The organism is Streptomyces sp. NPDC038707, assembly GCF_040636485.1.
GTDB lineage: Bacteria > Actinomycetota > Actinomycetes > Streptomycetales > Streptomycetaceae > Streptomyces.
This window is the reverse complement of record NZ_JBEZUP010000037.1, coordinates 1-55,489: the sequence shown is the minus strand read 5'-3', so window position 1 is coordinate 55,489 and position 55,489 is coordinate 1. Positions and strand designations below refer to the sequence as shown.

The 55,489-nt window shown below is 73.1% G+C and carries 54 protein-coding genes (1 of these 54 cut by a window edge); 30 read left to right on the top strand and 24 right to left on the bottom strand.

The window, feature by feature from the left end:
- Together AB0E62_RS33395 and AB0E62_RS33390 are read left to right on the top strand one after the other, a co-directional pair.
- Positions 1–610, top strand: the 3' end of a protein-coding gene (locus tag AB0E62_RS33395) for a tannase/feruloyl esterase family alpha/beta hydrolase (RefSeq protein ID WP_362202454.1). The gene continues 821 nt to the left of window position 1, outside the view; only the last 610 of its 1,431 coding nucleotides appear in the window; the start codon falls outside the window, past its left edge; the stop codon is at positions 608–610.
- Between the two features lie 58 nt (positions 611–668).
- The gene (locus AB0E62_RS33390) at positions 669–1,166 is read left to right on the top strand and encodes a hypothetical protein (RefSeq protein ID WP_030783931.1); all 498 of its coding nucleotides are present in this window, start codon (positions 669–671) and stop codon (positions 1,164–1,166) included.
- Between the two features lie 4 nt (positions 1,167–1,170).
- Here the strand turns inward: AB0E62_RS33390 and AB0E62_RS33385 are convergent, their stop codons facing one another.
- Both AB0E62_RS33385 and AB0E62_RS33380 read right to left on the bottom strand, forming a co-directional pair.
- Positions 1,171–3,165 carry a peptidoglycan recognition family protein gene (locus tag AB0E62_RS33385; RefSeq protein ID WP_362202451.1) on the bottom strand — a complete coding sequence of 665 codons (1,995 nt, stop codon included), beginning with the start codon at positions 3,163–3,165 and terminating at the stop codon, positions 1,171–1,173.
- 244 nt (positions 3,166–3,409) lie between these two features.
- Positions 3,410–4,558 carry an aminoglycoside phosphotransferase family protein gene (locus tag AB0E62_RS33380; RefSeq protein ID WP_362202448.1) on the bottom strand — a complete coding sequence of 383 codons (1,149 nt, stop codon included), beginning with the start codon at positions 4,556–4,558 and terminating at the stop codon, positions 3,410–3,412.
- Positions 4,559–4,892: 334 nt separating this feature from the next.
- On the opposite strand from AB0E62_RS33380, the gene AB0E62_RS33375 reads away from it, so the two are divergent.
- The gene (locus tag AB0E62_RS33375) at positions 4,893–6,389 is read left to right on the top strand and encodes a hypothetical protein (RefSeq protein WP_362202445.1); all 1,497 of its coding nucleotides are present in this window, start codon (positions 4,893–4,895) and stop codon (positions 6,387–6,389) included.
- Between the two features lie 65 nt (positions 6,390–6,454).
- On the opposite strand, the gene AB0E62_RS33370 is transcribed toward AB0E62_RS33375, so the two are convergent.
- The gene (locus tag AB0E62_RS33370; protein WP_362202442.1) at positions 6,455–7,846 is read right to left on the bottom strand and encodes a SpoIIE family protein phosphatase; all 1,392 of its coding nucleotides are present in this window, start codon (positions 7,844–7,846) and stop codon (positions 6,455–6,457) included.
- A 350-nt stretch (positions 7,847–8,196) separates the two neighbouring features.
- On the opposite strand from AB0E62_RS33370, the gene AB0E62_RS33365 reads away from it, so the two are divergent.
- Positions 8,197–8,610, top strand: a complete 414-nt coding sequence (locus tag AB0E62_RS33365; protein ID WP_362202537.1) for an SsgA family sporulation/cell division regulator — start codon at positions 8,197–8,199, stop codon at positions 8,608–8,610.
- A gap of 39 nt (positions 8,611–8,649) precedes the next feature.
- Here the strand turns inward: AB0E62_RS33365 and AB0E62_RS33360 are convergent, their stop codons facing one another.
- Entirely contained in the window at positions 8,650–9,675 is a 1,026-nt protein-coding gene (locus AB0E62_RS33360; RefSeq protein ID WP_362202439.1) for a Gfo/Idh/MocA family oxidoreductase, read from the bottom strand.
- 145 nt (positions 9,676–9,820) lie between these two features.
- Entirely contained in the window at positions 9,821–10,915 is a 1,095-nt protein-coding gene (locus tag AB0E62_RS33355; RefSeq protein WP_362202436.1) for a chemotaxis protein, read from the bottom strand.
- 414 nt (positions 10,916–11,329) lie between these two features.
- On the opposite strand from AB0E62_RS33355, the gene asnB reads away from it, so the two are divergent.
- Entirely contained in the window at positions 11,330–13,171 is a 1,842-nt protein-coding gene (gene asnB / locus AB0E62_RS33350) for an asparagine synthase (glutamine-hydrolyzing) (protein WP_362202433.1), read from the top strand.
- A 35-nt stretch (positions 13,172–13,206) separates the two neighbouring features.
- Here the strand turns inward: asnB and AB0E62_RS33345 are convergent, their stop codons facing one another.
- Positions 13,207–13,734, bottom strand: a complete 528-nt coding sequence (locus tag AB0E62_RS33345; RefSeq protein WP_362202430.1) for a DUF4232 domain-containing protein — start codon at positions 13,732–13,734, stop codon at positions 13,207–13,209.
- A gap of 203 nt (positions 13,735–13,937) precedes the next feature.
- Positions 13,938–15,575 (bottom strand): alpha/beta hydrolase, encoded by a 1,638-nt coding sequence (locus tag AB0E62_RS33340; RefSeq protein ID WP_362202427.1) that lies wholly within the window; start codon positions 15,573–15,575, stop codon positions 13,938–13,940.
- A 282-nt stretch (positions 15,576–15,857) separates the two neighbouring features.
- On the opposite strand from AB0E62_RS33340, the gene AB0E62_RS33335 reads away from it, so the two are divergent.
- Complete coding sequence (locus AB0E62_RS33335) at positions 15,858–16,565, top strand: chaplin (protein ID WP_362202424.1); 708 nt, start codon at positions 15,858–15,860, stop codon at positions 16,563–16,565.
- Positions 16,566–16,689: 124 nt separating this feature from the next.
- Here the strand turns inward: AB0E62_RS33335 and AB0E62_RS33330 are convergent, their stop codons facing one another.
- Positions 16,690–17,064, bottom strand: a complete 375-nt coding sequence (locus AB0E62_RS33330) for a hypothetical protein (RefSeq protein ID WP_362202421.1) — start codon at positions 17,062–17,064, stop codon at positions 16,690–16,692.
- Positions 17,065–17,497: 433 nt separating this feature from the next.
- Between AB0E62_RS33330 and AB0E62_RS33325 the strand changes: the two genes are divergently transcribed.
- Positions 17,498–18,352: a GNAT family N-acetyltransferase gene (locus AB0E62_RS33325; protein ID WP_362202418.1), complete on the top strand. Its 855-nt coding sequence runs from the start codon at positions 17,498–17,500 to the stop codon at positions 18,350–18,352.
- Positions 18,353–18,355: 3 nt separating this feature from the next.
- Here AB0E62_RS33325 and AB0E62_RS33320 read toward each other — a convergent pair whose 3' ends face one another.
- A complete protein-coding gene (locus AB0E62_RS33320; protein WP_362202534.1) occupies positions 18,356–18,850 on the bottom strand; it encodes a nucleoside deaminase in 495 nt (164 codons plus the stop codon).
- Between the two features lie 369 nt (positions 18,851–19,219).
- Between AB0E62_RS33320 and AB0E62_RS33315 the strand changes: the two genes are divergently transcribed.
- A complete protein-coding gene (locus tag AB0E62_RS33315) occupies positions 19,220–20,662 on the top strand; it encodes a hydrolase (protein ID WP_362202415.1) in 1,443 nt (480 codons plus the stop codon).
- A 55-nt stretch (positions 20,663–20,717) separates the two neighbouring features.
- On the opposite strand, the gene AB0E62_RS33310 is transcribed toward AB0E62_RS33315, so the two are convergent.
- Complete coding sequence (locus AB0E62_RS33310) at positions 20,718–23,438, bottom strand: exo-beta-D-glucosaminidase (protein WP_362202412.1); 2,721 nt, start codon at positions 23,436–23,438, stop codon at positions 20,718–20,720.
- A gap of 200 nt (positions 23,439–23,638) precedes the next feature.
- Between AB0E62_RS33310 and AB0E62_RS33305 the strand changes: the two genes are divergently transcribed.
- The 7 genes from AB0E62_RS33305 (at position 23,639) to AB0E62_RS33275 (ending at position 29,025) form a co-directional block, all read left to right on the top strand.
- The gene (locus AB0E62_RS33305) at positions 23,639–25,084 is read left to right on the top strand and encodes an APC family permease (RefSeq protein WP_362202409.1); all 1,446 of its coding nucleotides are present in this window, start codon (positions 23,639–23,641) and stop codon (positions 25,082–25,084) included.
- Between the two features lie 56 nt (positions 25,085–25,140).
- A complete protein-coding gene (locus AB0E62_RS33300) occupies positions 25,141–25,671 on the top strand; it encodes a GNAT family N-acetyltransferase (protein ID WP_362202406.1) in 531 nt (176 codons plus the stop codon).
- Between the two features lie 33 nt (positions 25,672–25,704).
- Positions 25,705–26,166 carry an SRPBCC family protein gene (locus tag AB0E62_RS33295; RefSeq protein WP_362202403.1) on the top strand — a complete coding sequence of 154 codons (462 nt, stop codon included), beginning with the start codon at positions 25,705–25,707 and terminating at the stop codon, positions 26,164–26,166.
- Positions 26,167–26,506: 340 nt separating this feature from the next.
- On the top strand, positions 26,507–26,683 hold the full coding sequence (locus AB0E62_RS33290) for a hypothetical protein (protein WP_362202400.1): 177 nt from the start codon (positions 26,507–26,509) through the stop codon (positions 26,681–26,683).
- 145 nt (positions 26,684–26,828) lie between these two features.
- Positions 26,829–26,912: a putative leader peptide gene (locus AB0E62_RS33285; RefSeq protein ID WP_362202531.1), complete on the top strand. Its 84-nt coding sequence runs from the start codon at positions 26,829–26,831 to the stop codon at positions 26,910–26,912.
- A 211-nt stretch (positions 26,913–27,123) separates the two neighbouring features.
- Positions 27,124–27,684 (top strand): NADPH-dependent FMN reductase, encoded by a 561-nt coding sequence (ssuE, locus tag AB0E62_RS33280; RefSeq protein WP_362202397.1) that lies wholly within the window; start codon positions 27,124–27,126, stop codon positions 27,682–27,684.
- A gap of 198 nt (positions 27,685–27,882) precedes the next feature.
- Positions 27,883–29,025, top strand: coding sequence for an LLM class flavin-dependent oxidoreductase (locus tag AB0E62_RS33275; RefSeq protein WP_362202394.1), 1,143 nt, complete (start codon positions 27,883–27,885; stop codon positions 29,023–29,025).
- 66 nt (positions 29,026–29,091) lie between these two features.
- On the opposite strand, the gene AB0E62_RS33270 is transcribed toward AB0E62_RS33275, so the two are convergent.
- Complete coding sequence (locus AB0E62_RS33270) at positions 29,092–30,228, bottom strand: acyl-CoA dehydrogenase family protein (protein WP_362202391.1); 1,137 nt, start codon at positions 30,226–30,228, stop codon at positions 29,092–29,094.
- Positions 30,229–30,376: 148 nt separating this feature from the next.
- Here AB0E62_RS33270 and AB0E62_RS33265 point away from each other — a divergent pair, with 148 nt between their 5' ends.
- From AB0E62_RS33265 to AB0E62_RS33255, 3 genes are all read left to right on the top strand, one after another.
- Positions 30,377–31,699 (top strand): aldehyde dehydrogenase family protein, encoded by a 1,323-nt coding sequence (locus tag AB0E62_RS33265; protein ID WP_362202388.1) that lies wholly within the window; start codon positions 30,377–30,379, stop codon positions 31,697–31,699.
- A 239-nt stretch (positions 31,700–31,938) separates the two neighbouring features.
- Complete coding sequence (locus tag AB0E62_RS33260; RefSeq protein WP_362202528.1) at positions 31,939–32,604, top strand: chitinase; 666 nt, start codon at positions 31,939–31,941, stop codon at positions 32,602–32,604.
- Between the two features lie 96 nt (positions 32,605–32,700).
- On the top strand, positions 32,701–33,606 hold the full coding sequence (locus AB0E62_RS33255; protein ID WP_362202385.1) for an aldo/keto reductase: 906 nt from the start codon (positions 32,701–32,703) through the stop codon (positions 33,604–33,606).
- A gap of 1,382 nt (positions 33,607–34,988) precedes the next feature.
- Here the strand turns inward: AB0E62_RS33255 and AB0E62_RS33250 are convergent.
- Positions 34,989–35,447 (bottom strand): pyridoxamine 5'-phosphate oxidase family protein, encoded by a 459-nt coding sequence (locus AB0E62_RS33250; protein ID WP_362202382.1) that lies wholly within the window; start codon positions 35,445–35,447, stop codon positions 34,989–34,991.
- A gap of 248 nt (positions 35,448–35,695) precedes the next feature.
- On the opposite strand from AB0E62_RS33250, the gene AB0E62_RS33245 reads away from it, so the two are divergent.
- Complete coding sequence (locus tag AB0E62_RS33245) at positions 35,696–36,091, top strand: VOC family protein (RefSeq protein WP_362202379.1); 396 nt, start codon at positions 35,696–35,698, stop codon at positions 36,089–36,091.
- Positions 36,092–36,128: 37 nt separating this feature from the next.
- Complete coding sequence (locus AB0E62_RS33240; protein ID WP_362202376.1) at positions 36,129–37,199, top strand: adenosine deaminase; 1,071 nt, start codon at positions 36,129–36,131, stop codon at positions 37,197–37,199.
- On the opposite strand, the gene AB0E62_RS33235 is transcribed toward AB0E62_RS33240, so the two are convergent.
- On the bottom strand, positions 37,181–37,696 hold the full coding sequence (locus AB0E62_RS33235; RefSeq protein WP_362202373.1) for a DUF664 domain-containing protein: 516 nt from the start codon (positions 37,694–37,696) through the stop codon (positions 37,181–37,183). The genes AB0E62_RS33240 and AB0E62_RS33235 overlap by 19 nt on opposite strands.
- 58 nt (positions 37,697–37,754) lie before the next feature.
- Positions 37,755–38,636: a LysR substrate-binding domain-containing protein gene (locus AB0E62_RS33230; protein ID WP_362202370.1), complete on the bottom strand. Its 882-nt coding sequence runs from the start codon at positions 38,634–38,636 to the stop codon at positions 37,755–37,757.
- A 111-nt stretch (positions 38,637–38,747) separates the two neighbouring features.
- On the opposite strand from AB0E62_RS33230, the gene mgrA reads away from it, so the two are divergent.
- Positions 38,748–39,740 carry an L-glyceraldehyde 3-phosphate reductase gene (mgrA, locus tag AB0E62_RS33225; RefSeq protein ID WP_362202367.1) on the top strand — a complete coding sequence of 331 codons (993 nt, stop codon included), beginning with the start codon at positions 38,748–38,750 and terminating at the stop codon, positions 39,738–39,740.
- Between the two features lie 74 nt (positions 39,741–39,814).
- On the opposite strand, the gene AB0E62_RS33220 is transcribed toward mgrA, so the two are convergent.
- Complete coding sequence (locus AB0E62_RS33220; RefSeq protein ID WP_362202364.1) at positions 39,815–40,201, bottom strand: nuclear transport factor 2 family protein; 387 nt, start codon at positions 40,199–40,201, stop codon at positions 39,815–39,817.
- 344 nt (positions 40,202–40,545) lie between these two features.
- Between AB0E62_RS33220 and AB0E62_RS33215 the strand changes: the two genes are divergently transcribed.
- Positions 40,546–40,956 (top strand): hypothetical protein, encoded by a 411-nt coding sequence (locus tag AB0E62_RS33215; RefSeq protein WP_362202361.1) that lies wholly within the window; start codon positions 40,546–40,548, stop codon positions 40,954–40,956.
- Positions 40,957–41,111: 155 nt separating this feature from the next.
- Positions 41,112–41,567: an ATP-binding protein gene (locus AB0E62_RS33210; RefSeq protein ID WP_362202358.1), complete on the top strand. Its 456-nt coding sequence runs from the start codon at positions 41,112–41,114 to the stop codon at positions 41,565–41,567.
- A 165-nt stretch (positions 41,568–41,732) separates the two neighbouring features.
- Here AB0E62_RS33210 and AB0E62_RS33205 read toward each other — a convergent pair whose 3' ends face one another.
- Positions 41,733–42,623, bottom strand: a complete 891-nt coding sequence (locus AB0E62_RS33205; protein ID WP_362202525.1) for an RNA polymerase sigma factor SigF — start codon at positions 42,621–42,623, stop codon at positions 41,733–41,735.
- A 294-nt stretch (positions 42,624–42,917) separates the two neighbouring features.
- Between AB0E62_RS33205 and AB0E62_RS33200 the strand changes: the two genes are divergently transcribed.
- The 4 genes from AB0E62_RS33200 (at position 42,918) to AB0E62_RS33185 (ending at position 45,609) form a co-directional block, all read left to right on the top strand.
- Positions 42,918–43,307 (top strand): helix-turn-helix transcriptional regulator, encoded by a 390-nt coding sequence (locus tag AB0E62_RS33200; RefSeq protein WP_362202355.1) that lies wholly within the window; start codon positions 42,918–42,920, stop codon positions 43,305–43,307.
- A 181-nt stretch (positions 43,308–43,488) separates the two neighbouring features.
- Positions 43,489–43,977, top strand: coding sequence for a VOC family protein (locus AB0E62_RS33195; RefSeq protein ID WP_362202352.1), 489 nt, complete (start codon positions 43,489–43,491; stop codon positions 43,975–43,977).
- Between the two features lie 101 nt (positions 43,978–44,078).
- On the top strand, positions 44,079–44,873 hold the full coding sequence (locus AB0E62_RS33190) for a VOC family protein (protein WP_362202349.1): 795 nt from the start codon (positions 44,079–44,081) through the stop codon (positions 44,871–44,873).
- A gap of 34 nt (positions 44,874–44,907) precedes the next feature.
- Positions 44,908–45,609, top strand: coding sequence for a ribonuclease H (locus AB0E62_RS33185; RefSeq protein ID WP_362202523.1), 702 nt, complete (start codon positions 44,908–44,910; stop codon positions 45,607–45,609).
- Here the strand turns inward: AB0E62_RS33185 and AB0E62_RS33180 are convergent, their stop codons facing one another.
- A complete protein-coding gene (locus AB0E62_RS33180) occupies positions 45,610–46,431 on the bottom strand; it encodes a tyrosinase family protein (protein WP_362202346.1) in 822 nt (273 codons plus the stop codon). It lies immediately after the preceding gene.
- A gap of 34 nt (positions 46,432–46,465) precedes the next feature.
- Positions 46,466–46,846, bottom strand: a complete 381-nt coding sequence (locus AB0E62_RS33175) for a tyrosinase cofactor (protein WP_362202343.1) — start codon at positions 46,844–46,846, stop codon at positions 46,466–46,468.
- Positions 46,847–47,182: 336 nt separating this feature from the next.
- Between AB0E62_RS33175 and AB0E62_RS33170 the strand changes: the two genes are divergently transcribed.
- From AB0E62_RS33170 to AB0E62_RS33160, 3 genes are all read left to right on the top strand, one after another.
- The gene (locus tag AB0E62_RS33170; protein WP_362202340.1) at positions 47,183–48,373 is read left to right on the top strand and encodes an FAD-dependent monooxygenase; all 1,191 of its coding nucleotides are present in this window, start codon (positions 47,183–47,185) and stop codon (positions 48,371–48,373) included.
- Positions 48,374–48,558: 185 nt separating this feature from the next.
- Complete coding sequence (locus AB0E62_RS33165; protein WP_362202337.1) at positions 48,559–49,542, top strand: aldo/keto reductase; 984 nt, start codon at positions 48,559–48,561, stop codon at positions 49,540–49,542.
- Between the two features lie 45 nt (positions 49,543–49,587).
- Complete coding sequence (locus AB0E62_RS33160) at positions 49,588–50,082, top strand: DUF6328 family protein (RefSeq protein ID WP_362202334.1); 495 nt, start codon at positions 49,588–49,590, stop codon at positions 50,080–50,082.
- Here AB0E62_RS33160 and AB0E62_RS33155 read toward each other — a convergent pair.
- The 6 genes from AB0E62_RS33155 to AB0E62_RS33130 all read right to left on the bottom strand — a co-directional run bounded on the left by AB0E62_RS33155 (position 50,079) and on the right by AB0E62_RS33130 (position 55,459).
- A complete protein-coding gene (locus AB0E62_RS33155) occupies positions 50,079–50,669 on the bottom strand; it encodes a DUF2238 domain-containing protein (RefSeq protein ID WP_362202520.1) in 591 nt (196 codons plus the stop codon). The genes AB0E62_RS33160 and AB0E62_RS33155 overlap by 4 nt on opposite strands.
- Before the next feature lie 151 nt (positions 50,670–50,820).
- A complete protein-coding gene (locus tag AB0E62_RS33150) occupies positions 50,821–51,246 on the bottom strand; it encodes an SsgA family sporulation/cell division regulator (protein ID WP_362202331.1) in 426 nt (141 codons plus the stop codon).
- 106 nt (positions 51,247–51,352) lie between these two features.
- Positions 51,353–52,324: an LLM class F420-dependent oxidoreductase gene (locus AB0E62_RS33145; protein ID WP_362202328.1), complete on the bottom strand. Its 972-nt coding sequence runs from the start codon at positions 52,322–52,324 to the stop codon at positions 51,353–51,355.
- A 199-nt stretch (positions 52,325–52,523) separates the two neighbouring features.
- Entirely contained in the window at positions 52,524–53,483 is a 960-nt protein-coding gene (locus AB0E62_RS33140; protein ID WP_362202517.1) for a threonine/serine dehydratase, read from the bottom strand.
- A 145-nt stretch (positions 53,484–53,628) separates the two neighbouring features.
- Complete coding sequence (locus AB0E62_RS33135) at positions 53,629–54,306, bottom strand: AIM24 family protein (protein ID WP_362202325.1); 678 nt, start codon at positions 54,304–54,306, stop codon at positions 53,629–53,631.
- 70 nt (positions 54,307–54,376) lie between these two features.
- The gene (locus AB0E62_RS33130) at positions 54,377–55,459 is read right to left on the bottom strand and encodes a serine hydrolase domain-containing protein (protein ID WP_362202514.1); all 1,083 of its coding nucleotides are present in this window, start codon (positions 55,457–55,459) and stop codon (positions 54,377–54,379) included.
- Positions 55,460–55,489: the final 30 nt, after the last annotated feature.

The following is a 55,489-nucleotide window of genomic DNA, read 5'->3' as shown; positions in this document are numbered from 1 at the left end:
CTACGCCGCCGGCGGCCCCCGGGCCGCCGAGGCCGCGGCGGCGATGCACCGGGCCGGCTACCCGGCCGGCTCCGAGTTCCTGTGGCCCTACCACCACCAGGTCTACTGGGACCTCACCCAGCGCCTCTACCGCGAGGAACTCGACCCCGGCTACGACGGCGCCACCGAGGCGGGCACCCCCTACTGCGCCTCCGGCACTCCCGCCTGCGACGCCGACTACGCCTACCCGGCCCGCCCGGCCGCCGTCCACCGGGCGGTCGCCCGCGTCGCCCTGACCGGCCGCATCGGCAAGCCCCTGATCACCCTCCAGGGCACCCTCGACGTCCTGCTCCCGATCACCCAGGACTCCGACGTCTACGCCCGCATGGTCCAGGCGGCCGGCCGCGGCTCCCTGCTGCGCTACTACCGCATCGAGGGCGGCACCCACACCGACTCCCTGGCCGACGCCTTCCCGGACCGGCTGCGCCCCATGGTGCCCTGCCACCGCGCCGCCTTCACCGCCCTGGAACGCTGGACCGCCGGGGCGGGCCGCCCGCCCGCGAGCCGCACGGTCGCCCGCCCGGCCGGCGCGGACCCCGCCACCCTGCTCACCGCATGCCCGCTGCGCTAGCCGGTCCGCCGGGCGCCCACGGGTCACCCGGCGGACCACGGGCACGTACCATGGCCGCATGTCGTTCCTCCGCCGCCGCAGCGCGACCCCTGCCGGACCCGACTTCGACGTGCTGGCCATGGACCCGGGCGACTGGCCGGGCAATCTCGGCGCCGGCCTGCTGCCCGCCCCCGACGGCACCTGCCAGGGCGTCTTCCTGCGCTACGACCTGTTCGGCGGACGCGGCCCCGCCATGATCATCGGCAACCTCCCGGAGGGCTCCCCGGCCCGCGACGTGGCCGAGGGCGAGATCCCCTTCGAGGTGGGCCAGCTGCTGCTGGCGCTGGAGAACGACGAGGAGGTCACCGTCGTCGGCACCGAGGACACCCCGGTGCTCCAGGGCGACAACCTCCTCATCGTGCGGCGGCTGAAGCTCTCCGAGAGCCGGATCTCCTGCGTCCAGTTCGACCGCAGCGACGGCGTCCTGGTGACCATCGCCGCCTGGGACCGGCCCATCACCGACGACCTGTACGCCCTGCTGAAGCCGCTCCCGGCGGAACTGTTCCAGCAGGGCTGAGACCTCACCGGCCGGCCGCGGCCCCGTCCTCGACCGTCACGTCCGCGGCCCGGACGAACGCGACCCGGTGGCCGTACTGGATCTCGTAGTACCGGTCCTCGCCCACCACCACCCGGTGCGCGTCCGGAGCGAAGGTGACCGCGTAGTAGTACTCGCCCGGCACCTCGTCACCGGTCACGTACCGCTGTCCGGCCGGGATCGTGTAGGGCAGCGGTACCACCGACTGGGCGGGGACGCCCGCCGGATAGGCCGCCTTCTCCGGGTAGGCACGGCCGTACACCGGGACGCTCGCCAGGCCCTCGCGCGGGGTCACCACCAGGCCCCTCGCGGGAACCGCCGTGCGCTCTCCGGCCGGGTTGCGGAACCACGCCTTCTGCCCGAGGTACCAGATGGCCGTCCAGTCGCCCCAGCGGCCGGCCACCGCGTACTGCTGGCCGGTGGAGACCCGCGAGGACAGATCGTTCACGCCGTCGGTCGGGGCCGTCCGCAGACCGATGTCCCTGACCAGCGGGGCGTTCTCGTCGTGGTCGGTGTACAGCCGCACTTCGCCGGAGCCGTGCTCGGGGCACGGCAGGCCCTTGGCGGTGCAGCCGGTGTACACGGGCCGGTTCGTGTCGTAGTCCGGCAGGACCGTCAGCACGCCCGAGCGCGGGCCCGCCGTGCGCCGCAGCGGGTGGCCCAGCAGCCGGAAGTAGTGCCGCCAGTCCCAGTACGGGCCCGGGTCCGTGTGCATCCCGGGGATCGTGGAGGCGGTCGGCCCGGGCACGTTGTCGTGGCCCAGGATGTGCTGCCGGTCCAGCGGGATGCCGTACGTCCTGGCCAGGTACCGCACCAGCCGCGCCGAGGAGCGGTACATCTCCTCCGTGTACCAGGCGTCCGGAGCCGCGAGGAACCCTTCGTGCTCGATGCCGATCGACCGTGAGTTGACATCCCAGTTGCCCGCGTGCCAGGCCACGTCCTTCGCCTGCACATGCTGGGCGATCAACCCATCGGTCGAGCGAATCGTGTAGTTCCACGACACATAGGTGGGGTCCTGGATCAGGTTCATGACCCCTTCCCAGGAACCCTCCGTGTCATGGATGACGATGTACTTGATCCGCTGCGAGGCCGGGCGGTCGCCCAGGTCGTGGTTGCCGTAGTCGTTGTCCCCGAACTCCTCGTAGGGCGCCGGGACCGAGGTGCACGAGACCGACCGGGGGCACTCGGTGCCGTCCGCCGGCAGCGTGCGCAGACCCGCCCGCCACAGCCCGCCGGTGTCGGGGGCCAGACCCGGCCGGGCGGCCAGGGACACCAGCTGGCCGTCGTCCGTGACCCGCTCCTCGCCGGTGCGCAGCACGTCGTACACGTCGTCGGCGTACGCGGCGGCGGTCGCCGTGTCGTCGGCGCCGGAGAACCGGGCCACCGCGCCGTACCAGTCGGCCGGGTCGGCGCTCGCCGGACCGCCCAGCTCCTTCTGCGCGGCGGCGAGCAGCGCGGCACCGCCGGCCACGTTCGCCGCCGGATCCGTCCGCAGCCGCGCGACCGGGACACCGGTCAGCTCCGCGGCCTTCGGCAGCGTCCGCAGCCGGGCCGGGACCGCCGAGGGTGCCGGAGCCCCGGCCGTGGGGCGCGACGCGGCACGGGCGGTGTCGCCGCGGGCGTCCTCCGCGCCCCCGGCGAAGTGCTCGGCGGTGGTGTGCTCCGCGGTGGCCAGTGCGGTGCGCGCGTCGGTGAGGTGCATCGGGCCGTAGCCGCCGGTCACGCTCGGCGCGTCGCCGTGCCGGTCCCAGCGGGACTGGAGGTAGGAGACGGCCAGCAGCACGCTCTGCGGCACGTGGTAGTCGGCCGCCGCGGTGGCGAACGCCCGCTGCAGGCGGTGCGCGGAGGAGTCAGGGGCGGGCTGGGCGGGGGTCGCGCCGAGCAGGGGCAGCAGCAGGGCCGCGGAGGCGAGCGGGACGGCGGTCCGCAGCGGGCGTCTGTGGCCGGCCGGGGCCGGGGGAGCGGTGGCGGGTCCTCGCAAGGCGGCCTCCAGTGAAGGGCGGGACGTGCGGCGCCGGGTGGGTCAGTGGTACCGGTCTGCCGACGATCCGTCAACAACGCCTTCAGAGAGGGGATTTCCCATGTCATGGAGGGTTTGGGTGATTTTCGCGGCGGCGCGGCCCGGGCCTGCGGGGCGTCACCGGCGTACACCACTGGCCGCCCCGGCCCGGACGGAGGCCCGCGGTGCGCCGCCGCTGGGGCGCACCGCGGAGCCGCCCCCCCCGTCAGCGCGTACCGACGGCCGCGCGCACCGCCCTGCGGGCCAGCTGGCAGTCGTCGTGCAACCGCCGCAGCAGCAGCCGCTGTTCCTCGCCGGACGCCATGGCTCCGGGCTGGAGCGCGCCCGGTGCCGCCGGGGCCGCGTCCTGCATCGAACGCTGCACGGCGGTCTCGTACGTACGGATCTCCCGGGTCAGCAGCAGCATCAGGTTCACCAGGAAGGCGTCCCGGGAGGCCGGGCCCGCCGACTGGGCGAGCTGGCTGATGTGCCGCCGCGCCACCGGAGCGGCGTCCCCGAGGACGAGCCACAGCGTGGCCAGGTCGTAGCCCGGCAGATACCAGCCCGCGTGCTCCCAGTCCACCAGCACCGGACCGGCCGGGGACAGCAGGATGTTGGACAGCAGGGCGTCACCGTGGTTGAACTGGAGCATGCCGTGCCGGCCCACCTCGTGGGCGATGCCGTGCAGCAGTTTCTGCAGGTCGCCCAGGTCCCGGTCGGTGAGCAGGCCCAGCTCGTGGTAGCGGGAGATCCGGGCCGCGTAGTCCAGCGGCATGTCGAAGGTGCCCGCCGGGGGCCGCCAGGCGTTCACCCGGCAGATCGCGCCGAGCGCGGCCCGGATGTCCGCGCGCGGCGGTGCCTCCATCGGATGCCGCTGGAACGCCACCGGGCGTCCCGGCAGCCGTTCGATCACCAGCGTGCAGTTGTCCGGATCCGCCGCGATCAGCCTCGGCACCCGCACCGGCGGCCGGTGCCGGACGAACGAGCGGTATGCGGCTATTTCCTGACGGCTCCGCTCCACCCAGGCGGGCGAGTGGTCCAGGAGACACTTGGCGACCGCCGTCCCGCGCCCCGTCGTCCCGACCAGGAGGACCGACCGTGCGCCCTGCCGCAGCACCTGCACCGGCGCGAAATCGGGGCAGATCCGCTGCACCGAGGCGAGCGCGGTCCGCAGCCGCGCCCCCTGCGGGCCGGACAGGTCCAGCCGCCCGCTGAGCGGCTGGACCCCGGGCCGGCCCGGCACCCGCCGCGGCCGGCCCGCCCCCGGTGCGGGGACGCCGGGACGCGCCACCGGGTCCAGGTACGGCCCGCCGCCCGCAGGGCGGGAGCGCAGCGGCCGGACCGGGGCGGACACGGAGGACGATGCTGCGTACATGGGAAAGACAGATCCCTTCGTGTGCCTGCTGTGCCTGCCTGTACGTGCGCCCTCCGAACCGGTGCTCGCGGGTGTGTGCCCCGTGAGCGTGGTTTCGGGAGCGTACGCCCACCCGACCCGGCCCTCCGGGCACACCCTGGGGAATGTGCCCGGCATGTGCGACCGGACGGCCGTCACCGGAAGGTGGCGGACCAGGTCGGGGTGGCGCTTTCCTACCTGACACCCGATGAGCGGTGGCACACCATCTGGCGCACCCTGGCGAACCGTGGCGAATAGTCGCCCGGCAACCCGCACCCGGCTACTGTCAACTCAGCCGAGAACCTGGGGGCTTGACGTGAGCGGACGACCCAACACCCGCCTTGCGGACCTGTTCCGCCTGACCGACTGGTCGAAGGGTGAACTCGCGAGACTGGTCAACCGGCAGGCGGCGGCCATGGGCCACCTCCAGCTGGCGACCGACACCTCCCGGGTGCGGCGGTGGATCGACATGGGAGAGATCCCGCGCGATCCCGTGCCGCGGGTGCTGGCGGCCCTGTTCACCGAGCGTCTCGGCCGTGTCGTGACCATCGAGGACCTCGGTCTGGTACGGCAGGGGCGTGCGGGAAGACGGCAGGGCGACGGGACCGAGGAACACCCCGACGGCCTGCCCTGGCCGCCCGAGCGGACCGCCGCGGTCCTCACCGAATTCACGGGAATGGACCTCATGCTCAACCGACGCGGCTTGGTGGGCGCGGGTGCCGCGCTCGCCACGGGATCCACACTCAGCGGTGCCATGTACGAGTGGCTGCACACCGATCCGGCCCTGCGGGCCGACGCCCCTGTTCTCGACGACCCTCTGCACGCCGATCCGGCCGGCTTCGACCGGTACGAGGCCGCCCCCGTCGGATCCCAGGAGATCGAGGCGCTGGAGCGCTCGGTCGAGGTGTTCCGCGCCTGGGACGCGGCCCGGGGCGGCGGACTCCAGCGCAAGGCGGTGGTGGGCCAGCTCAACGAGGTGGGCGGCATGCTCGCCTACCACCATCCCCCCCACCTCCAGCGGCGCCTGTGGGGCGTCGCCGCCAACCTGGCCGTCCTCGCGGGCTGGATGTCGCACGACGTCGGCCTGGAGCCCACGGCGCAGAAGTACTTCGTCATCGCCGCCCACGCCGCCAGAGAGGGCGGGGACCGCCCGCGCGCCGGGGAGGCGCTGTCCCGGGCGGCCCGGCAGATGGTGCACCTCGGCCGCCCGGACGAGGCCCTGGACCTGATGAAACTCGCCCAGTCCGGCGCCGGGGACCGTCTCCAGCCGCGTACGAAGGCGATGTTCCACACCATCGAGGCCTGGGCGCAGGCGGCGATGGGCAAGGGGCAGGCGATGCGCCGCACGCTCGGCCGGGCGGAGGACCTGTTCGTCGCCGACCGGCGGGACGCGGCCACACCGGGCTGGATGCAGACCTTCAAGGACGAGGATCTGTACGGCATGCAGGCCCTTGCCTACCGCACCCTGGCGGAGTTCGACCCCGGCGCGGCCGAACACGCCCAGCACTACGCGCAGAAGGCGCTCGCCCTGCGGGTGGACGGACGGGAGCGGTCGAAGATCTTCGACCATCTCTCCATGGCGTCCGCCTGCTTCATCGCCGACGATCCCGAACAGGCGGACCGCTACGCGCGACTGGCGCTGATGGCGATGGGTTCGAACTCCTCGCGCCGCACCTGGGACCGGCTGCGGCAGATGTACCGGCTGACCGCGCAGTACGCCGACCTGCCGAAGATCCAGGAGCTGCGCGAGGAGATCATGATCTCCCTGCCCAAGCAGCGGGCCAAGAAGGACGGTGCCGGCGCACAGGTGTAGGGGACCTGTGCGCCGCCCGGCCGGTGGCCGGCGCGCGGTGACGGGCGATCAGGTGGTGACCGTCGTCATGCGGTGACCCTGGCGGCGAGTACGCACGCGTCGTCCTCGCGTCCGGGCCCGCCGAACTCCTTGACGACCGTGCGCACACAGTCCTGTGCGGTGTGCCCGGGGCCGAACCGGGTGGCGAGGCCGAGCAGCCGGTCCACGGCCGTCGTCCCGCCGTGCTCCGGCAGCAGCGCGCCGGTGTGCAGCAGGAGCAGATCGCCCGGCCGCAGGGGGACGGCGGACTCGTCGTAGGCGCTGCCCGGGGAGGCGCCGAGGGGGGTGCCGTCCGGTGCGTCCAGCAGGTGCCCCGTCCCGTCGCGGTACAGCAGCGGGGCGGGGTGTCCGGCGCGCGCCCAGACCAGCGTGCGGGTCGCGGGCAGGTAGCGGCAGCAGACGGCGCTGCCGAGGGCGGGCTGCGCGGTGGTGTCCAGCAGCCGGTTGAGCAGGGTGAGCAGCCGGCCGGGCCGGGTACCGGACATCGCCATGCCGCGTACGGCGCCGAGCAGCATCGCCGTGCCGGAGGCGACGGCCACGCCCTCTCCGGTGAGACCGCCCACGGTGAGCAGGGTCTGGCCGTCGGCCAGTTCCAGCGCGTCGTACCAGTCCGTGCCGATCAGGGTGGCGGTCTCGGCGGGGAGGCGGTGGGCGGCCAGGTCGAGGGCCGCCGGACCCTGGTGCGGGAGCCGTAACGAGCCGTGCCAGGGCGGCATTACGGCCTCCGGTAACCCGGCCGCGATCCGGTGTCCGGTCTGCTCCCGGCGGTGCCGGTGCAGCGAGTCACGGGTCTCGTGCACCGTCCGCTGGCTGCGGCGCAGTTCGCTGACGTCACGGAGCACGGCCCACATGGAGGCCGTGCCGCCGTCGGCGCCGAGCACGGGTTCGCCCATCATGTGCACGGTCCGTACGGTGCCGTCGGGCCGTACGACGCGGAACTCGCCGTCGATCGGCTTGGCGTCGACCAGGCAGGCCGTCACCATCGCGGTGAGCCGCGGCCGGTCCTCCCCCAGGACCAGGCCGGGCAGCTCGTCCAGGGTGAGGGCGGGGCGGGCCGGGTCGAGGCCGAGGATGTGGTACAGCTCCGGGGACCAGATGGCCTGGTCCGTCAACAGGTCCCACTCGGCGCTGCCGACGCGCGGGAGCAGCGAACCGCCCGGCGCGGCCGGCCCGGCGGGCCGGACCGGGCCGTCCCGCAGCTGCGCCAAGTGCGCGTCGAGGTCGTTCAGTTGGTGCAGGGCCAGGTCGTACAGGGCGCGCTGCCAGCGTTCCTCGGGGTCCGGACCGTCACTGCGGGTGTCACGCCGTACGGCGTCGACGTCGCCCTTGAGCTGTCGCGTCTGCCTTATCAGCGCCTCGACCGAGCCACGGCCCGGCGGCTGGGCTGCTGGGCGGTCCGCGGAGACTGGGGACGGCATGACGCACTCCGGAATGGGGGGACGGTACGGCGGGCGGCGGCGGGGGACCATGACGACTCTCGCACAGCCCGAGACTGCCTGTAAGGGATTTGGCAACACCCGATACGGTGGTGCCATCGGCATATGCCAGAGTCCTCTCGGCGGGATCCATGGGGACGAATGGCGTACCCGGCACCTCGTCCAAGTCGTAGGAATCGTACGGGTGTTGGGTCAGGCGAGCCGTCTCGGGGCGGCGCTCGCGCGGACGTTCGACACCGCTGTGCGTCACGGAGCGGTGGAGCGGCCGGTACCCGCCGAACTCTGACCGGAATTGACGGCATGCGAGCGGTCCTCACGCACTCCTTATGAGCATGGACACCACCGTCGCACAGCTCGCCCACGCCCGCCTCGTCGCGCCCGGGGACCTGGAGGTCCCCGTGCCCGCCACGCTGCGCTACACCGCGGACGACCCGCTCGCCGTGTACCTGGACTTCCCCGCCGAGGCCGCCCTGCACGGCGAGGAGGTCACCTGGACCTTCGCGCGCTCCCTGCTCGACGAGGGGCTCAGCGCCCCCGCCGGCCGCGGGGACGTGCGGATCTGGCCCTGCGGCCGCACCCGGACCGTCCTGGAACTCCACTCGCCGCACGGCATGGCCCTGCTGCGCTTCCGGGCCGCCGCGCTGCGCTGCTTCCTGCGGCGCACGTACCAGGTGGTGGCGAGTGGCGAGGAGGACGTGTCGGCGGTGGTGGAGCGGGGGCTGAGCGCGCTGTTCGGAGGCGTGTGAGCCCGCGCGGCGGGACCCCGGCCCGCGCCGGTCGTGGCGTCAGCCGCCGGGCCGGGCGTACAGCGCCGGGCGCGGGGCCGGTTCCACGGCCACCCGGGCGCCGGTCTCCAGGGACCGCACGCCCGCCTCGGCGACCACGGACGCCGCGTACCCGTCCCAGGCGCTCGGACCGGTGACCTCGCCGCGCCGGGTGGCGTCGACCCAGGACTGCACCTCCCGGTCGTAGGCGTCGGCGAAGCGGACGAGGTAGTCCCGCGCCACCTCCTCCCGGGCGCCGTCCCGGGTGGTGACCACCATGGTGTGCGCCTCGCCGATCCGCGCGCTGCCCGCCTCGCACACGGCCTCGCAGCGCACCTGGTAGCCGAAACCGCAGTTGACGAAGACCTCGACGTCCACCAGGGCCCCCGACTCGGTCTCGAACAGCACGAACTGCGGGTCGGACAGACCTTCGGGCGCGCGCGAGGACGGCGTGGGCCGCAGCACGGTGACCGCCGTCAGCTCCTGTCCGAGCAGCCAGCGGGCCGCGTCGATCTCGTGCGACACCGAGCTGTTGATCAGCATGGCGCTGGTGAAGTGGCCGGGGGAGGAGACATTGCGGTGGGTGCAGTGCAGCATCAGGGGGCGGCCCAGACCGCCACCGTCCAGCAGCGCCTTCAGCCTCAGGTATTCGGCGTCGTAGCGGCGCATGAAGCCGATCTGCGCCAGCCGGCGGCCGAGCGCCGCCTCGGCCTCCACGATGCGCAGGGCACCGGTGGAGTCCGGCACCATGGGCTTCTCGCACAGCACCGGCAGCCGGCGGGCGAAGGCGGCGAGCAGGGCCTCCTCGTGCGCGGGACCGGGGGAGGCGATCAGCACCGCCGCGACGCCGGGCGCGTCGAGCGCGGCCAGCGGGTCGGTGTGCACGGTGACCCCGTCCAGACCCGCCACCGCCGCCTCGGCCCGGGCGAGGTCGGGATCGGCGACGGCCGCGACCCTGGCGCCGCTCACCACCCGGTCGAGACGCCGTATGTGGTCCGCTCCCATGTGTCCGGCACCCAGTACCGCCACCCCCAGCAGCTCACCCATGCGCGCGCTCCCTTACGCCGATGATCACGCCCGTAGCGTACGCGGGGAGTGGGGAGCGGGGAGCGGGGAGCGGGGGTCGGGGCGCGGGGAGCGGGGAGCGGGGGTCGGGGCGCGGGCAGGGCTGCGCCCGCCGCGGCCCCGTGGCTCAGTACCGCAGTACCCCGGCCATGCCGTTCGCGTCGCCCAGCGTGCCGTCCGGCACGAACCGCACGTCGGCCCCGGTCTCCAGGCACCGTTCGACGATCTCGTCCACGATGTCGTCACGGGCGTCCAGGTCGCCGGAGGGGGCCGGTTCCAGGTGGTCGCCCGTCTCGCGGACGGTCGTACGGTAGTTCTCCTCCACGGCGAGCAGCCGGACGCGGCCGTCCCGGGCGCTCTGCCACAGCTCGTCCACCCCCGCCGCGTAGGCCCGGCGCCCGCGCGCCGAGGTGAGCTCCCGCACGACGGACGCGGCGTCCTTGCGGGACTCCTCCTCCAGGACCGGCCGGACGGCCTGCCACACCGCCTCGGGACCGGCGTGGGCGAGTCCGCCGTGCGGTACCGGCACGGCACACCGCACGACGCTGCCGGCCTCCTCCATCAGGGACAGGGCCGCCTGCTCGCCGGTGACGTACAGCGGCCGGGGTGCCCTGCGCAGGACCCTGCTCATGGCGGTGTCCGCCTCGCGCAGGAACCGGCGCGTGTCCTCGTCGCGGAAGGTGCTCGGCTGGTCGCCGATCCGCATGAGCCGCTCGGCGTCGAAGTTCTCCCGGGCGCGGATCAGGGGGAAGCCGCCCGTGTGCTCCTCGATCACCCGTCCGGCGCCGCCGCTCCACAGCGTGACGCGGTCGGCGGAGAGCGACAGCACCCAGAACGGCCGCTCGGCTGCGTGGGCCGACACCAGGTTGCGGGTGAGGAAGGTGTCCGACAGCACCACCCGCTCGGGTACGGGCCGGGCCAGGGACCACACCTGGTGCTCACCCGGCGCGGCGAAGATCAGCAAACCGTCCTCGGGGTGGGTCAGGTCGACCTCGGCCAGGGCCTGGTCGAGTTGCGCCTCGACGTCGGCGCGGCGCTCGCGGGTGACGGCGGGGTCGGACTCCAGGCGCCGGCGCGCCTCGGTCAGCGCGTTGCGCAGCCGGACCTGGTCCTGGCCGTTCCCGCGTTGCCGGCGGTGCGTCGGGGTCAGCACGGAGACCGCCGGATAGGGGCGCGGGCGGCGCAGTTCGGCGAGGGTCGCGGGACTCAGTGCGTGCTCCATGACAGCACGATAGGGCGGAATCACCTTTACGGCATTCGGGGTAATCCGGACTCCTGTGGATCCCTGCGGGCCCCTGTGGTGTCACCGCCGCCCGCCCTCCAGGTCCTGCCTGTGGGGTTTCTGATCGCGAAGACGTAACACGTCGTTTACTTGAGGAAGTTTTTGCCTGTGGCCGGATCCTGTCGGCCAGTGTCCGGCAACGTGCGGATCCGTGGATTTTGCTGAGGCAAAACGCGGCCGAAACCGTGGAGCGGGATACCCGTCCCGTGTTTCCGGTGCGTTGACTCGGCCGGACGTCTGACGGACTCTCGATATAGATGCTCGATACAACTGGTTTGCCCGGCCGCCTTGCCGTTCCCGAGGAAGACGCAGGTGAGCGGAGGTCCGCCGGCGGCCGGAGGCAGGAGGTAGCGCATGTGCGGCATCACCGGATGGGTCTCCTTCGACCGTGATCTGACCACCGAGGCCGCCGCCTTGGACGCGATGACCGAGACGATGGCCTGCCGGGGCCCGGACGACCGCGGCACCTGGGCCGAGGGCCCCGCCGCCCTGGGACACCGCCGGCTCGCCATCATCGACCTGCCCGGCGGCCGTCAGCCGATGTCCGTGTCCACGCCCGGGGGCACCGTGGCGATGGTCTACTCCGGCGAGGCGTACAACTTCACCGAACTGCGCCGGGAACTCGCCGACCGCGGGCACCGGTTCACCACCGACTCCGACACCGAGGTGGTGCTGCACGGTTATCTGGAGTGGGGCGACGCGGTCGCCGAACGGCTCAACGGCATGTACGCGTTCGCCGTCTGGGACGGCCGGCACGACAAGCTGGTGATGATCCGCGACCGCATGGGCATCAAGCCCTTCTACTACTACCGGACCCCCGACGGCGTCCTGTTCGGCTCCGAACCCAAGGCGGTCCTCGCCAACCCGCTGGCCCGGCCCCGCGTCACCCTGGACGGCCTGCGCGAGCTGTTCGTCATGATCAAGACGCCGGGACACGCCGTCTGGGACGGCATGGCCGAGGTGGAACCCGGCACCGTCGTCACCGTCGACCGCTCCGGCCTGTCCACCCGCGTGTACTGGCGCCTGGAGACCCGCCCGCACACCGACGACCGTGACACCACCATCGCCACCGTGCGCTCGCTCCTCGATGACATCGTGCGCCGCCAACTGGTCTCCGACGTGCCGCGCTGCACCCTGCTCTCCGGCGGACTCGACTCCTCGGCCATGACCGCGCTCGCCGCCCGGCAGCTCGGCGTGCACGGCGAGAAGGTGCGCAGCTTCGCCGTCGACTTCGCCGGGCAGGCGGACAACTTCGTCGCCGACGAGCTGCGCGGCACGCCCGACACCCCCTTCGTGCACGACGTGGCCCGGCTCGCCGGCACCGAGCACCAGGACATCGTGCTCGGCTCCGACGCCCTCTCCGACCCCGGCGTGCGCGAGCGGGTGATCCGGGCCCGTGACCTGCCCTCCGGCCTCGGCGACATGGACAGCTCGCTGCTGCTCCTCTTCCGCGCCATCCGGGAGAAGTCCACGGTGGCTCTGTCCGGCGAGTCCGCGGACGAGGTATTCGGCGGCTATCTGCAGTTCTTCGACGAGGAGGCGCGCCACGCCGACACCTTCCCGTGGCTGGCCACCATGAACCGCCACTTCGGGGAGGACGCCGATGTGGTGCGAGCCGATATAGCCAAGGCTCTGGACCTTGAAGGCTATGTGGCCGACGGCTACCGCACGGCCGTTGCCGGCATCGACCGGCTGGACGGCGAGAGCGACTTCGAGTACCGCATGCGGCGGATGAGCCATCTGCACCTGACCCGCTTCGTGCGCATGCTGCTCGACCGCAAGGACCGCATGAGCATGGCCGTCGGCCTGGAGGTCCGGGTGCCCTTCTGTGACCACCGGCTGGTCGAGTACGTCTACAACACGCCCTGGGCCCTGAAGTCCTTCGACGGCCGGGAGAAGAGCCTGCTCAGGGAGGCCACGGCGGATCTCCTCCCGAAGTCCGTGTACGACCGGGTGAAGAGTCCCTACCCGTCCACCCAGGACCCCGGCTACGCCCGCGCGCTCCAGGAGCAGGTCAAGGAGCTGCTGGCCCGGCCCTCCCACCCCGTGTTCGACCTGCTCGACCGGGACCGGGTGCGGGCGGCCTCCGAACGCGACACCCCGGTCAGCACCCAGGCGGCCCGGCGCGGTCTGGAACGCACCCTGGACCTCGCCGGGTGGCTGGACCTGTACGCGCCCGAACTGGTGCTCGGCTGAGCCGGGTGCCCGGTCCGGGCGGGCCGGCCGGGCGCTCAGTCCAGTCCGATGATCCGGTCCGCGGCCTGGGCCGTCGGCTGCCACCAGGTGGTCACCGGCTCCCAGACCAGCACCTGCCGTCCGGTGCCGAGCTCTCCGGGTCCGAAGGACCGGCCCCAGTGCGCGGCCGACGCCGCCACCGTGACCGAGTCCGCCCGGCGGGCCTCGGGGTCCGCCGGGTCGCCGATGGTCCGCACGGCGGCGTAGGCGGTGCCGCCGGCCGCGAGCCGGTACGTGCCGGTGCCGCCCTCCGGCACCGGCAGCGCGGCCCCGTCCAGATCGCCGAACGTCACCGTGGGCACGCGGTCCACGACGCAGGCGCGGGCGGTGCGGTTGGTGACGCTGAACCGCACCACCGTCGGATGGCCGGTGGCGGCCTTCGCCCGTACCGTCAGCGCCGGCTCGGCGCAGCGGGCGGGCGGCTCGCCGCCGGCGGCGGCCTGGCTCTGCGACGCGGTCAGGAGCAGGGCCGCCGCGGCGGCCGAGACGGCGGCGGGTACGGCGATGGCGGCGCGGATGCGCATGGGGTGTCCCCCTGTCGTGGTCGGGAGCGGGGCTGTCCGCCCGGCTCGCGGAACTGGACGACGGCCCGGGCCGGACACGTCGTGGTGAACGGCGGCCGAAGCCCCTGCCCTGTGTGACGGCCGGCGCGGCCGGGAGGTTGCCCCGGCCGGCGGCCGTCACCCGGTCGTGTCACGTTCGGCATCGGACGGCGGGTGCGCGGCCGTCAGCCGGCGCCCTCCGGGCCGACGGCCGCGGGGGCGTCCGCCGGGCAGGAGCCACCGCTGGCGGGCAGGGTGCCGTAGAGCAGGAAGTCGTTGACCTTGTGGTGCACGCACATGGAGGAGGAGTACCCGGTGTGGCCCTCACCCTTGTTGTCCAGCACCACAGCCGAGGGGCCCAGCCGGCGGGCGGTCTCCACGGTCCACCGGTACGGGGTCGCCGGATCCCCCCGCGTTCCCACGAGCAGCATCTTCGCCGTGGGCACGTTCTTGACCCGCTCGCGGATGAAGTCGGTGCCCCGGGGCCGGCCGTAGCACAGCAGCAGCTGGGTGAGCCGGTAACGGCCGAAGATCGGTGAGGCGTGGTCGTACGCGGCCCGCAGCGTGCTCATCTCCCGGGTGAGCCGCGCCGCGTCGGGCCGGTCGGGGTCGTCCGCGCAGTTGATCGCCATCAGCGCGGCCGGGAGGTTGTCCGCGGGGACGTCGGCGGCGTCCACCAGCCCGCCGTCCGTGTGCCGGGGGGCGGCGGGCGGGCCGGTGCGGTCCGTGAGCCGGCGGCCGTGGGGCAGCCCGGTGCCGCCCGAGGCGAAGGCCAGGACCCGGCGGGTGTCGCCGTCCTCCACGAGGGAGGCCAGCGCGCGCTCCAGCGGCGGCCACAGCTGCCTGCTGTACAGGCCCTGCGCGAGGGCGCCCACCAGGTCCTGGCCGGTGAAGGAGCCGCCGAAGTCCGTCCGCACCGGGTCCCGGTCGAGCGAGCGCACCAGCCGGACCACCTCGTCCCCGGCCCGGCGCCGGTCCTGCCCGAACGGACAGCCGACATCCGTCGTACACCAGTCCAGGAAGTCGTCCAACGCCTGCTGCTGCCCCTCCGCGCCCGCCAGCCCCTGGTCGGCCGGCGACTCGGTCAGCGTGTCCACCCCGTCCAGGGCGAACCGGCCCACCTTGTCCGGGAACTGCGCCGCGTACACCGCGCCGAGCCGGGTGCCGTAGGAGAAGCCCAGGTAGTCGAGCTTCCCGTCGCCGAGCGCCTGGCGGATGACGTCCAGGTCGCGGGAGGCGTTCACGGTGCCGATGTGGGGCAGCACCGGGCCGGAGTTGCGGGCGCACTCCTCGGCCACCTGCCGCAACTGCCGGAAGAGGTCCTGTGACCCGTCGTTCCCCGCGCCGTGCCTGGGCACCGCGGGGACCGCGGTGCCGTCCTCGCCGCAGCTGACGGGGGAGGAGCGCCCGACGCCGCGCGGGTCGAAGGTGACCACGTCGTAGCCATTGGTCAGATCCATGAACTGTCTGCCTTCGGCTGCCAGTTCGGGGATTCCGGCGCCGCCCGGGCCCCCGAAGTTCAGCACCACCGATCCGTGTGACGGGCCCGTCGCGCGGTAGCGGGCCAGCGCCAGGTCGAGGGTGCCGGCGCCCGGCCGCGCGTAGTCGAGCGGGACGGTGACCTTCGCACACTCGAGGTCCTCCGGCATGTCCGCTCCCGGGCAGGCGGCCCACGCCGGCCGCTGGTGGTAGAAGCGGGTCAGGTCGGGCTGCGGCCGGTCGGCGGCGGTGGCGGGCAGCCCGGCACCGAGCAGCGCCACGGCGAGCGCCGAGGCACCCGCGCAGCGCCGCACGAGGAGCCGGGTGGACAGCGTGGCCAGCATGGATCGCCTCCGGAGACGCGCCCGCCACGGACCGGGGACGACGCCCTCGGATCACCATAAGCGGCCTCTTTCGGGCCCGCCTCCCGGCGAGCGGGACGGCACCCGCCGTCGTATCCTGCGCCCCTCCCTGCCCGTTGGTGATCATTCGACTGCTGTGCACGGAGTTCGAGGTCGGTGCCGCTCGTTGGGTTGAATGACCGATAAGCCATAACCCGGATGGGTCACGGGCGTTTTAGGTGGTGCGGGTGAGTGCCCGCGCGATCTCTGGAAGGCAGGGAACCTATGAGACGGGCTACCCGTAGCGGTGTGATCGCCGTCGCCGCCGCGTCCGGTGCGATGGCCGTGGCGCTCCCGGTGTCCACCGCCTTCGCGGCCGACGGGGCCGGCGCCCGGGGCGCGGCGGCCGGCTCACCCGGGCTGGTCTCCGGCAACGGCATCCAGCTCCCGGTGCACGTGCCGGTCAACGCCTGCGGCAACACGGTCGACATCGTGGGACTGCTCAACCCGGCCGCCGGCAACACCTGCGCGAACACCGGCGGAGCGCGGGCCGACGGTGCGGGGCGGGGCACGGCGGCCTCCCCCTCCGGCGGGGCGTCCGCCCACGGCGGCACCGCGGACTCGCCGGGCGCGGTCTCGGGCAACGGCGTCCAGCTCCCCGTCGACCTGCCGGTGAACATCACCGGGAACAGCGTCGACGTGGTCGGCGTGGGCAACCCGGTGTTCGGGAACCAGGCGGTCAACGGCCCCGGCGACACCCCGCGCCCGGCCCCGCACACCCCCGCCCGCCACACCCCGGCACCGAAGCCCCGGGCCCCGAAGCCGCAGCCCCCCACCCGGCCCCACCCCACCCGGCACGACCCGAGCCCGACCGTGTCCGCCCTGGCCCACACCGGAGCGGACGCCACCGCCCCCGCCGCGGCCGGCAGCACCGCGCTCATCGTCGCGGGCGCCCTCCTCTACCGCCGCTTCCGCCCGGCCCACCACCACTGACCCACCGCCCCGGACCGGGACCGGGGGCAGCGTCCACGTAGACCAATTGGCGCCGGAACCCGGCTCGGCGGCCGCACGCCCTTGCCGTGCGGCCGCCGGCCGTCCCGCACCTCTTTCGCGGACCCTACGGTTCGATGTTCCGTGTGAAGGTCTTCGAGTCGTCGGCGGGCCGTATGATCTTGAACGCGTCCGTGTACGAATCGTCCTTGCACTTCACCGTGGCCACGGCGTCCCGACCCTTCTTGGCGATGTTCTTGAAGGTCACCGAGTACCTGTTGTTGCTGGCCACGGCCCCGCTGTCGTCGGTCTGGGATTCCTTGCTCGTGGTGATCGTCACGCTGACGGGAGAGGCCTCGTTCTCACAGTCGGTGACCCTGCCGGTGACCGTGACCGTCTTGCTGTTCGGGTCGGCGGCCGCCGGCCCCGCTGCTGCGAGCGAGGCCACGCCGGTCAGGGGCAGCACTGCTGCGGTGACGAGAATTGCGAGGCGATTGCGCATGACTCCTCCTGATTTTTCTGCGTACACGCGAATGACTGCGAGAGGAACGGAGTACGCAGAGGGTTGCGTGCGGCAGTCAACGGGCGCCGTCAAAGGCGCGGCATGCCCTGGTTTCTTCCCGCCCGGCGCGACGAAGCGCCTTGCCGACGAAGCGGGTCGCCCTACCAAGGTCCTTGTTTCCGCTGCGCCGGACAAGAGGTGCAATTGCCCACGCGTCAGGGGGCAGAACTGCCCAGCGGGCCCCTCGCCGTGAGCGCGGCTCGCCGTGCGCCGCCGCGGTCGGGCGGGTCTCACGGTGCCCCTCGGCCGATCTCCCCGTGGCGCGGCTCGCGTTGATCCGGAAGGATGCTGCGGGCGGCACGGCCGAGGGCCGTGCCGTACGACAGCCCGGCACCGAACCCGCCCTCGACCCCGACGGAAACGGAGCGCACCGATGACCTCTGCGGCCCCCCAGGACCTCGTCGTCACCCAGGCCACCCTCGCCGACTGGCCGGTGATCAGCGGGTGGGCGGCGGCGGAGGGCTGGAATCCCGGGCTGTCCGACGGTCCCGCCTTCTTCGCCCAGGACCCCGACGGCTTCTTCCTCGGCCGGATCGACGGGGAGCCGGTCTCCGCCATCTCCTTGGTCAACCACGGCCCCGACTTCGCCTTCCTCGGCTGCTACCTGGTCCGCCCCGGTCTGCGCGGCCGGGGACACGGCCTCACCACCTGGAAGACCGCGCTGGCACACGCCGGGAACCGGACCGTCGGCCTGGACGGAGTCGTCGCCCAGCAGGACAACTACCGCCAGTCCGGCTTCCGGTTCGCCCACCGCACCATCCGGTTCACCGGCCCCGCCCGCGAGGCCGAGCCGCCCGCCGGCACCCGTCCGGCCGGCCCCGCCGACCTCGCCGCGATCACGGCCTACGACAGCGCCTGCCACCCCGCCGACCGCCCCCGGTTCCTCGCCGAGTGGCTCACCGCGCCCGGCCACCAGGCCGTCGTGCGCGCGAACGGCGGGCGCCTGACCGGCTACGGTGTGCTCCGCCCCGGCCATGACACCCTGCGCATCGGCCCCCTCTTCGCGGACACCGCCGCCGACGCCCGGGCCCTGTTCGCCGCCCTCACCGCCGGGGTGACCGGCCGGGAGATCGCGATCGACGTGCCCGAGCCGAACCAGGCCGGCGTGGCCCTCGCCGAACAAGCGGGCCTGCGGCCCTCGTTCGAGACCGCCCGGATGTACACCGGCCCGGTGCGCGCCTACGCCCAGGAGCGGGTGTTCGGCGTCACCACGCTCGAACTGGGCTGACCCTCAGCCGAGCCGGGACCGCCCGGAGTGGAAGCGGCGGTGCAACTCCCGTACCTGGTCCACCAGTTCGGGCACCGGCCCCTCCACGGTCACCCCGGGTGCGACGTCCCGCACCGGCAGGGTCCGCACGGGCGGTGCGGGTACACCCAACTCACCCAGCAGCCCGGACAGTTGTACGGAGGAGAGGACGTACACGATCCGGCCGAGCCCGACCCAGGCGTGCGCCGCCGCGCACATCGGGCAGTGCTCGCCGGAGGTGTAGACGGTCGCCGCCGCCCGCTCCCCGGGCGTCAGGTGCGCGGCCGACCAGCGGGCCAGCTCGAACTCGGGATGCCGGGTGCGGTCCCCGCCCGCCACCCGGTTGCGGTCCTCCGCCAGCACGGTCCCGTCCCCGGCCACGAGGACCGACCCGAAGGGCTCGTCGCCGGCGTCCAGCGCCTCCTCGGCCAGTTCGACACAGCGGCGCAGATACCGCAGCTCACCGTCGCGCACCATCAGCTCACCTCCGTACGTCATGATCTCCGGCCGGGCACGTTACGGCCATCGCACCCGGCCCCGCCAGGGGCTTTGCCTCCGAGGCAATTCCGTGCCACCCCCGCCGGGAGGCGTACCGGCACCGCGTACCGGCACCGCGTACCGGCACCCCGCCGCGACCGCGGCGACCGCAAGCGGCACTGCCGGGAGCGCGCCCCACGGCGGCGTCCCCGCGCCCGGCGCGCTCCGGTCGCCGCCGAACCCCCTGTTCACCCGCCCTCTCCGCCATGTACATTTCAGCCACCCGACGCGTGGACGACACCCCAAGCCGGTTCTACGCGCGCAGACTTGGCGCCGCACCGCCTCTCCCCACCCTTCACGGAGGTTCGACGGATGCTCGGATCGAGACGATCCCGCCGCAGTGGCACCACCGCCCTGGCCGGTGCGGCGCTGCTGCTCACCTCGGTCGCCGTACAGCTCGGCACCGGCACCCCCGCCCACGCGGCGGCCACCCACCGCATCCTGTTCGACAACGCCCACGCCGAGACGGCCGGCAACGCCGACTGGATCATCTCCACCAGCCAGCCCGACCCGCTCGGCCAGGACTCCTCCCCGTCCGCCGAGACCGACTGGACCGGAGCCCTGTCCTCCTGGGGCGTCGCGCTGCAGAAGACCGGCGGCTACAGCCTGAAGACCCTGCCGTCGGGTTCCAGCCTCGGCTACGGCGGCACCTCCGCCACCGACCTGTCGAACTTCGACACGCTGGTCCTGCCCGAACCCAACACGCCTTTCACCAACGCCGAAAAGTCGGCGATCTTGAACTTCGTCAAGAACGGCGGCGGACTGTTCATGATCTCCGACCACACCGGAGCCGACCGCAACAACGACGGCTACGACGCGGTGGAGATCTTCAACGACCTGATGACGAACAACGGCGTCGACTCCACCGACCCGTTCGGCTTCTCCGTCGACTCGCTGAGCATCGGCTCCGACCACCCCGCCGCGATCGGCGACAGCACCGACCCGGTGCTGCACGGCTCCTTCGGCACCGTCACCAAGAGCCTGATCGCCAGCGGCACGACCGCCACCCTCAAGCCCGCCGACAACCCCGCCGTCAAGGGCCTGCTCTACCGCACCGGGTACTCCGGGAACACCGGCGCCTTCTTCGCCACCAGCACGTTCGGCAGCGGCCGGGTGGCCTTCTGGGGCGACAGCTCCCCGGCCGACGACGGCACGGGCCAGTCCGGCAACACCCTCTACGACGGCTGGAACGACTCCACCGCCACCAACGCGGTCCTCGCGCTCAACGCCACCGAGTGGCTGTCCGGCGCGAGCGGCACCGGCACCGGCGGCGGCTCGACGAGTTGCACCGCCGCCCAGCTCCTCGGCAACAACGGCTTCGAGTCCGGCAGCACCGTCTGGACCGGCACCAGCGGGGTGATCACCGACTCCACGGCCCGCGCCGCCCGTTCCGGCTCCCACTACGCCTGGCTCGACGGCAACGGCACCGCCGGCACCGACACCCTCGCCCAGTCGGTGACCCTCCCGTCCGGCTGCGCGGCCAGGCTGAGCTTCCACCTCCACGTGGACACCGCCGAGACCACCACCGGCACGGCCTACGACACCCTCAAGGTCCAGGTCCTGAACGCGTCCGGCACGGTGCTGCGCACCCTGGCCACGTACTCCAACCTCGACGCCGCCACCGGCTACACCCAGCGCGCCTTCGACCTCGGCGGCTACGCGGGACAGACCGTCACCCTGAAGTTCACCGGCACCGAGGGCTCCAAGTACCAGACGTCGTTCGTCCTGGACGACACCGCGCTCGACGTGAGCTGAGCCGGGGCCTCAGGAGTGGGGGCGGGCACCGTCCACGGGGCCGCCCCCGCTTCCGTCAGGCCGCCGGGACCGTCGTCTCCGGAGTGTTCCAGCCGGCCACCCGCACACGCGGTGCCGCGCCCCGCAGGCTGGCGGTCCGGTAGGTGGCGGTCACCGTCACGGACTCGCCCGGCCACAGGCTCACCTGGTTGTCCGACCAGCGCACCGGCAGCACCGGCCCGCCCCGCGCACCCACCACGTCGACGTCCGTCAGCAGCGCCGGAGTCGTCCCGCTCCCGCCGTGGCGCAGGGTCACCGTGGTGGTCGACAGGCCCTTCGACGCGCGGGTGACCGCCGTCGCCGCCACCGGCACCCGGGCCATCGAGGCCAGCCCGGTCAGGTCGGCGTACTCCGTCGTCGGGGTGTAGTACCAGGTGGTGCCGCTCCAGTCGAGGGTGTCGGGCCGGGCGGAGAGCCAGTACACGTTCCGGCTCACCACCTTGCCGCCCGCGTCCGTCAGCACCAGCCGCAGCAACTGGGTGCGTGCCGCCCCGCCGGCCGGGGACGGCAGGGTCAGCGCGGTGGCGTGCGCCCCGCCGCCGTTCACCGTCACCCCGCCCGCGCTCCTGTCGTACCTGCGGGTCCCGTCGGGGTCGAACAGCGTGGCCCGCGCGGTCAGGCCCCGGGCGGAAGCCGTCCGGTCGTTCACCACCACGACGGAGCGGTCGTCGTAGGAGAACTGCACGTGCAGCGGCTCGTTGGCCTTCTTCGCGCCGAAGTAGGAGCCGTTCTGGTCGAGATAGCGATCCGTCAGCTGCCAGTGCAGGGACGGCCAGCCGCTGTTGAACATCCAGTGCACGACCCCGGTGGCGGGCCGCTCGGCGTCGGTCGCGTTGCGCCGGTACGCCTCGAACTGGGCGCGTACGGTCTCGTACTGGGCCAGCTGCGCCTTGCGGACGTAGTCGGTGAGGCCCGACGGGGCGCCGTAGCGGCCGGTGAGCGCCTCGTCGTAGATCTTCAGCGTGCCGAAGGTGACGGACGGCGAACGGTGGTACTGGCGGGCGTCCGGATCCTTCCACAGGGTGTCGAGCTCGGCCGGTGTCATCATCCGGCGCAGGGTGTCCAGGGTGGGGATGCTCGGGCCCGCGCTGGTCTCGGAGTTGAAGCCGGTGGCCCCGCCCTCGCGCTTGGCGTACCAGTAGCCGGGCGGCACCCAGTCGTAGGGGCCCGTCATCTTCATGCCCGAGTCGCCGAGCCGCGGGGACGACGTGTCGGAGGCGGCGGGGACCACGGGGACGGGCCAGTCGGCCGCCTCCAGGGCGTCCAGGTAGCCCTTCTCGATGGTGGCGTCCGGCGCGGCGTCGCTGCCGATCAGGAAGGACAGCACGCTCGGGTGGTCGCGCAGCCGGGCGGCCTCGGCGGCCATGGACGCCCGCGCCACGGTGTGGTCGGCGCCGGACCACGGCTCGCCGGACCCGTTGGGGTTGACGTCGCCCTCCCACTTGTCGCAGCACTCCCAGCCGGGCAGGGCCAGCACACCGTAGCGGTCGGCGAGGTCGAAGAACTCGTCCGGCTCCAGGTGGCCCTCCAGGCGCAGGGTGTTCAGGCCGAGGTCCAGGGCGTACATCAGGCGGTCCTCGGTGTAGCCGCGGTCCCAGCGCAGGAACTCGTCCGGGGACCAGCCGCCGCCCTTGACCAGCAGCGGGCGGCCGTTGACGCGGTACTGGCGGGCGCCGTCGGAGTTCAACGGGGCCCGCACGTCACGGATGCCGAAGGTCTCGTGCGCGGTGTCCGACGGGGTGCCGGCCACGGTGGCGGTGAGGTCCAGGTCGTACAGCGGCTGCCTGCCCATCCCGGCCGGCCACCACACCTTCGGGCGGGTGAGGCGCAGGCCGGGGACGTCGGCGGGGGAGAAGGAGAGCGTCTTCGACTCGTGCGCGCCGAGCGTCACCGTCCGGGTGAACCGGATGGCGCCGACACTGCCGGTGACCTCCGTGGTGACCGCGCCGCCCGTGTCGTTGCGGACCTGGGCCCTGACCGTCAGGTCGGCGGTGGCGAGCGAGGGCACGGCCAGCCTGGTGACCACGTGCGCGTCGCGCAGCGCGACCGGGCCGCCCCTGCGCACCAGGACGTCCCGGACCAGGCCCATGTTCCGGTCGGGCGGCGGCTGGAGCCAGTCGAGCCAGCCCATGGTCAGGTCCCGGTTCGGGTCGTTCGGCCGCACCCGGAAGGCGACCGTGTTGGTGCCCGCCCTGACCAGCGGGGTGATGTCCAGCTCATGGCGGGTGTAGGCGCCGGTGACCCGCGAGGCCGGTGCCACCAGGCGGCCGTTCACATAGACATCGGCCGCCGAGACGATTCCGCTGAAGTCCAGGAAGGTGCGCCGCGTGGTGTCCTCGACCGCGAAGTCCGAGCGGTACCACCACGGCACGTCGAAGTCGGCGCGCGGGATCTGCCGCTGGTTGGTGGAGCGGAACGGGTCGGGATACACGCCGTTCGCCAGCAGCGCGGCCAGCACGGTGGAACGGGGGCCGGCCGGGTACCAGTTCCGCGCCGGATAGCCGGGGGAGGACACGGCCGCCGCCGGGTCGGCCACCTTCGCGGCGGACTGGATGACATAGCCGGACAGCGGGGTGCTGGTGCCTGCGGCGGAGGGGACGGGGGTGACGCGGTGGTCGGGCCGGTGGGGTTCGGTCGCCTGCCCGCGGCCGGCCCAGGCGCCGGTGGTCAGGGCGCCGCCCAGGGCGAGAAGCGCCGCGGCGGCCAGGGGGAGCCGGCGGGTGGGGCGAGGGAACACGGCGGTCTCCAGCCTCGTAAAGTTAGGAAACTTTACTAACCTGGGTCACGCTAGGTCGCGCCCCGGACACTGTCAACGAGCCTCGCGGAGACCGGCACAGGACGCCGCCGGCTTGGGCAGGATCGTTTCGTCGTCGTGGGTTTGACGGAAGGTCAGTCATCCCCGGGGGCGTCGGACGCACGTCGTGTCAGGAGGCCCCATTGTCCGGTAGCCCGCCGCCCACGGGTGGTTTCGTCCGCCGTGTCGGCCTGTTCCAGGCCACGGCGATCAACATGAGCCAGATGTGCGGCATCGGCCCGTTCGTGACGATCCCGCTGATGGTCGCCGCGTTCGGCGGCCCGCAAGCGGTCACCGGCTTCGTCGCGGGCGCGGTCCTGGCCCTGTGCGACGGACTCGTCTGGGCCGAACTGGGCGCCGCCCTGCCCGGCTCCGGCGGCAGTTACGTCTATCTGCGCCAGGCGTTCCGCCACCGCACCGGCCGTCTGATGCCCTTTCTGTTCGTGTGGACGGCCATGCTGTTCATCCCGCTGATCATGTCCACGGGTGTGGTCGGCTTCGTCCAGTACCTCGGCTATCTCGTCCCCGGCCTCGGCCGGACGGCCGGTGACCTGACCGGCCTCGGGGTCATCGCGCTGGTGGTGCTCCTGCTCTGGCGCGGCATCGAGCACATCGCCCGGATCACGGCCGTGATGTGGACGGTGATGATCACCTCAGTACTGCTGGTGATCATCGCCGCGACCACTCATTTCAGCCCACACATGGCCTTCACCTACCCCGAGGGCGCTTTTCATGTGATGAGCAACCAGTACTGGCCGGGCTTCGCCGCGGGCCTGACCATCGGCATCTACGACTACCTGGGCTACAACACCACCGCCTACCTGGGCGCCGAGATCAAGGACCCCGGCCGCACCCTGCCGCGCTCCGTCCTCTTCTCGATCCTCGGCATCATGGCGATCTACCTGCTGCTCCAGATCGGCACCCTCGGCGTGGTCGACTGGCACCGGATGACCGACCCGCACGACATCGCCTCCACCTCGGTGGCCTCCGCGGTGCTGGAGGACACCTGGGGCGGGGGCGCGGCGGACACGGTGACCGTACTGATCCTCGTCACCGCGTTCGCCTCCGTCTTCACCGGCCTGCTGGGCGGCTCCCGGGTGCCCTACGACGCCGCCCGCGACCGGGTCTTCTTCCGGGCGTACGGGAAGCTGCACCCCAGGCACCGGTTCCCGGTGTCCGGCCTGGCCACCATGGGCGTGATCACCGCCGCGGGCTTCCTGGTCGGCCGCCACACCGACCTCGCCACCCTGATCCAGCTGCTCACCACGGTGATGGTGATCGTGCAGGCGCTGGCCCAGATCGTCGCGCTGACGGTCCTGCGCAGGCGCCGGCCGGACCTGCCCCGCCCCTACCGGATGTGGCTGTACCCCGTGCCGAGCGTCGTCGCCTTCACCGGCTGGTGCGTGATCTACGGCTACGCCGACCACAACACCCCGGGCCGCCATCCCGTCGAGTGGTCCCTGGCCTGGCTGGCCCTGGGCTGCGTGGCCTTCCTGGCATGGGCGCGGCACGAGAGGGTCTGGCCGTTCGGCCCGAAGGAGACCGGTGAGGACCTCGACGCCACCCCCAACGCCCTTGAAATGAGCTAGAGTTACGGACACAGACTCCCCGGACGGACCGCGATCCGCCGGGGACGCTGTCGTTCATGACCGAGAACACGACCGCGGACCTCGCCGTCCGCCCCGCCACCCTGGACGACCGGCCCGCCGTGGAACGGCTGTGGCTGATGTTCCGCCACGACCTCTCCGAGCACCAGGGCGTCCTGCCCGCCGCCGACGGCACCTTCCGGAGCGAGTGGGTGACGTCCGCGTTCACCCGGCCCGGCTGGGCACCGTACCTGCTGACCCGCGACGACCGCCCGGCGGGGCTGGCCTTCGTGCGTGGGCTCGACGGTCCGGTGCACGTCCTGAACAGTTTCTTCGTGGTGCGCGGTGCCCGGCGCCGGGGCATCGGGCTGCGGGCCGCGCGCGAGGTGCTCACCCGGCATCCCGGGCGGTGGGAGATCGCCTTCCAGGAGGACAACCCGGCGGCCGCCCGCTTCTGGCCCCGGGTGGCCACGGACCTCGCCGGCGACGCCTGGACCCGCGAGCCGCGTCCGGTGCCGGGCCGGCCGGAGCTGCCGCCGGACGTGTGGATCTCCCTCACCGTGCCCGCCGGACCCGACGCGGACCTTTGACACGGACGATCACGTCACCGACCTTGGCAGACCATGACCGACCCACCCGGCTTCCGCTACGTCACCTATGTCGCGAGCACTCCCGCAAAGGTCTGGGAGGCGCTCACCGACGCCGGCCTGACGGCCGTCTACTGGGGGCACCGCAATGTGTCCGACTGGAGGCCCGGCTCCCGCTGGGAGCATGTGCGCACCGACGGGTCCGGCGTCGCCGACGTGACCGGCCGGGTGGTGGAGAGCGAGCCGCCGGCCCGGCTGGTGTTCACGTGGGCCGCGCCCGGCGAGGAGGGCCATGAGGACCGGCACTCCCGGGTCGCCTTCGAGATCCGGCCGTACGAGGACATCGTCCGGCTGACCGTCACGCACGAGGATCTCGGCGACGAGGACGAGCGTTCCGCCGTCGCGTCCGGCTGGCCGGCCGTGCTGTCCAACCTGAAGTCGCTGCTGGAGACCGGACGGCCCCTGCCGCAGGAACCGTGGCGGATGCCGCCGGGCTGACCGGGAACGAGGGGAGGCCGGTCCGTCCGGCGGACCGGCCTCGCTGTTCTTCTTCCTTGCCGATGTCCTCGTCTCCTTCCCTCGGTCTTCTCTTCCGTGGTCTGCGGTGGGTCCGCGGTCCGGATCCACGGCCCCGGCCCGCGGGAGGCGCGGGCCGCATTCCGGGCTCTATGACCATTTTGCAGTCATTTCCCGCTTATGTGTAGAGGGTGGGTGGTGTGCGGTCGGGTGCCGTTTCCGTGGCATGACCTCGTCGATCCGGGGCAAGCGGATCAGTACAACCCGTACATTCCGTCCGGGTCCGCCGTTCGGGCCGGCGAAGCAGGAGGTGGCCGCCGTGATGAGTGCGAAGGTGCTGGAGCGTTTTCCCGCCGGGGCTCCGCGTGGATCGTGGCCCGCGGAGGAATATGCCGCCGCCCGACGTGCCGAGGGTGAACCGGCGACCGTGGTGATGGACCTGAAGTCGGACGCCTTCCTGGTGGTGGTCGAGGGCCAGGAGGAGGACGGCGGGGCCTGAGCCCCCGGCCGTCCGGACGGGAGATCGGCCCGGACTCCGGGCCGCCGGGCTCGCGAGCGACCTCCGCGGCAGGCACCGGTCCGCGATGCGAGAACGGGCCGGATCTTCTTGACTGCCGTCGTGGGCTGCTGCCACGATCGATGGCATGACCATGCGACTGGATCTCACGCGGCGACGCCATGTCGATCTCGCACGCGTCTCCAGCGCCTCCTGTCGCGCCGCGGTCTGATCCGCCCCCTGCCTTCTCCTCCGGGGCTCCGGCACACCCCAACTCCCTCCGGTTCCTCCGGAGTCGGTGTGCCCGGCGTCCCGTCGAGCGCTTCAGCACCAGGGGTTCCGCGTGCCCGGTCCGGCTCGGCAGGCGGTGCTCCCGACCGCCTTCTCCCCGGGGCGCCCGACGCGCGTACGGCCGTCCGGCGCACCCCAGAAACGAGACACCCATGGCCACCGTCCTGTCCGTCTCCGGCAGCCCCTCCGTCTCCTCGCGCACCGGCCTCCTGCTGCGCCACCTGGACCAGCGGCTCATCGCCCAGGGCCACGAGGTGATCCCCCTCGACGTCCGTGCCGTCCCGGCCGAGGCGCTGCTCGGCGCGGACTTCCGGCACCCCGCCATAGTGGAGGCCGCCGGGCTGTTCGCCCGCGCCGACGGCGTCGTGGTCGGCACCCCCGTCTACAAGGCGTCGTACTCCGGTGTCCTCAAGGCGCTCCTGGACCTGCTCCCGCAGTACGCGCTCGCCGGGAAGACCGTCCTCCCGCTCGCCACCGGCGGCTCCACCGCACATGTCCTCGCCATCGACTACGCCCTCCGGCCGGTGCTGAACTCCATGGGTGCCGCGCACATAGTCCAGGGCTGGTTCACCCTCGACAAAGACATCACCGTGCGGGAGGACGGCTCCCTGGCCGTCGCACCGGCCACCGCCGAGGCCCTGGGGCATGTGGTGGACCAGTTCGCCGCCGCCCTGGACCGCACTCCTGTACTGGCGGCGGCGACCGCGAGCTGAACGGCCCGGCCGCGACCGGCGCCCCTTCGCCGCACGCGGGGGCTGCCGGGGTCCGGACGGTACCTGCCGGTTCCCGGCGGGTGGCGCCGCCTTCAGGGCCGGCGCCGTTCCGCGTCGTCGGCACGCTGTCGTCCATGCCCCCCCGCATGCGGGCGCGCACCCGCTTCCTCCCACGGACACAAGCGATCGGAGACCCCCGTGTCCCTCACCTTCCACTGGTTCCTGCCCACCAACGGTGACAGCCGTGATGTGGTCGGCGGCGGCCACGGCACCCCGGCGACCGCCTCCGGCCGGGACCGGCCGCCGACGGTCGCCTATCTGAGCCAGATCGCGCGCGCCGCCGAGTCCCTCGGCTTCGTGGCCGCCCTCACCCCGACCGGCGCCTGGTGCGAGGACGCGTGGCTGACCACCGCCATGGTCAGCCAGCAGTCCGAACGGCTGAAGTTCCTGGTGGCCTTCCGGCCCGGCTTCGTCTCGCCGACGCTCGCCGCGCAGATGGCGGCCACGTTCCAGCGGCAGACCGGGGGACGGCTGCTGCTCAACGTCGTCACCGGTGGCGAGAGCCGGGAACAGCGGGCGTACGGAGACTTCCTCGACAAGCCGGCCAGGTACCGCCGTACCGGCGAATTCCTGCACGTCGTACGGGAGTTGTGGGAGGGCAAGAGCGTCGACCTGCACGGGGAGCACCTGCGGGTGGAGGAGGCGCGGCTCAGCCGGGTGCCCGATCCGGTGCCCGAGGTGTACTTCGGCGGGTCCTCACCGGCCGCCGGGGAGGTCGCGGCCCGGTACGCCGACGTGTACCTCACCTGGGGCGAGCCGCCCGCGCAGGTCGCCGGGAAGATCGCCTGGATCCGTGAGCTGGCCGCCGCGCACGGCCGTACCCTGCGGTTCGGGATCCGGCTGCACGTCATCACCCGCGACACGGCGGCACAGGCCTGGGCGGAGGCGGACCGGCTGCTCGACGGCTTCGACCCGGAGACCGTACGGTCCGTGCAGGAGGGCCTCGCGCGCAGCGAGTCGGAGGGGCAGCGGCGCATGCTCGCGCTGCACGGCGGCAGCCGGGACGGCCTGGAGATCCACCCCAACCTGTGGGCCGGCATCGGGCTGGTGCGGGGCGGTGCGGGGACGGCGCTGGTCGGCAGCCATGAGGAGGTGGCCGAGCGGATCAAGGAGTACCACGCCCTCGGCATCGACGAGTTCGTCCTCTCCGGCTATCCGCACCTGGAGGAGGCCTACTGGTTCGGCGAGGGCGTCCTGCCCCGGCTCGCCGCGCAGGGACTGTGGACCCACCCCGGCGGACCGGCGTCCGCCGCCGCCCCGCGGGTGCCGGTCGCGATCTGATCACGGCGCGCGTCCTGCGAAGGGAGGGGCGCGGGCAGGTGTGCCGCCGGCCGCCGGCCCCGTGTCTCAGGTGCCGTTCCGTTCCCCGGTGCCGGCCGGTGCCCCGCCCAGTGCCCGCAGATGGGCCGCGCGGGACTCGGCGGTCTGGCCCTGCACGAGGAGGAACAGCCCCTCCCGGGCGAGGCGTTGGGCGCGGCTCGTCAGCGCCATCGCGCGGCCGCCGCCGGCCACCACCGCCGCCGTGGTCGCCGTACGCAGCACCTCGTAGGCCTCCGCGCGCACCGCCAGCCGCTCGCCGGCCCGCACATCCGGCGCTCCCGGCTCCGCACCGGCCGTCTCGCCCGGCGCCGGCACCCCGGCCGGCCGGTCCGTGCGGCCCTGCGGGACCGGCGCGTCCGCCAGTGCGTACGCCCTGCGGCGGATCCCGGCGAGGCGGGAGCGGAGCGGGGCGGCCGGGCCGGCGTCCAGGAGGGAGAGCGCGGCCTCCGTCACGCCGAAGACCGCCGGGCTGGTGCCCAGGGTCTTGACCCGGTCCTCGGCGGCCCAGCGGTCGTACGGCGTACGCAGTGCCACCGCCTCGGCGGGCAGCCAGAGCCCGTCCAGTTCCAGGGACACCGTGCGCGCGGCGGTGAGGGCGGCCAGCCGCATCGGTGCCGAGGCCCGCAGGCCCGGCTGTGCACGGGCCTCGGTGAAGGCGAACAGCACCTCGCCGGAGTCGGTGACCCCGGCCAGCAGCATCACGTCGTTCAGACCCCAGCCCGTGTACCAGGGCACCGTCCCGTCGAACCGCCAGCCGCCGCGCTCCGGCCGGACCCGCACCGGGCGGCGCGGATACGACCGCAGGTGCGCGTACGCCACCCCGGACAGCAGTTCCCCGCGGGACAACGGCCCCAACAGCCGCTCGCGCACCGGCTGTTCGCTGCGCACCAGGGTCTGCACCGGTGTGTGGTGCTGGGTCTGCACGAACCAGGTAGCACCGCACGCCCCGGCGAGGATCTCCGCGACCTCCCGCGCCACGGCGGGCGGCGCCTGAGCGCCCCCGTGGTCCGCCGGCGCGGTGACCCCGAGCAGGCCCGACCGCTTCACCGCCTCGATGTGACCCGGCGGCATGCCCTCCTGGTCGACCCGCTCGGCCTCGGGGACGAGCAGGTCCGCGGCGAGCCGGCGGGCGCGGACGACGAGGGGATGCGGGGCGGTGTCCATGCGGAAGATTCTTCCGGGCCGCCGAACGGTTCGCCCCGCCGGCACCCGGCGTGACCCTCGTCACCCGGGGGGTGCCGCCGGAATGAACTTGAGGACCTGAAAGGTTGCTAAATGCATCCGACAGACCTACCGATCCACCCGAGGCACCGTGAACCACTCCCTGCCCGAGCAGCCCGCCGGCGTCGTGGCCCGGCTGCGCGCCACCTTCGCCACCGGCCGCACCAAGTCCGTCGACTGGCGTACCGGCCAGTTGCGCGCGATGCGCGCCCTGCTCACGGAGCGCGGCGCCGACCTCGCCGCCGCCCTCCGCGCCGACCTGGGCAAGAGCGACACCGAGGCCTACCGCACCGAGATCGACTTCACCGTCCGCGAGATCGACCACACCCTGGAACACCTGGCGGACTGGCTGCGCCCCGAGCCCGCGCCGGTCCCGCCGCACCTGGGCGCCGACGCCACGGCCTGGACGCAGTACGACCCGCTCGGCGTCGTCCTCGTCATCGCGCCCTGGAACTACCCGGCGCAGCTCCTGCTCGCCCCCATGGTCGGCGCCCTGGCCTCCGGCAACGCGGTCGTCGCCAAGCCGAGCGAGCTGGCGCCGGCCACCTCCGCGGCGCTGGCCGAGCTGATCCCGGCCTATCTGGACGCGGACGCCGTCGCCGTCGTCGAGGGCGGCGTCCCGGAGACCACGGCCCTGCTGGCCGAGCGGTTCGACCACATCTTCTACACCGGCAACGGCACCGTCGGCCGTGTCGTCATGCGGGCCGCCGCCGAGCACCTCACCCCCGTCACCCTCGAACTGGGCGGCAAGTCCCCGGTGTTCGTGGACCGGGGCACCGACCTGGAGGCGGTCGCGGACCGGCTCGCCCGCGGCAAGTTCCTCAACGCGGGCCAGACCTGCGTCGCCCCCGACTACGTCCTGACCGACCCCGGTACCGCGCCGGCCCTGGAGACCGCGCTGGTCCGCGCGGTCGAGAACCTGTTCGGCACCGACCCGGCGCGCTCGCCGGAGTACGGCCGGATCGTCAACGAGCGGCACTTCGACCGGCTGTCCGGCCTGCTCGGCTCCGGCCGGGTAGCCGTCGGCGGCACCGGCGACCGGGCCGCGAAGTACCTCGCGCCGACCGTCCTCGCCGACGTCGACCCCGACTCGCCCGTCATGCGGGAGGAGATCTTCGGTCCGATCCTGCCGATCGTCACCGTGTCCGGCCTCGACGAGGCCATCGGCTTCATCAACGACCGCGACAAGCCCCTCGCCCTGTACGTCTTCAGCGAGTCGGGCGAGACCCGGGCGCGCATCGCCGCGGAGACCTCCTCGGGAGGCCTCGGGTACGGCCTGCCCGTCGCCCATCTCACCGTCTCCGACCTGCCGTTCGGCGGGGTGGGGGAGAGCGGCATGGGCAACTACCACGGCCGTTACTCCATCGAGACGTTCAGTCACCGCAAGGCCGTCCTGGCGAAGCCGCTGAACTGACCGGCCGCACGGCGCTTCGGGCCCGGCCGCGCCCGACTCCCGTGCGATGCGCGGCAGTTCACCGTCGGGGCCGGGTCTGATCGACTGGTCTAAACCCTTGACTGGTACATACCAAGACGGTTGAGTGGGTCCAACCCCCCACCACGGCCGCTCCCGTCTCCGGCGGGCGCGGCCGTGCCGGACAAAGGAGTTGGTCCGTGCCGACACACCGCATCGCCGCGCTCCTGGCCTCGCTCGCGATCGGCGGCTCCGCCCTGGCGTTCCAGGCGGCCCCGGCCTCCGCCGCCGGTTTCGTGGTCAGCGAGTCCCAGTTCCAGCAGATGTTCCCGAACCGGAACTCCTTCTACACCTACAGCGGCCTGACCGCCGCGCTCGGTGCGTACCCCGCCTTCGCGAACACCGGCAGCGACACCGTGCGGAAGCGGGAGGCCGCCGCCTTCCTCGCCAACGTCAGCCATGAGACGGGCGGGCTGGTGTACGTCGTCGAGCAGAACACCGCCAACTACCCGCACTACTGCGACCAGAGCCGCCCCTACGGCTGTCCGGCGGGCCAGGCGGCGTACTACGGGCGCGGCCCCATCCAGCTCTCCTGGAACTTCAACTACAAGGCCGCCGGCGACGCGCTCGGCATCGACCTGCTCAACAACCCCGACCTGGTGCGGACCAACGCGTCCGTCGCCTGGAAGACCGGCCTGTGGTACTGGAACACACAGTCCGGACCCGGCACCATGACCCCGCACAACGCCATGGTGAACGGCGCCGGCTTCGGCCAGACCATCCGCAGCATCAACGGCTCGCTGGAATGCGACGGCAGGAATCCCGCCCAGGTGCAGAGCCGGGTCTCCGCCTATCAGCGGTTCGCCCAGATCCTCGGGGTCACGCCGGGCGCCGATCTGTACTGCTGACGCGCGGCCGGGCGCCGGCCCGTACCGCCGGCGTACGGACGGGTACGGGCTCGTACCGCCGACGTACGGCCGGGTGCCGTGTGCGAGACTCCGGCGATGACCACGGAAACGATCACCGCGGAGGCATCCGGCACCTTCCGGCTGGGTGATCTGCCCGTCCGCCGCATCGGTCTCGGCACCATGCGGCTGACGGGCAGCGCCGCCTTCCACCACGGCACCCCCAGCGACCGGCAACGCTCCCTGACCGTCCTGCGCAAGGCCGTCGAGCTCGGGGTGAACCACATCGACACGGCGGCCTTCTACTTCTCCTCGCTGCGTTCCGCCAACGAACTCGTCAACACCGCGCTGTCCCCCTACCCCGACGGGCTGGTCATCGCCGCCAAGGTCGGCCCCTACCGCGACTACCACGGTGAGTGGGGCGCCTCCGCCCGCCCCGGCCAACTGCGCGGCCATGTCGAGGAGAACCTGCGCCAGCTCGGTCGGGACCATCTCGACGTCGTCCACCTCCGCCGGATGAGCCAGGACTCCATCGCCGAACACTTCGGCGCCCTCGCGGAACTGCGCACGGCGGGGCTGATCCGGCACCTCGGCATCTCGGGCGTCGAACCCCGGCACCTCGCCGAGGCGCTGGAGATCGCCCCGGTGGTCTCCGTCCAGAACCGGTACGCCCTGGACCGCCCCGACCCGGCCGGCGACGAGCTGCTGCGGCTGTGCGGGGAGCGCGGTATCGCCTTCATCCCCTTCTACACCGTCGCCGGGGAGGCCGGTGAGCGGGGTGCGACGGCCGCGCACGACGACGCGGTGCTCTCCGTCGCCCGCGCCCACGGAGCGAGTCCCGCGCAGGTCCGCATCGCCTGGACACTGCACCAGGGCCCGCACGTCCTCGCCATCCCGGGCACCGGCAACCCCGGCCACCTGACCGAGAACGTCGCCGCCGGGGCGCTACGGCTCACGGCCGGCGAACTGGCCCGGCTCGACCGGGCTCGCACACAGTCGGGCTGACCACCGGGGGACGGCGGGCACAGACCCTGCCACACGCAGGCCGCCGCCGCCCGCACACGGGCCCGGACAGGCCGGTTGTTCGCCTTGGGCCCGGCTGGACGGGGCCGGGCTGGGCCCGTTGTCCGTCGTGGGCGTGGCTGGACGGGGCCGGGCTGGGTTCGTTGTCCGTCGTGGGCGTGGCTGGACGGGGCCGGGCTGGGCTCGTTGTCCGTCGTGGGCGCGGTCGGGCCGGGGCCCCACAGGCCGATTCGTCGCCGCTCGCACGCCCGACCACGGGCCTCGTACAGGTTGCTCGTTCATCGTGGGCGGGACGGAATGCGGGCCTGGTGGGCTCGTTCCGTCGTGGGTCCGGCCGGTCGGGGGATCGCGGGCAGGCCGGCCGTGTGTCGTGGGCGGCGGCCGGACCGGGGTACCGCAGGCCGGTCGGCCGCCGCCCGCACGCCCGATCCCGGGCCCCTCACCGGCGGGCCGACCGCTGCGCCGCCCGGGCCGAACCGGCCCCGACGCGGGCCGGTTCGCCCCTTCCGCACCCGGCCGCGAAGGCCGCGCGCAGGCCCGCCGGCCGTCGTGCGCCCGGGCCGTTGCGCCCCAGGACTGTCGCGCGCCCGGCCGCCGTCAGCCCGGCCCGGCGCAGTGGACCCGGTCAGCTCGGCGCAGCGGAGCCCGGTCCCGGGCTGGCCGAGCGGGAGCCCGGCCTCCCCCGGTCGAGCGGGATCTGGTCTCGGCGTGGCGCAGCGGAGCCCGGTCCCGGCCCGGCCCGGCGGGAGCCCGGCCTCCCCCGGTCGAGCGGGAGTCTGGTCTCGGCCCGGCACAGCGGAACCCGGCCTCACCCTGGTCGAGCGGGAGCCCGGCCTCCCCCGGTCGAGCGGGAGTCTGGTCTCGTCCCGGCACAGCGGAACCCGGCCTCACCCCGGCGCAGCGGAACCCGGTCAGCCCGGCCCAGCGGAGCCCGGTCCCGGGCCGCCCGAGCGGGAGCCCGGCCTCCCCCCGGTCGAGCGGGAGCCCGGCCTCGTCCCGGCACAGCGGAACCCGGCCTCACCCCGGCACAGCGGAACCCGGCCTCACCCCGGCGCAGCGGAACCCGGTCAGCCCGGCCCAGCGGAGCCCGGTCCCGGGCCGCCCGAGCGGGAGCCCGGCCTTCCCCGGCCGAGCGGGAGTCTCGTCTCGGCGTGGCGCAGCGGAGCCCGGTCTCGGCCCGGCGCAGCGGTTCGCGGTTTCGGGCCGACTGAGCGGAGCCCGACCTCAACCCGGTCGAGCGGGAGCCCGGCCTCGTCCCGGCCCGGCGGAACCCGGTCTCGGCCCGGCCCGGCGGGAGCCCGGCCCCACCCCGGCCCAGCGGGAGCCCGGTCTCGGCCCCGCTGGGTGCCGGCCGTCGGACGGGGTCACACCAGCCAGGTGCCGTCCCGCATCAGATGCCGGCCGCGCAGCTCGCGCGTCCCGTGCCACGCCTGCACCGCGACCGGCCGTACCTGGAAGTAGACGTACGCCGGGCTGTCCGCACGCGGATCCCAGCCGGTCTTCGCCGCGAACGCGTCGGCCGCCGCCACCGGCACCTCCCCGGCGCCGAAGACCCGCACCTCACCGTCGATCAGCACGACGTCCCGGGTGTGGCCGAGGGCGAGCCGGGTCCGGCCGCCGTCGCGCAGATTGCGGCCCGTGGGATTGGCGCCGCGCGTGCACAGCCAGAACGACTCCCCGTGCCAGACGAACCACAGCGGCACGAGGCACGGCACACCGTGCGCGTCAGCCGTCGCCACCCAGATGTCGGTCTCCCGCTCCAGCCGGGCCAGTACGTCGCTCCTGCGCCGGGCCGGGGTACGGACCGGTTCGTCGATCTTCATGCCCGGTGACGCTACCGGGCCGCACCCCGCCGCACCTCCGGCCCGGGGACCCCCACGCCTCCGTCCCCGGGCGTAGGTCCCCCCCGGTGAGCCCGCCCCCTCGGCACGGTCCGGGCGAGCGGCCTTCCCGGGGGGCCGCCCGGGCGCCCCGCACGGCACTCCGTGTGACGCGCGTAGAAACCAGACTGGCGTCCGTGTAGTTTTACGTATAACCTCACCGGCTAACCACCCCAGCCGGAAGGTAGCCCATGCGTCGCGTCGCCCTGGTCACCCTCGTCGTGCACGACTACGACGAGGCGATCCGCTTCTACACCGAGGCCCTGGGGTTCCGGCTCGCCGAGGACACCCCGCGCCCCGACGGCTCGCGCTGGGTCGTCGTGGAGCCCGGCGGCGAGGGGACCGGCACCGGTCTGCTCCTGGCCCGCGCCAAGGACGCCGGCCAGCACGCCCGGATCGGCGACCAGACCGGCGGGCGCGTGGGCTTCTTCCTGCACACCGACGACTTCGCCCGCGACCACGCCCGGATGACCGCTGCCGGCGTGACCTTCCTGGAGGAGCCGCGCCACGAGCCGTACGGCACGGTCGCCGTCTTCCAGGACCTGTACGGCAACCGCTGGGACCTGCTCCAGCCCGCCGCCCACTGACCCGACCCGCATCACCAGCCGAGGAAACGACACGCCCATGACCGCGTCCCGCATCGACTCCGAGACCCTCCGCCGGCTCCCCAAGGCGGTCCTGCACGACCACCTCGACGGCGGACTGCGCCCCGCCACCGTCGTCGAACTCGCCGACGCGGCCGGCCACACCCTGCCCACCACCGACCCCGGCGAGCTGGCCGCCTGGTACGTCGAGGCCGCCAACTCCGGCGACCTGGTCCGCTACATCGCGACCTTCGAGCACACCCTCGCCGTCATGCAGACCCGTGAGGGCCTGCTGCGCACGGCCGAGGAGTACGTCCTCGACCTCGCCGCCGACGGAGTCGTCTACGCGGAGGTGCGCTACGCCCCCGAGCTGATGCTCAAGGGCGGCCTCACCCTGCCCGAGGTCGTCGAGGCCGTCCAGGAGGGCCTGGCCGCCGGCATGGCGAAGGCGGCCGCGGCCGGCACCCCGGTCCGGGTCGGCACCCTGCTGTGCGGGATGCGCATGTTCGACCGGGTCCGCGAGGCCGCCGAACTCGCCGTGGCCTACCGGGACGCCGGTGTCGTCGGCTTCGACATCGCCGGCGCCGAGGACGGCTTCCCGCCCGCCGACCACCTCGACGCCTTCGCGTACCTGCGCGCCGAGAGCATGCCCTTCACCATCCACGCCGGCGAGGCCCATGGCCTGCCCAGCATCCACCAGGCGCTCCAGGTGTGCGGCGCCCAGCGCATCGGCCACGGAGTGCGCCTGACCGAGGACATCGTGGACGGCAAGCCCGGCCGTCTCGCCTCCTGGGTGCGCGACCGCCGGATCGCCCTGGAGATGTGCCCCACCTCCAACCTCCAGACCGGCTGCGCCACCTCCATCGCCGAGCACCCCGTCACGGCCCTGAAAGACCTGGGCTTCCGGGTCACCCTGAACACCGACAACCGTCTGGTGTCGGGTACGACCATGACGCGCGAGATGTCCCTGCTGGTGGAGCAGGCCGGCTGGACGGTGGAGGACCTGCGCACGGTCACCGTGAACGCCCTCAAGAGCGCGTTCGTCCCGTTCGACGAGCGCACCGCCCTCATCGAGGACGTGGTCCTGCCGGGTTACGCCGCGGCGCTCTGAACCAGCCCCCTGAGGTAGCCGGCCTGTCCGACGTGCTGGAGATCGTCGGACAGGACGCTCACCAGGCGCACACCCAGGCTGACCGGGGGATCCCAGCGCTCGTCCACGACGCGCTCCAGATCCCCCGCGGTCAGGCCGCGCAGGGCAGCGAGGGTCTGTTCGTGGACGGCGTCGTAGTACCCGGTGAGCAGGCCGGCCGACTCGACCCGCACCTTCGCGACCTTGGCCGGGGTGTGCCCGTAGCCCGTGTCGTGCCGGGGCAGGTCGAGCCCGAACCGCTTCTGCCAGTCCTGGGCGAGCCAGACCTGGTCGAGGTCGAAGGCGTCGGCGATGTGGTCGTCCTGCACCCGGGTGAGGTGCCAGACCAGCCAGGCGATGGTGTTGGCGTCGGGGGCCGGGCGGTGATGCAGCTCCCCGGGGCCGAGGCCGTCGAGGGCGGCGTGGACTTCTTCCCGGATGCGGCCGTAGCCGTCGATGAGGATGTCCTTGGCATGCATACCGACCACCATCGCAAACCGCCGCCGCTCCCGCGCCCGGAATCCGTCAGCCGGTGCGTCAGGACCCGGTGCCGAGCAGACCGACCAGTGCCCGGGCGGCCGGGCTCGCGGCCCGCTCCGGCGGCAGCAGGGCCACCGTCTCGTACCGCGCCCCGCCCATGCCCTCCAGCGGCAGCGCCGTGAGCGCCGGCCGCTTGTGACGGAAGTGCCGGGGTACGACCGCGATCCCCAGGTTCTCGTCCACCAGGTCCAGCAGACTGTGCACGTCGTTGACCTCCAGCGCGACGGTGCGCCGGACGCCGGCCGCGGCGAACGCGGCGTCGGTGGTGCGGCGCGGGCCCCAGTCGGGGTGGAAGTCCACGAACACCTCACCGATCAGGTCCCGCGGGCCGAGCCCGGCCGGCGCCGCGGCGAGCCGGTGCCCGGGGTGGCACAGCACGGTCATCGGCTCGCTGGTCAGCGGCACCGAGCGCAGCTGGTCGCCGTCGGCCCGGGTGCGGTAGGCGAAGGCCAGGTCGAGGCGCCCGGCCGCGACCTCCTCCGCCAGCTCCCCCGAACCGGCCTGCCGCAGCCGGATCTCCACATCGGGGTGCCGGCCCCGGAAGGCCGCCAGCAGCGGGGCCACCCGCACCCCGGCGATGCACTGCTCGGTGCCGAGGGCCAGCGTGCCGCGCAGCACCCCCTGCACCGCCGCCACCGCGTCGTGCGCCGCCCGCACCTGGGCCAGGATCCGTTCCGCCTCCGCCAGCAGCGCCCGCCCCGCCTCCGTCAGCGTCACCCGGCGCGTGGTCCGCACGAACAGCGGCGCCCGCAACTCCCGCTCCAGTGCCCGGATGGACGCCGACAGGCCCGACTGGGACACCATCAGGCGTTCGGCGGCCCGGGTGAAATGCCGGTCCTCGGCGACCGCCACGAAGTGCTGGAGATGGCGCAATTCCATGATTGAGCAGCCTAGCCGCTGAATCTCATCGGATTCTCCTGTTGGACCGCTGCCCACCGACCGGGGAAGAGTGGCACCGGTAGATCGTGTGCCAACCCCTCTGGAGTCGCGTTGTACACCGCACACCCCGACCGCTACGCCGACATGCCCTACCGGCGCACCGGACGCAGCGGCCTGAAGCTCCCCGCCCTGTCGCTCGGCCTGTGGCACAACTTCGGACCCGACCGGCCCGTGGAGACCCAGCGGGCCATCCTGCGCCGCGCCTTCGACCTCGGCGTGACCCACTTCGACCTGGCGAACAACTACGGCCCGCCGCCCGGCGCCGCCGAGTCGGCCTTCGGCGCGGCCCTGAAGGACGACTTCGCCCGCTACCGTGACGAGCTGGTGATCTCCACCAAGGCCGGCTATCTGATGTGGCCGGGCCCGTACGGCGAGTGGGGCTCGCGCAAGTACCTGCTGGGTTCGCTGGACCAGAGCCTGAAGCGGATGGGCCTGGACCACGTCGACATCTTCTACTCGCACCGCCCGGACCCGGACACTCCGCTGGAGGAGACGATGGGGGCCCTGCACACGGCGGTGCAGCAGGGCAAGGCCCTCTACGTCGGCGTCTCCAACTACTCCGCCGAGCAGACCCGCGAGGCCGCCCGCATCCTCGGCGAGCTGGGCACCCCGCTCCTCATCCACCAGCCGCGCTACTCGATGCTCGACCGGCGCCCCGAGCAGGAGGGCCTGCTCGACACCCTGGACGAGCTCCAGATCGGCTCCATCGTCTACTCCCCGCTGGAGCAGGGCCTGCTCACCGGCCGCTACCTCGACGGCATCCCCGACGACTCCCGGGCCGCGAGCGACAGCCCGTTCCTGAACTCGGACGCGGTCACCGAGGACCTGGTCGCCCGGCTGCGCGCACTGGACGAGCTGGCCACCTCCCGCGGCCAGACACTGGCCCAGCTGGCCCTGGCGTGGGTGCTGCGGGGCGGACGGGTGACGTCCGCGCTCGTCGGCGCGAGCAGCGTCCGCCAGATCGAGGACAGCGTCGCGGCCGTCCGGAACCTGGAGTTCGACGCCGGGGAACTGGCCCGCATCGACGCCATCGTCACCCCCTGACGTCCTGACGCGCCGACGTCGCACGAGCCCGGCCCGCCCGCCCCGGCGGCCGGGCTCATCGCGTCCGCGGAGCCTCAGGCGCCGGCCGGCACCCGGTCGAGGAAGCCGAGCACGGAGCGGATACGGCCGTCCGCGTCCAGTGTGATCACATCGGACCCGGCGACCGGTGCCGAGCCTTCCCCGGCCTCGCTCACCAGCTCCCAGGAGAAACGGGCCGTGTCGTGGTGGCCGTCGACGGGTCCGAGCGGACGGAAGACGAAACCGGGGAACCGCTCGTGGACGGCGGCGATGACGGCCGCGATCCCGTCGTGCCCGGCGACGTCGGCGAGGGGGTCGGTGTACCGGCCGTCCTCCGTCCAGGCGACGGCCACCGCCTTCGCCACCTGCTCGGGCCCGGCAGCGTTCCAGGCGTCGAAGTAGCGGGCCACGGCGGTCCGGTGGCGGTCGGTGGTCGCGGACATGGGAGCCTCCATCGAGGATCGTCACTGGTCAGGGCCCGGATCGCCGCTGGGCCGACCCGGTGGGGCAACCCTGCCCGGTACCGGCCCGGACCGTCGATTACCTCCGGAGTCATGGCCGGACACCGGCCGCGCCGAGGACCGTCGCCGCACCGCCGCGTTCCGGCCGGGGCGCCCGCGGAACATGGCGGCAGACTGGCCGGAAAGACATGGTGACAGTGATTCAGCAGTGAACATACTCGACTGTGCGGGCTTCACTTCCAGCGAGGTCCCGATCACGTAGCGCACACGAGCCGCACCGAAAGCGAGGCCGGCCCGCAGGCGAACGACGCGACGGGGGAGGGCGCATGCACGACGAGTTCCTGTGCCATGTCACCGCGTACGGCATCTGCGGCGGCCGGCGCATCGGAGTACCGCTCGGCACCTACCGGGCCCCCACGCTCGCGCTCGCCCTGTGGTGGCTGCGCGACCGGGCGAGCTGGATCGCCGACCGGCTCGACCCCCGGCCCGAGACGGTGCACTTCCCGCCCGGCGCGCTGGTCCCGGTCGCGGACACCGTGCCCGACGTGCCGGCCGTCCTGCGCGCCTGGTGCGGCGACCCGGGCCGGCAGGAACTGGTCGCCGACGAGCTGGCCGCGGGCAGGCTGGTGCGGATCGCGACCGGCGACGACACCACCGAGTACGAACTGCTCGCCGAGTCCGTCGACGCCGTACGCATGCAGCGGACCATACCGGCCCTGGTCGTACCGGTCGCCTGACCGCCGGGCGCGCGGGGTCCGCCCCGACAGGTGTGCGCGGGACAGGTGTGCGCGGTGGGCGAACGCGTCGGAGGGACTGCGGGGCCGGGCTCGGGGTACGAGGACTGGAGCGACGGCGACCGGCCGCACCGGGCCCTTCCGAGAGAGAAAACAGCATGACCGAGCACCTGGGCGGGGAAGTGATACCGACTGGCTTCGACGTACCCGTGGAGCCGCTGCGGCGCGCGACGCACTACACCGGCGCGCCCGGCTGCATCGCGGAGGCGCGCGCCTTCGCCGCGCGGTTCCTCCAGCAGCTGCGGACCGAGTGGTGCGCCGGCGTCGACGACCGCGCCGACGGCGAGCTGCTGCTGCTGGTGAGCGAACTGGTCACCAACGCCGACCGGCACAGCAACGGGCCGTACATCCTGGAGCTGGAGGGCACGGACCGCTCGGTCGTGGTGTCCGTGTACGACAGCAGCCCGGCCCTGCCCCGCCGCTTCCCGAAGAACCCCGAGCGCATCGGGCGGCACGGGCTGGAGATCGTGCACGCCCTGGCCGCGGAGGTCACCGTCGAACGCGTCCCCGTGGGCAAGCGGGTGCGCGCCGTGTTCTCCCTGAGCCGGGGCTGAGCGTCCCTTCTTCCTTTCTCACCGGACCGGCGGGGCCGCTTCTTCACCGATCTCGACCGATCTCGACCGATCTCACCGGGCCGACGGAATCGGCCCGGTGGCCGGGCTGCCGCGGTACTCGGTCCGCGGCCGGGCCCGGCCGGTCCTTGCCCTGCTCCCCGGGCGTCAGGCGCAGCCCAGCTCCCCGAGCATCCCCTGGCGCAGCCGGGTGATGATCCGCTTGATCAGCCGGGAGACGTGCATCTGGGAGCAGCCCAGCCGCTCGCCGATCTCGGCCTGGGTGGCCTCCTCCACGAACCGCATGTGGATGATCTGCCGGTCGCGTTCGCTCAGCTCGGCCATCAGCGGGGCCAGCGCGTGAAAGTCCTCCACGAGCCGCAGGCCCTCCTCCTCGACCCCGATGAAGTCGGCGAGCACCGCCTCGCCGTCCTCGGGGCCGTCCCCGGTGAGCGCGGCGTCCAGGGAGGCGGAGTTGTAGCCGTTCGAGGCGATCTGGGCCTCGACCACCTCCTTCTCGGAGATGTTCATCAGCGTGGCCAGCTCGGCCACCGTCGGATCCCGGTCCAGCCGGCTGGACAGCTCCTCGCGCGCCTTGGCCAGCTCCACCCGCAGCTCCTGGAGCCGGCGCGGCACATGGACGGCCCACGTGGTGTCCCGGAAGAACCGCTTGATCTCGCCGACGATGTACGGCAGCGCGAACGACGTGAACTCGACCTCACGGGCCAGCTCGAACCGGTCGATGGCCTTGATCAGGCCGATCATGCCGGTCTGGACGATGTCCTCCATGTCGTCGCCGCGGCCCCGGAACCGTCCGGCCGCGAACCGCACGAGCGACATGTTCATCTCGATGAGTGTGTTGCGCGCGTACTGGTACTCGTGCGTTCCCTCTTCCAGCTCGGCCAGGCGGCGGAAGAACTGGCGGGACAGCTCTCGCGCGTCGCGCGGGGCGACGGCCGCCGGGTCCGTGATGCCAGGCAGTGACCCCTCGCCCGTCCTGTCCTGCTCGGTCTGCTCCCCGACCTCGGCTTCCGGCCGGATCCCGGCGGCGGTGTTCATTGCCTCTCCCACGAAAGTCACGGTACGACGTCTCCCTGTACGGCCTGCGGTCCGGCACCGGGTGGGGCCGGTTCCAGTGTCCAGGCAGCGTCTCCAGCGCGTACCCGCTTCTCGGCGGGTCATGCCTCCCCGCGGAGCCGCTCACGGCCCGGGTACCCATGGTGACGCACCGCATGCCCCTGCCACGGCGCACTGGCGCGAAACGAGCGGTCGGGACCCGGCCCGGCCCGGGATTTCCCTCAGGGCGCAACGCCCGGTCCTTGCCCCGCACGGTACCGCTCCTAGGCTGACGGGATGAGCAACCCGGTGAGCGACGAAGCCCGAGTGATCCCCCTGCGACCGGCGCCGGACCGCGCCGGGGCGCCGGAGACCGCGCCCGCCCCCAGGGAACCTTTGTGGCGGGATCTGGTCGGTGAGGTGCTGCGCCGCGAGCGGCGGGCGCAGCGGCGCACGCTGAAGGACGTGGCCGACGCGGCCCGGATCTCGCTGCCTTATCTGTCGGAGGTCGAGCGTGGCCGCAAGGAGGCGTCGTCCGAGGTGCTCGCCGCCGCCGCGCACGCCCTCGGCCTGAGCCTCGGCGACCTGCTGGCGCGGGCGCACGGCGAACTCTCCCGCCGTACGGCCGTCCCCCACCGGCCCGCCGCACGGCCCCGCCCGTACCGCGGCCTCTGCCTCGCCGCCTGAGCCCGCCGGACCGGGCGCACCGGGGCGTGGCCGCGCGGCCACGCCCCGGTGCGCCCGGGATCCTTCACCTGTTCGAGTGACCCGGCGGCCGGGCCGATGAGTTTCGCGGCGTGGCGCGGTCTCCCTCATGACCGTGTTCCCCGACCCGTTCCCGACCCGTTCCCCGCCCCGGGAGGCGCTCATGACCACCGACGGTTTCGTCACCTGCCTCTGGTTCGACGGCAAGGCGGAGGAGGCCGCCCACTTCTACGTGTCCGTCTTCAAGGACTCCGGCATCGAGCGCGTCGTGCGGTGGCCCGAGTCCGGCCCCGGACCCGGCCCGGCCGGTTCCGTGCTCACCGTGGAGTTCACGGCCAATGGCCAGAGGTTCGTCGCACTCAACGGCGGCCCCGAATACACCTTCGGCCAGGCCGTCTCCTTCCAGATCCTCTGCGACGGCCAGCAGGAGATCGACCACTACTGGACGGCACTGACCGAGAACGGCGGCGAGGGCGGCCCCTGCGGCTGGCTCAAGGACCGGTACGGCCTGTCCTGGCAGGTCGTCTACGCCCCCTTGCGCGACATGATCGCCGACCCGGACCCGGAGAGGGCCGGCCGGCCCCTGCGCGCCATGCAGGGCATGGGCAAGCTGGACGCGGCCGAGCTGGAGCGGGCGTACGCGGGCGGGTAGCGGCGGCCGGGCGCCGGCACGTACCCGGCTCGGCGCGCGGGCCGGACCCCCGGTGGCTAGCGTGAACAGACGGGGACCAGCACACCAGGAGGGCCGCCGGCATGGCCGTACAACCCGAAGGAACGCCCTGTTGGGCCGACGCGATGTTCAGCGACGTCGAGGGAGCCAAGCGGTTCTACGGCGCCGTCCTCGGCTGGACCTTCGGCGAGTCCTCGTCGGAGTACGGCAACTACACCCAGGCCTACGCCGACGGCAAGGCCGTGGCGGCCGTCGTCCCGCCCATGCCCGGTCAGGAGGGCCAGTCGCAGTGGTGCCTGTACCTCGCCTCGCCGGACGTCGCGGCCACCGCCCGGAAGATCCGGGACAGCGGCGGAGAGGTGCTGCTGGAACCGATGCGGGTCGGTGACTTCGGCACGATGTGCCTGGCCCGGGAGCCCAGCGGCGCCGTGTTCGGTGTGTGGCAGGCGGGCACCCACGAGGGCTTCGAGGCGACGGCCACCCCCGGCGCGTACTGCTGGGCCGAGGTCTTCACCAGGGAGCCGGAGCAGGCGGACGCCTTCCTCGCCTCCGTCTTCCCCTACCGGATGAAGGATCTCGAGGACGACGCGGTGGACTTCCGGATGTTCGGCATCGGTGAGGACACCGTCCTCGGCCGGATGCGGATGACCGACGACTTCCCGCCGGAGGTGCCCTCGTACATCAACGTCTACTTCACCGTCGGCGACTGCGACGCCGCCGTCGACCGGGCCGTCGAGCTCGGCGGCATCCTCCGCTTCGGGCCGATGAGCAGCCCCTTCGGCCGGTTCGCGGCGCTCGGCGACCCGCAGGGCGCCAACTTCTCGGTGATCGACATCACCACCACCGAGGGCGAGATGCCCGGGGTCAGGGACGTGTGACCGGCCCCGGCACGGACCCGGCCGGGGCCATGGCATCATCGAGCGCATGCGTGAACGTGTGGTGGCCGCGTGCGACGGGGCTTCGAAGGGAAACCCCGGACCGGCCGGATGGGCGTGGGTGGTCTCGGGCGGCGACGAGCGGACCCCCGCCCGCTGGGCGGCCGGCCCGCTCGGCCGGGCCACCAACAACGTCGCGGAACTGACGGCCCTGGAGCGGCTGCTCGCGGCCGTCGACCCGGAGGTGCCGCTGGAGATCCGGATGGACTCCCAGTACGCCATGAAGGCCGTCACCACCTGGCTGCCCGGCTGGAAGCGCAACGGCTGGAAGACCGCTGCCGGCAAGCCCGTCGCCAACCAGGACCTGGTCGTCCGCATCGACGGACTCCTCGGCGGCCGGTCCGTCGAGTTCCGCTACGTACCCGCCCACCAGGCCGACGGCGATCCGCTGAACGACTTCGCGGACCGCGCGGCCAGCCAGGCGGCCTCCGCGCAGGAGTCCGCCGGCAGCGAACTGGGCTCCCCGGAGCCCCCGCCGTCGCCCGACACCCCGGCGGCCGGGGCACCGCGCCGGAAGGCACCCCGCCGCACCGGCGGCGGGGCGTCCTCGTCCGCGCGGACCATCAAGGCCAAGTTCCCCGGCCGCTGCCTGTGCGGCCGGTCCTACGCGGCCGGCGAGAAGATCGCCAAGAACGCGCAGGGCTGGGGCCACCCGGAGTGCCGTACCGCCGAGGCCTGATCAGGCGTCGAACGTGTAGTACGCGGTGTGGTCCAGCAGGTCCGCCGGGCGCACGGTGTTCCACGGCTTCATGGTCTCGTTCAGGTCCACCACGTCCGGCGTGCCGCCCGCCGGCACGTACGCGGAGTCCGGGTGGCGCCGCTGCCAGTCGGCCCACAGCTTGTCGACGTAGGCGTGGTGCAGCCAGAACACCGGGTCGTTGGGGGAGACACCGGTGGCCATCTGCCCGCCGACCCACACGTGCACCCGGTTGTGCAGGTTGACCCCGCGCCAGCCTTCCAGGTGGTTGCGGAAGCCCTCCGAGGCGCTGTTGTACGGCGGCAGGTCGTACGCCGCTATCGCCAGCACCGACTCCACCTCGGCGCGCGTCGGCAGCTCGGCCACGCCGGTGCCGAGCGAGCGGCGCAGGAACGTCCGGCCGTCGACGCGCACGTTGATCGGCCAGTTGCCCGTGGACGCGGCGAACGGGCCGTCCACGACCCGGCCGTCGGTGCTGCGCCCGGTGCCGCCGAGGAAGTCCGGCGCCCACAGCGAGGCCCGCACGGTGCGGTCGGCGGTCCAGTCCCAGTACGGCAGCGTGACGGAGGAGTCCACGGACCGCAGGGCCTGTTCGAAGTCGAGCAGGAATCTGCGGTGCCAGGGCAGGAACGAGGGGGAGCGGTGGCCGGTCCGTTCCCCGCTGTCGGTGTCGGACATGATGAACTCGTTGTGCGTGCGGACGAAATCGTCGTAGCGCCCGCTGCGTTTCAGTTCGAGGACGGCGGCGACGAACCGGCGCTTCTCGTCGGCGGTCAGGGTGGCCTGGTTCTTGCGTACGGTCATGGTGCGCGGTGCTCCGAAGTCCTTGCGGGGGCGGTCAGTTGGCGGGGAACGGCAGCAGCGGGGCGCCCTGCAGCTCGTCCACCGCGGCACGGGCGGCGGCGCGCGGGGTGGGCACCGGGTCGTAGTGGCTGACGACGCTGATCCAGCTGCCGTCGGCGTTGCGCATCACGTGCAGCTGCACGCCGTCGATGAACACCTGGTACCCACCGCCGTGTTCGTGGTGGTGCGCGCCGTCGGCCGCCGGACGGCCCTGTATCCGGCGGCCCTTGTAGACCTCGTCGAAGGACTCGGGCGCGACGGGGCCGTGGTGGCCGGCGGCCGACGCGGCGGGGGCGGCGAGGGCGGCGGCCGCCGAGGCGGTCACGGCGACGGCGGCAGCCGCGGTGAGCGCGCGGCGCCGGGTGATCTCGGGCATGCGGGTCCTCCAGAAGAGTGAAGCTTTGGTGACGACGCATGCCTATCGGCCACATCCGGAGCGCACGAAATCTCCCGGAACCGGTTGGCTGTGATCTGGACAATCAACCACATGTCATACAGAGTTGAACAAAGATGATCTTGCTGTGGCGGTGGCCCGATCCCTGCCGGAACGGGGAATTCCTTGCCGGGGCGCCCGGGTTTTCCTTGATCCTTTCCGGGGGCGGTCCACCCGAGTGGCGGGGCTCACCCCGTCAGACTGACGCGATCTTGTGGCGCCGCCCTGCTACCCTCCGTTTCCGTTCGGGCGCAAAGGGTCACAGGCAGGGGAGTGCGCATGAAGGTCGTCTGCGTCGGAGGCGGGCCCGCCGGCCTCTGTCTGGCCCTCCTGCTCAAGCTGCAGGACCCGGGCCATGACGTCACCGTCCACGAACGCGACCCCGAGGGCTCCACGTACGGCTGGGGCGTGACGTACTGGCGCGGCCTCCTCGACCGGCTCCAGGCCTACGACCCCGAGACCGCCCGCGCCATCGAGGAACACTCCGTCCGGTGGACCGACGGCGTCGCCCACGTCGACGGCCTGACCACCCGGCACCACGGCGACGAGGGCTTCGGCATCGGCCGGCACCGGCTGCTCGGCCTGCTCGCCGCCCGGGCCCGCGCCCTCGGCGTCCGCCTGGAGTACGAGAGCGCGCCCAGCCGGCCGCCCGCCGGCGCGGACCTCGTCGTCGCGGCCGACGGCGTCCACAGCGCCCTGCGCACCCGCCGCGCCGAGCGCTTCGGGACCCATGTCACCCCGGGACGCAACCCCTACATCTGGCTCGGCACCACCCGCGTCTTCGACGCCTTCACCTTCGCCTTCACCGAGACCGGGCACGGCTGGATCTGGGCCTACGGCTACGGCTACAGCGAGGACCACAGCACCTGTGTCGTCGAGTGCTCCCCGGAGACCTTCACCGGACTCGGACTGGGCCGGGCCGACCCCGGCGAGGACCTCGCGCTGCTGGAGAAACTCTTCGCCCGCGTCCTCGACGGCCACCCCCTCGTCGCCCGCCCCGGCGCCTCCTGGGGGACCTTCCGCACCCTCACCAACCACACCTGGCGCGACGGCAACCTGGTCCTGCTCGGCGACGCCGCCCACACCACCCACTACTCCATCGGCGCCGGCACCACCCTCGCCCTGGAGGACGCCATGTGCCTCGCCGACACCCTGCGCACGCTTCCCCTGCCCGAGGCCCTCGCCGCCTACGAACGCCGGCGCCGCACCGCCCTGCTGCCCGCACAGAGCGCCGCCCACTACAGCGCCCGGTGGTACGAGAACCTGCCCCGCTACATCCACCTGCCCCCGCACCGGATGTTCGCCCTGCTCGGCCAGCGGCACTCACCGCTGCTGCCGTACGTCCCCCCGCAGCTGTACTACGGCCTGGACAAGGCGGCCGGACAACTGGAGCCCCTGCGCAGGCTCAAGCGCTGGCTCGGCCCCCGCGCCGCCCGCGCCCTGCGCCCCCGCGCCGAGCACCCCCACTGACCTCGCCACACAGACCTCCGTACGCAGATCGCGGTACGCAGACCGCCGTACACAGACCTCCGTTCACGGGCAAGGAGCCCAGGGCCGTACCCGTCCAGTTCGACCACGCCTCCACCACACCCCGGACCGCCGCCGGCGGCCCCTCCAGGTGCACGGGATGCCGTGGCGGATGACAGACTGACGCCATGGACGAACGTGTGATCGGCAGGTCGGGTCAGTGGGCATCGGTCGTCGGGCTCGGCACATGGCAGCTGGGCGCCGACTGGGGCGACGTGGACGACAAGGTGGCCCTGTCCGTCCTGGAGGCGGCGGCCGAGGCCGGGGTGACCTTCTTCGACACCGCCGACGTGTACGGCGACGGGCGCAGCGAACAGACCATCGCCTCCTTCCTGCGCGGCCGGCCCGACCTGCACGTCCTCGTGGCCACCAAGATGGGCCGCCGGGTGGACCAGATCCCGGAGAACTACGTCCTGGACAACTTCCGCGCCTGGAACGACCGCTCGCGCCGCAACCTCGGCGTCGACCGCGTCGACCTGGTGCAGCTGCACTGCCCGCCCACCCCCGTCTACTCCTCCGACGAGGTGTTCGACGCCCTCGACACCCTGGTGGAGGAGGAGCGGATCGCCGCCTACGGGGTGAGCGTGGAGACCTGCGAGCAGGCGCTCACCGCCATCGCCCGGCCGGGTGTGGCCAGCGTGCAGATCATCCTCAACCCGTTCCGCATGAAGCCGCTGTACGAGGTGGTTCCCGCCGCCCGCGAGGCCGGCGTCGGCATCATCGCGCGGGTGCCGCTCGCCTCCGGGCTGCTGTCCGGCAAGTACACCAAGGACACGGTGTTCGCGGCCGACGACCACCGCACCTACAACCGGCACGGCGAGGCGTTCGACCAGGGCGAGACCTTCTCCGGGGTCGACTACGCCACCGGCGTGGAGGCCGCCGCCGAGTTCGCCGCGCTCGCCCCCGAGGGATACACCCCGGCCCAGCTCGCCCTGCGCTGGATCATCGAGCAGGAGGGCGTGACCACCGTGATCCCCGGCGCCCGCAGCCCGGAGCAGGCCCGTGCCAACGCCGCCGCGGCCAAGCTGCCGCCGCTGCCGCCGGAAACGGTCACCGCGATCCGCGAGCTGTACGACCGCCGGATCAAGGACCAGGTCGAACACCGCTGGTAGCGGCCCGCCCGTTTGACGAACGGACGGACGGTTACACGGCACCGCATGACAACCGAAGGACGGCGCAGAGGGCGCGACGAGACCGAGGAGGAGCGGGCCGACCGGATGTGGGGTGAACTCATCCAGGAGGTCCGGGTCGCGCAGACGGGCGTACAGATTCTGTTCGGTTTTCTGCTGACCGTGGTCTTCCAGCCGAAGTACGGCCGCCTGGCCGACACCGACCAGATGATCTACATCGTGACCGTCGTGATGGGCGCCTGCGCCACCGGCGCCCTCATCGGACCGGTGTCCCTGCACCGCCTGGTCTCCGGCCACCGGGTCAAACCCCGCGCGGTACGGCTGGCCTCCCGGATGACCCTGGTCGGCCTGGCCCTGCTGCTCGCCACGATGACCTCGTCCCTGCTCCTGATCCTCCGGGTGGCGACCCACAACGGCTATGTCCCCTACCTGGTGTCGGCCGTCGTCGCCTGGTACGTCCTGTGCTGGTACGTCCTGCCCCTGTGGGCCCGCCGCCGGAACACGGGGGATCCGGAGGACTAGCGGCGAGCGGTCGCCGGGTTCCGCAGGGCGGCGAGTTGCCGGTCGTGGACGCGGCCGAGCAGGAGGAGGGACAGGACGGCGCCGGTCAGGGCGCAGAACATGTCCCACTGGGTGTCCCAGACATCGCCCTGGGTGGCGAGGAACGCGTCCGCGCCGTGGCCGCCGATCCCGGCCGCCAGCCACTCCAGCAGCTCGAAACAGGCGCTGAAGGCGAGGCAGGCGCACACGGTGAGCGGCGCGAGCCAGCGGCTGCCGCGCAACGGCGAGGTGCGGCTGAGCAGTTCGCGGACCAGCACGGCGGGGACGAAGCCCTGCATCAGGTGCCCGAAACGGTCGTACGGGTTGCGGTCCAGGCCGAACGCGTCGCGCACCCAGTCGCCCGCCGGCACCCGCGCGTACGTGTAGTGCCCGCCCACCGCCAGGACCAGCGCGTGCGCGGTGAGCAGTGCGCACAGCAGCCCGGTCAGCGGGAAACGCCGCCAGGCCAGCACCACCAGCGGCAGCCCCGCCAGCGCCCACACGGTCTCCAGGAACCAGGTGGTGCGGTCCCGCGCGCCGACCGCCGACACGGCCAGCGCGGTGGCCACCACGCCGGCGAAGACGGCGGGCGGGACACGGCGCGGCGCCCTGAGCGGGGCGGGCTGCACTACTGCGGTCACGGCGGGGGCTCCTTGCCTGAGGCGTCGTAGGGCCCCCATGGTGGTGCCGGGCCGGGCCCGCGGGCATGAGTACGGCTACTCAGCCCGCGGACAGGATGTCCGACAGCAACTCGTCCACGTCGACCCGCTCCCGGCCCGGCGGGACCACCTGGTGCGTCTCGCGCAGGAACGCGGCCACCGCGGGTGCCCACGCCAGCACCACCGCCCGGTGCCGGCTGCCGTCCGGCCGGCTGTCCCCGAGGAACTCCATCCGCAGCTCGTGGCACGGCCCGGTGCCCTGCGGGCGCAGTCGTACGTCGCCGATCCCGACCGGTCCGGACAGGCCCGCGGAGAGCATCTCCCGGTCCAGCCGCCAGCAGGCCAGCACCCGGCCGTCGTGGGCGAAGACGGCGGTCACCGCGAACGGGTCGTCGGCGGCGTAGCCGAGGTGAGCCAGCACCGGGCACCGTCCGGTGCCGGGCGCGAGGAGCTGCACCACCAGGGTCTTGTGCACGAACGGGTTCACGCGGGGCCTCCGGCAGACGATCGGCGTAGAGACTTCTAGTACCCCCGCATCGCCCGGAATGCTCACCCGTGTGGCTGATTTCCGCGCCGCACCGCTGGACGGTCCGTCAGCCGAACGCCTCCCGCAGCGCCGGCAGCAGGGTCTTCGCCGACCAGTCCAGGAACTCCCGCTGCGCGTCACCGCCGATCTGCACCAGCGCGACCTCCCCGAACCCGGCCTCCGCGTACGGCCGTACGGCCTCCACGAACGCCTCGGGGTCGTCGCCGCACGGGATGGCGGAGGCTACGTCGTCCTCGGTGACGAACTGCGTCGCGGCCTCGAACGAGTCCGGGTGCGGCAGTTCGGCGTTCACCTTCCAGCCCAGGCCGAACCAGCGGAACTGCGAGTGGGCGCGTTTGACCGCGGTGTCCCGGTCCGGGTCGTAGCTCACCGGCAACTGGCCCACCCGGGGCTTGCCGCTGCCGCCGTGCCGGTCGAAGGCCTCCAGCAGGCCCGCCTTCGGCTCCGTCGCGATCACCAGGTCGGCGAGATGTCCGGCCAGTTGGCAGGACTGCTCGCCGGAGACGGCGATGCCGATGGGCGGCGCCGTCTCCGGCAGGTCCCACAGCCGGGCCGACTCCACGTCGTAGTGCTGCCCGTGGTGGGTGACGTGGCCGCCCTCGAACAGCGCGCGGATGATCTGCACCGCCTCCTCCAGCATCTCGTGGCGGACGTCCACCGGGGGCCAGCCGCCGCCCACGACATGCTCGTTCAGGTTCTCGCCGGCGCCGAGGCCGAGCCGGAACCTGCCCTCGGACAGCAACTGCACGGTCGCCGCCTTCTGCGCCACGACCGCCGGATGGTAGCGCAGGATGGGACAGGTGACGTAGGTCATCAGGGGGATCCGCGAGGTGGCCTGGGCGGCGGCGCCCAGCACACTCCACGCGTACGAGGCGTGCCCCTGTGCGCGCAGCCACGGGAAGTAGTGGTCCGAGATCACCGAGAAGTCGAACCCCACCTCCTCGGCGCCCACCACGTGGTCCACCAGGTCCCGGGGACCTGCCTGCTCGGTCATCATCGTGTATCCGATTCGCACCATATCCGGCGAGTCCCCGGCTCGGCGTCCGGAAAACGGCCCCGGCGCGGGTCACTCGTCCGGTGCGTCGTCCCGGGCCACGGCCCGGGTGGCGATGCGCAGCGGGAAGGTACGGACCGTAGCCGGGCGGCGACGCGGGGGAGAGGGGGAGGGGGCCGGGCGGGGGCGGCCGGGGCACACCGGGGCTGCGTTCACCAGCCGCTCACAGCAGCCCGAACCGGTTGGCCCAACCCATGAGTTCCCGAGGTGTCGTGTTGCCTCCGCACACCACGAGCCCGATCCGGGCGCCGTCACCCACCCGGTCCACCACCTGCCGGGCGGCGGGCAGCAGACAGCCCGCCGCCGGCTCGGCCCACACCTTGGCCCGGTCGGCGAGATCCAGGCAGCCGCGCACCGCGTCCCGGTCCGGCACCACCAGGACCTCCTCCACGAGGGCGGACACATGGGCGTAGGTCAGCGGCGACACCGAGGGCGCGCTCAACGTGGTGACCAGGGAGGACAAGGGCACCGGTACCGGACCGCCGGCCCTCAGCGCGCCGGACATCGACTCCGCGCCCTCGGTCTCCACGCCCCACACCCGCACCCCCGGCCGCCGGGCGCGCAGCGCCGCCGCGACCCCGGAGATCAGACCGCCGCCGCCGACACTGACGACGACATCGGTCAGTTCCCCGGCGTCCTCGGCCAGCTCCAGACCCACGGTGCCCTGCCCGGCGATCAGCGCCGGGTCGTCGAACGGGTGGACCAGGGTCAGGCCCTCGTCCCGCAACCGCGTCACCAGCTCGAACGCGCTGTCCATGTCGTCGGTGACCCGCACCGACGCCCCGGCCTCCCCGGCGAGCGCCAGGGAACGGGCGGGCGCGGTGCGCGGCATGACGACGGTGGCCTTCACATCGAGGGCCGCCGCCATCACCGCGAGCGCGATCCCGTGGTTGCCGCCGCTCACCGCGACCACGCCCGCCGCCCGCTCGGCCGCGCTCAGCGACAGCAGTTTCGCCGTGGCGCCGCGCGCCTTGAACGAGCCGGTGCGCTGGAGCAGTTCGAGCTTGGCGGTGACGGGGACGCCGAGCAGGGCGGTGAGCCCGGGGCTCGGCACCGTCGGCGTGCGGACGACGTGACCGGCGATCCGCCGGGCGGCGGTCTCGATGTCGGCCGGGCCGATCAGGGCGTGGTCCGGAATGTCGGTCAAGGCGCTTCATCCTTCCGGCACGGGCCGGGAGCCGTACCGCTCGCACCTTGCCCCGCCGGGCGGCCGGTGGTCAACGCCGTTCCGGATCATGGCCGGCGACCGCGTCCCGGCGCCGTGGGACTCAGTGCTGCTGGGCCTTCTGCGGGGTCAGCTCGCTCGGCCGCACCACGACGAACCCCTCTCCCTGGAGCATCAGTTGCACGGCCTCGCCAGAACCGCCGCGCAGCATCGAGCCGAGGGACTGCGAGCGGTGCAGCGAGGTCTGCAACTGCGCGGTCCAGCCCACCACCGCGTCCGTGTCGACGTACACCGGCGCCTGCGCGGACACCGGGATGACCAGCGGGTTGCCGTCGCAGACCAGACCGAGCCGGCCCTGCCCGGTGAACACGCTGTTGAACAGGCCGCCGCCGGCGATGCCCGACCCCTTCACCGTCTTGATCTCGTACGACAGCGACGCGTCGAAACACAGCACGTTGCGGCCGTTCACGGTGAACCGGTCGCCGGGCTCGACCTCGACGATGAAACAGTTCTGCGCCTCGTGCGCGAACCAGGCCTCGCCCTGTCCGCGCACCGCCATCAGGGGCAGTCCCTCCCCGGTGACCGCGCGCTTGAGCATGCCGCCGACGCCCTGCCCCTTGCGCTCGAACCTCAGGTCGCCGCGGTAGGCGACCATCGCGCCCTGCCGGGCGTACATCTCGCCGTCCACCGCGTACTTGAGGCACTTGGCGTTCTCGGCGGACATGCCCGGCGCCACGGCCGGCTGCACCACGTGCTGACTGGAAAAGAGATCACCCTTCATGCGGGCATGGTGTCCCGGACGGAGCCGTTCCGCCAAGATCACGCAGTGTGCCGGCCCGGTCGCCCGCCGGTCACTTTCCGCAGAACGCCGACTCCAGCGCCCCGGCCAGGGTGTTCAGCACCTTGGCGTTGTTGGAGGTGTTCGCCGCGGCCGTGAGGGTCCGCCCGCCGTCCTTCGTGCCGAACGCGTAGGTGTAGTAGCCCTGCACCGCCCCGGTGTGCCCGTACACCGACACCCCGCAGGACAGATCGCGCCGCCGCAGCCCGAGGCCGTACGCCGTCGTGCTGTTCACCTTGGTGAACCGCTCCATGTCGGCGAGCCGCGCCGCGGACATCAGTCCGCCCCCCAGCAGCGCGCCGTAGAAGACGTCGAGGTCCCGGGCGTTGGAGACGATCGCCCCGGCGCTCTGCGCCCAGGACACGGTCTGCGCGGTCGCGTCGACCAGCGGGGCGCCCGCGCGGTCCGGGGTCAGATAGCCGAGGGTGTGCCGGCCCGGGATCGCGGTGTCCGGGTGGACGTAGAAGGTGCCGGTCAGCTTCAGCGGCTTGATGATCCGGTTCCGGTAGGCGGTCGCGACCGGCTGCCGGGTGAGCTTCTCGACGAGCAGCCCGGCGACGACGAAGTTGGTGTTGGAGTAGGAGTAGGCGGCGCCCGGCGCGTTGGTGCGGGGCTTGCGCAGGGAGAGGGCGATCAGCTGCCGGTAGGTGAAGACCTTCTTGCGCACCGCCTCGAAGCCGGAGACGCTCGCGGCGAACATGTCGTCGCTGTAGTCGTACAGCCCGCTGCGGTGGCTCAGCACATGGCGGACGGTGATCCGGTCGTCCGGCAGCAGACCCGGCAGATAGCGGTTGACCGGCGCGTCGAGCGCGAGCCGGTGTTCGTCGACGAGCTGGAGCAGCACCACCGTCGTGAAGGTCTTGGTGACGCTGCCGATCCGGAACCGGTCGGCGGTGCTGATGGCCCGTCCGGTGGCCCGGTCGGCGACACCGCGGGTGACCCGGTAGGTCCGGCCGTGGTCGTCGATCCGGGCCAGCGCCCCCGGGGCGCCCTGGGCCACCACCGAGCGCAGCACCGCGGCCAGGCCCGCCGTGTCCGGTGCCGGCAGTGCCGCGGCGGCCGGGGTGCGCCAGAAGGTGCAGCGGGAACTCGGCATCGCGTTCGTGTTCATCGCGCACGACCTCGC

Excerpts from the sequence above, each read along its gene's own strand:
- AB0E62_RS33380 (WP_362202448.1), bottom strand. The coding sequence starts at position 4,558 with ATGTACGCAGCATCGTCCTCCGTGTCCGCCCCGGTCCGGCCGCTGCGC.
- AB0E62_RS33190 (WP_362202349.1), top strand. The coding sequence starts at position 44,079 with ATGGCCGTACAACCCGAAGGAACGCCCTGTTGGGCCGACGCGATGTTC.
- AB0E62_RS33250 (WP_362202382.1), bottom strand. The coding sequence starts at position 35,447 with ATGAAGATCGACGAACCGGTCCGTACCCCGGCCCGGCGCAGGAGCGAC.
- AB0E62_RS33340 (WP_362202427.1), bottom strand. The coding sequence starts at position 15,575 with ATGCTGGCCACGCTGTCCACCCGGCTCCTCGTGCGGCGCTGCGCGGGT.
- AB0E62_RS33360 (WP_362202439.1), bottom strand. The coding sequence starts at position 9,675 with ATGGGTGAGCTGCTGGGGGTGGCGGTACTGGGTGCCGGACACATGGGA.
- AB0E62_RS33175 (WP_362202343.1), bottom strand. The coding sequence starts at position 46,846 with ATGCCCGAGATCACCCGGCGCCGCGCGCTCACCGCGGCTGCCGCCGTC.
- AB0E62_RS33165 (WP_362202337.1), top strand. The coding sequence starts at position 48,559 with ATGGACGAACGTGTGATCGGCAGGTCGGGTCAGTGGGCATCGGTCGTC.
- AB0E62_RS33240 (WP_362202376.1), top strand. The coding sequence starts at position 36,129 with ATGACCGCGTCCCGCATCGACTCCGAGACCCTCCGCCGGCTCCCCAAG.
- AB0E62_RS33330 (WP_362202421.1), bottom strand. The coding sequence starts at position 17,064 with ATGCGCAATCGCCTCGCAATTCTCGTCACCGCAGCAGTGCTGCCCCTG.
- AB0E62_RS33370 (WP_362202442.1), bottom strand. The coding sequence starts at position 7,846 with ATGCCGTCCCCAGTCTCCGCGGACCGCCCAGCAGCCCAGCCGCCGGGC.
- AB0E62_RS33255 (WP_362202385.1), top strand. The coding sequence starts at position 32,701 with ATGACCACGGAAACGATCACCGCGGAGGCATCCGGCACCTTCCGGCTG.
- AB0E62_RS33180 (WP_362202346.1), bottom strand. The coding sequence starts at position 46,431 with ATGACCGTACGCAAGAACCAGGCCACCCTGACCGCCGACGAGAAGCGC.
- ssuE (WP_362202397.1), top strand. The coding sequence starts at position 27,124 with ATGGCCACCGTCCTGTCCGTCTCCGGCAGCCCCTCCGTCTCCTCGCGC.
- AB0E62_RS33325 (WP_362202418.1), top strand. The coding sequence starts at position 17,498 with ATGACCTCTGCGGCCCCCCAGGACCTCGTCGTCACCCAGGCCACCCTC.
- AB0E62_RS33295 (WP_362202403.1), top strand. The coding sequence starts at position 25,705 with ATGACCGACCCACCCGGCTTCCGCTACGTCACCTATGTCGCGAGCACT.
- AB0E62_RS33315 (WP_362202415.1), top strand. The coding sequence starts at position 19,220 with ATGCTCGGATCGAGACGATCCCGCCGCAGTGGCACCACCGCCCTGGCC.
- AB0E62_RS33200 (WP_362202355.1), top strand. The coding sequence starts at position 42,918 with ATGAGCAACCCGGTGAGCGACGAAGCCCGAGTGATCCCCCTGCGACCG.
- AB0E62_RS33235 (WP_362202373.1), bottom strand. The coding sequence starts at position 37,696 with ATGCATGCCAAGGACATCCTCATCGACGGCTACGGCCGCATCCGGGAA.
- AB0E62_RS33205 (WP_362202525.1), bottom strand. The coding sequence starts at position 42,623 with ATGAACACCGCCGCCGGGATCCGGCCGGAAGCCGAGGTCGGGGAGCAG.
- AB0E62_RS33160 (WP_362202334.1), top strand. The coding sequence starts at position 49,588 with ATGACAACCGAAGGACGGCGCAGAGGGCGCGACGAGACCGAGGAGGAG.
- AB0E62_RS33135 (WP_362202325.1), bottom strand. The coding sequence starts at position 54,306 with ATGAAGGGTGATCTCTTTTCCAGTCAGCACGTGGTGCAGCCGGCCGTG.
- AB0E62_RS33390 (WP_030783931.1), top strand. The coding sequence starts at position 669 with ATGTCGTTCCTCCGCCGCCGCAGCGCGACCCCTGCCGGACCCGACTTC.
- AB0E62_RS33365 (WP_362202537.1), top strand. The coding sequence starts at position 8,197 with ATGGACACCACCGTCGCACAGCTCGCCCACGCCCGCCTCGTCGCGCCC.
- asnB (WP_362202433.1), top strand. The coding sequence starts at position 11,330 with ATGTGCGGCATCACCGGATGGGTCTCCTTCGACCGTGATCTGACCACC.
- AB0E62_RS33220 (WP_362202364.1), bottom strand. The coding sequence starts at position 40,201 with ATGTCCGCGACCACCGACCGCCACCGGACCGCCGTGGCCCGCTACTTC.
- AB0E62_RS33335 (WP_362202424.1), top strand. The coding sequence starts at position 15,858 with ATGAGACGGGCTACCCGTAGCGGTGTGATCGCCGTCGCCGCCGCGTCC.
- AB0E62_RS33170 (WP_362202340.1), top strand. The coding sequence starts at position 47,183 with ATGAAGGTCGTCTGCGTCGGAGGCGGGCCCGCCGGCCTCTGTCTGGCC.
- AB0E62_RS33245 (WP_362202379.1), top strand. The coding sequence starts at position 35,696 with ATGCGTCGCGTCGCCCTGGTCACCCTCGTCGTGCACGACTACGACGAG.
- AB0E62_RS33345 (WP_362202430.1), bottom strand. The coding sequence starts at position 13,734 with ATGCGCATCCGCGCCGCCATCGCCGTACCCGCCGCCGTCTCGGCCGCC.
- AB0E62_RS33130 (WP_362202514.1), bottom strand. The coding sequence starts at position 55,459 with ATGCCGAGTTCCCGCTGCACCTTCTGGCGCACCCCGGCCGCCGCGGCA.
- AB0E62_RS33270 (WP_362202391.1), bottom strand. The coding sequence starts at position 30,228 with ATGGACACCGCCCCGCATCCCCTCGTCGTCCGCGCCCGCCGGCTCGCC.
- AB0E62_RS33195 (WP_362202352.1), top strand. The coding sequence starts at position 43,489 with ATGACCACCGACGGTTTCGTCACCTGCCTCTGGTTCGACGGCAAGGCG.
- AB0E62_RS33285 (WP_362202531.1), top strand. The coding sequence starts at position 26,829 with ATGACCATGCGACTGGATCTCACGCGGCGACGCCATGTCGATCTCGCA.
- AB0E62_RS33290 (WP_362202400.1), top strand. The coding sequence starts at position 26,507 with ATGAGTGCGAAGGTGCTGGAGCGTTTTCCCGCCGGGGCTCCGCGTGGA.
- AB0E62_RS33230 (WP_362202370.1), bottom strand. The coding sequence starts at position 38,636 with ATGGAATTGCGCCATCTCCAGCACTTCGTGGCGGTCGCCGAGGACCGG.
- AB0E62_RS33210 (WP_362202358.1), top strand. The coding sequence starts at position 41,112 with ATGACCGAGCACCTGGGCGGGGAAGTGATACCGACTGGCTTCGACGTA.
- AB0E62_RS33215 (WP_362202361.1), top strand. The coding sequence starts at position 40,546 with ATGCACGACGAGTTCCTGTGCCATGTCACCGCGTACGGCATCTGCGGC.
- AB0E62_RS33355 (WP_362202436.1), bottom strand. The coding sequence starts at position 10,915 with ATGGAGCACGCACTGAGTCCCGCGACCCTCGCCGAACTGCGCCGCCCG.
- AB0E62_RS33300 (WP_362202406.1), top strand. The coding sequence starts at position 25,141 with ATGACCGAGAACACGACCGCGGACCTCGCCGTCCGCCCCGCCACCCTG.
- AB0E62_RS33145 (WP_362202328.1), bottom strand. The coding sequence starts at position 52,324 with ATGGTGCGAATCGGATACACGATGATGACCGAGCAGGCAGGTCCCCGG.